This window comes from Pseudomonas sp. NFX71, assembly GCF_048079215.1.
Taxonomy (GTDB): Bacteria; Pseudomonadota; Gammaproteobacteria; order Pseudomonadales; family Pseudomonadaceae; genus Aquipseudomonas; species Aquipseudomonas fluorescens_B.
In genome coordinates, this window is sequence record NZ_CP182230.1 from 1,565,376 (window position 1) to 1,621,511 (window position 56,136).

Sequence of the window (56,136 nt, forward strand, 5' to 3'; positions counted from 1 at the left end):
CCAGCACCGGAACGATGATGATCCCACCGCCCACGCCAAACAGCCCGGCGAGCACTCCGGCACAGGCGCCGAGCGCCAGATAGAGCAGAAATTCCATGCTGTTTCCCCACCCAACCCCAAAACCGGAGCGGCATGGTAACGGATGCATGGCCTTGGGCTCCACTGGATGGCGATGGATACCAGCACCATGACTGCGTAGAGTGGGCAAAAAACACACAAGGACCACCTTATGTGCCTGATTGTCTTTGCCTGGCGCCCGGGTCATGCCCAGCCGCTGATCGTGGCGGCCAACCGCGACGAATTCTATGCCCGGCCCAGCCTGCCCCTGGCGCAGTGGCCCGAAGCACCTCAGGTCCACGCCGGTCGCGACCTGGAAGCCGGTGGCACCTGGCTTGGTGTCGGCGCTAACGGGCGCTTCGCCGCCCTGACTAATATCCGCGACCCTCATCAACCGCCCGCGCGGAAATCCCGGGGTGAGCTCGTCGCGCAATTTCTCAATGGCGAAATGCCGATTGATGATTACTTGGCCGACGTTGTCAGACGTTCGCTGGAATATGCCGGATTTAACCTGCTTATCGGCAACGCCAACGAGCTGTGGCATTACAACGCACAGGGAACTGAGGCAGTGATGCTGCAGCCGGGCGTTTACGGTTTATCGAATGCGGGACTGGATACGCCGTGGCCGAAGTTGCTCAAGGCGCGGGCAGCGTTGGAGATGGTTCTGGATAATCCGCAGCCTGAGGCGTTGTTGGCGTTGCTGAGTGATGCGCAGGTGGCGCCGTTTGCGGAGCTGCCCGACACCGGGGTGGGTTTGGCGACCGAGACGCTGTTATCGAGTGTGTTTATTGCCAGCCAGAGTTACGGGACGCGGGCGAGTACGGCGTTGATTGTTCATGCCGACGGGACGCGGCATCTGGTTGAACGGAGTTTCGGGCCGTATGGCGGGCATTTGGGGGAAGTTGAGGTCAGGATTTGACAATAAATTGTGGCGAGGGAGCTTGCTCCCGCTCGACTGCGTAGCAGCCGCAAAATGGCAGATGAAGTTTTCCGAAAGAAAACATTGGCCAGATTGGGAGCGCTTCGCACTCCAGCGGGGGAGCAAGCTCCCTCGCCACAAGGGTCCTCAGTATTTCAGAGCGGTTTGATCGCCGCCGGATTGATCATCCGCGCCAACCCGAGGTTCTTCAGCGCCAACTGCAGCGAACTGTGGATCACTTGCGGGTTGTCGATGGTCATCAGCTCCGCGAGCAGTTCCTTGGCCTTGCTCAGGTTGATCTGACGCAGCATCCACTTCACTTTCGGCAGGTTGGTGGCGTTCATCGACAGGCTGTCAAAGCCCATCGCCATCAACAGCACCGCCGCCGCCGGGTCACCGGCCATTTCACCGCAGATGCTCACCGGCTTGCCTTCGGCATGGGCGTCACGCACCACGCTTTGAAGGGCTTGCAGCACCGCCGGGTGCAGGTAGTCGTAGAGGTCGGCTACCCGCGGGTTGTTTCGGTCCACCGCCAGCAGGTACTGGGTCAGGTCGTTGGAGCCGACCGACAGGAAATCCACTTGCCGTGCCAGTTCCTTGGTCTGATACACCGCCGCCGGGATCTCGATCATCACGCCGATCGGCGGCATAGGTACGTCGCAGCCTTCATCGCGGACTTCACCCCAGGCCCGGTGAATCAGGTGCAGGGCTTCTTCGAGTTCATGGGTGCCGGAGATCATCGGCAACAGAATCCGCAGGTTGTTCAGGCCTTCGCTGGCCTTGAGCATCGCGCGGGTCTGCACCAGGAAGATTTCCGGGTGGTCGAGGGTGACGCGAATGCCGCGCCAGCCGAGGAACGGGTTGTCTTCCTTGATCGGGAAGTAAGACAGCGATTTGTCACCGCCGATGTCCAGGCTGCGCATGGTCACCGGTTGCGGATGGAACGCGGCGAGTTGCTCGCGGTAGATCGCCAACTGCTCCTTTTCGCTCGGGAACCGCTGGTTGATCATGAACGGCACTTCGGTGCGGTACAGACCGACACCCTCGGCGCCGCGCTTCTGCGCCCGCGCCACGTCCGCCAGCAGGCCGGTGTTGACCCACAGCGGCATGCGGTGGCCATCGACGGTCACGCACGGCAAGTCGCGCAATGCATCCAGCCCGAGGGCCAGTTGTTTTTCTTCCTCGACCACTTCGGCGAACTGCTTTCGCAGTACTTCGCTGGGGTTGGTGTAGACCTCACCGTGATAGCCGTCGACGATCATCTGAATGCCGTCGACCTTGGAATACGGCAGGTCGACCAGGCCCATCACCGTCGGGATGCCCATGGCGCGCGCGAGAATTGCCACGTGGGAGTTGCCGGAGCCAAGTACCGACACCAGGCCCGCCAGCTTGCCTTCCGGCACCTCGCCGAGCATCGCCGGCGTCAGTTCTTCGCTGATCAGAATGGTGTTGTCGGGGTAGACCAGGGTCTGCTGGCGCTCTTCCTGCAAGTAGGCAAGCAAGCGGCGGCCGAGGTCCTTGACGTCCGAGGCGCGTTCACGCAGGTAGGCGTCGTCCATCAATTCGAAACGATTGACATGATCGGTGACCACCTGGCGCAGCGCGCCCTGGGCCCACTGACCGGTCTTGATCACAGTGGTCACTTCGTTGCCCAGCGCGGCGTCGTCGAGCATCATCAGATACACGTCGAACAAGGCCCGCTCTTCGGGGCGCAGCTGCGTGGCCAATTTGGCCGACAGCGCACGCATGTCGGCGCGCACGCCTTCGATGGCGGTCTTGAACAGCCCGAGTTCAGCTTCGATGTCGACGATGGTCTTGTCCGGCACCACATCCAGATCGGCCGGAGGCAACATGACCACCGCCGTACCGACCGCCGCACCCGGCGAGCCCGGCACACCGACGAACTTGGCTTCCTGAATCCCTTTGCCCTGACGGCCCAGCCCCCGAATCGAACCGGTGGCCTCGGCGTGGGCGATAACGCCGGCGAGCTGCGCGCTCATGGTCACGAGGAAGGCTTCTTCACCCTCATCGAACTGGCGGCGTTCTTTTTGCTGAATGACCAACACGCCGACGACGCGGCGGTGGTGAATGATCGGCGCCCCGAGGAATGAGGCATAGCGCTCTTCACCGGTCTCGGCGAAGTAGCGGTAGCGCGGGTGATCCGCGGCGTTTTCGAGGTTAAGGGGTTCTTCACGCGTGCCGACCAGGCCGACCAGACCTTCGTTGGGTGCCATGCTGACTTTGCCGATCGAGCGCTTGTTCAAGCCCTCGGTCGCCATCAGCACGAAGCGGTTGGTCTCGGGGTCAAGCAGGTAGACCGAGCAGACCTGGCTGCCCATGGCCTCTTTGACGCGCAACACAATAATCCCCAACGCCGCCTTGAGATCCTTGGCGGAGTTAACTTCCTGGACGATCTTGCGCAGCGTATTGAGCATGGCTCGGGGTCGAACTCCGTCGTCAGTCGCGCGCTAAAAGGCGCGGGGCAAGCTCTTTGAGAGCGCGTCGATACACCTCGCGCTTGAATGTCACCACCTGGCCCAACGGATACCAATAGCTGACCCAGCGCCAGCCATCGAATTCCGGTTTACCGGTCAAATCCATCCGCACCCGCTGCTCGTTGGAGATCAGGCGCAGGAGAAACCATTTCTGTTTCTGGCCGATGCACAGCGGTTGGCTGTGAGTACGGACCAGACGTTGCGGCAAACGATAGCGCAACCAGCCCCGGGTGCAGGCGAGAATTTCAACATCTTCACGCTCCAGACCCACTTCTTCGTTCAACTCGCGGTACAAGGCGTCTTCCGGCGTCTCCTGGGGGTTGATACCACCCTGTGGAAACTGCCAGGCATCTTGATTGATACGGCGAGCCCATAGCACCTGTCCGGCATCATTCGTGAGAATGATCCCGACATTGGGGCGGAAACCATCGGGGTCGATCACGGCAACAACCTCGCAAACGCATGTCGCCGCATTGTTCCACAAAGGTTGTGAAGGCAGCAACGAGCCGGCTTAGCTTATGTGCACTCTTGTGAAAAGTCCGTATTCTGGACACCTTTCTACAGACTTTTCAGCGAGTAACTGCAATGCGGCTGGCTTTATTCGACTTGGACAACACCCTTCTGGGCGGCGACAGTGACCACGCCTGGGGCGATTACCTGTGCGAACGCGGCTTCCTCGACGCCGTTGCCTACAAGGCACGCAACGATGAGTTCTATCAGGATTACCTGGCCGGCAAGCTGGATAACGACGCCTACCTGAACTTTTGCCTGGAAGTCCTTGGCCGCACCGAAATGGCCACGCTGGATCAATGGCACCTCGATTACATGCGCGACTGCATCGAGCCGATTGTGTTGCCCAAGGCGATCGATCTACTGGCCCAGCATCGTGAAGCGGGTGACAAGCTGGTGATCATCACCGCGACCAACCGCTTTGTAACCGGTCCGATTGCCGAGCGTTTGGGCGTTGAAACCCTGATCGCCACCGAATGTGAAATGGTCGATGGCCGTTATACAGGGCGCAGCACCGACATCCCGTGCTTCCGTGAAGGCAAAGTGACACGGCTGAGTCGCTGGCTGGAAGAAACCGGGCATTCGCTGGAAGACAGTTACTTCTATAGCGACTCGATGAACGACTTGTCGTTGCTGGAGCAGGTGGCGAATCCGGTGGCGGTTGATCCGGATCCGAACTTGCGAGCCGAGGCCGAGAAGCGTGGCTGGCCGGTGATCAGTCTGCGCGACTGAAATCGCCATCGCGGGCTTGCCCGCGATGGGGGTCGACTCGCCCAAGCCTTAAACCGGCTTCGCGCCCATCAATCCCGCAATCGCGACAAAACAAACAAAGCTGAACAGTGCCAGTGCAAAGGTGAACCTGCCGTTGCCTCCCGGCGCAGTGCGCAGCCTGTTCAGCCGCACCAGCAACCAGAACCAGCCCAACGCCGCCACGGTGTAGAGCACGCTGGACCCCAGCAACCACGTCTGCCCCAGCGGCCAGCCCACCAGGTGCACCATCCACCAGCCGGTAAACGGCATGCTCAGCAACGCCACGCCCATCAGTAGCCAGACGAACACTCGTGGCCGCTGGAGCGTGCGCGCCGCAGCAGTCGTATCGCCATTACGCCGCGTTCGCCAAACCCATATCCCCAGGCCCAGTGCACAGCCCAACAATATTGCCGTCGCCGCGGTGTGGGCCATTTTCAGGGCAGTTAACGTTTCCATTGTTCGATTTCCTTATGACCTGCCCATCAGCGTAGCCCCTCAGCCAAGAAACAGCTGATAGGCCGGGTTGTCGCTCTCGTCCCAGTACGGGTAGCCGATTTCTTCCAGCGCCGCCGGCACCAGATGACGTTCCTCGTGAGGCACTTGCAGGCCCGCGACCACACGACCATCCGCCGCGCCGTGGTTGCGGTAATGGAACATCGAAATGTTCCAGCGCCCGCCCAGCTTGCTGAGGAAGTTGAACAGCGCGCCCGGCCGCTCCGGAAATTCAAAACGCAGCACCACTTCATCGACCACCTGCGCCGCGCGGCCGCCAACCATGTGCCGGATGTGCAACTTGGCCAGTTCGTTGTCGGTCAGGTCCAGCACCGGAAAACCCTGCTCGGTCAGGCTGGCGAGCAACGCACTGCGCGGGTCGTTTTCCGGGTGCGTCTGCACGCCAACGAAGATGTGCGCTTCGCTGCCGGTGTTGTAGCGGTAGTTGAATTCGGTGATCTGGCGCTTGCCGATGGCTTCGCAGAACGCCTTGAAGCTGCCCGGCTTCTCGGGAATGGTCACGGCGATAATGGCCTCGCGGCCCTCACCCAGCTCGGCGCGTTCGGCGACGTGACGCAAGCGGTCGAAGTTGACGTTGGCGCCGGAGTCGATGGCCACGAAGGTGTGACCTGTGACGGCGCGCTGCTCGACGTACTTCTTGATCCCGGCCACGCCCAAAGCGCCGGCAGGTTCAGTGATCGAGCGGGTATCGTCGTAGATATCCTTGATGGCCGCGCAGATCTCGTCGGTGCTGACCGTGATCACTTCATCGACATAGTCTTTGCAGATATCGAAGGTGTGCTGACCGATCTGAGCGACCGCGACGCCATCGGCGAAGATGCCCACGGTCGGCAGCACCACGCGCTCGCCGGCGGCCATGGCCGCTTGCAGGCAATTGGAATCGTCCGGCTCGACGCCGATGATTTTGATTTCCGGGCGCAGGTATTTCACGTACGCCGCGATACCGGCGATCAGCCCGCCGCCGCCCACCGGAACGAAGATCGCGTCCAGACGCCCAGGGTGCTGGCGCAGAATCTCCATGGCCACCGTGCCCTGCCCGGCAATGGTGTGGGGATCGTCGTACGGGTGAATGTAGACGTAGCCTTTTTCGTCGACCAGTTTCAGCGAGTAGGCCAGGGCTTCCGGAAACGAATCCCCGTGCAGCACGACTTTGCCGCCTCGGGAACGCACACCTTCGACTTTGATCTCGGGAGTGGTTTTCGGCATGACGATGGTGGCTTTCACGCCCAGCACTTTCGCCGCCAGGGCCAGGCCCTGCGCGTGATTGCCCGCCGAAGCGGTCACTACGCCGCGAGCGCGCTCTTCATCGCTCAGCTGCGTGAGCTTGTTGTAGGCCCCGCGAATCTTGAACGAGAACACCGGCTGCAAGTCTTCACGCTTGAGCAAAATACTGTTGCCCAGCCGCTCGGAGAGCTGGCGGGCAGTCTGCAATGGGGTTTCTACGGCAACGTCATAAACGCGCGAGGTGAGGATCTTTTTGACGTACTGTTCGAGCATCGGAAAGCATCACTGAGCGGGTTGGGCAGGGCCATGGAGTCTAACCCGGCTTTCGGCCGGGCGACCACACTAAACCGGTGGTTTTAAGGCCAGGCACATACCTTGTGGCGAGGGAGCTTGCTCCCGCTCGGCTGCGCAGCAGTCGCAAACCCTGCTGGCGCGGTATGCCGGAAGGCATGCGAGAGGACCGCTTCGCGCTCCAGCGGGAGCAAGCTCCCTCGCCACAAGACTCTGCTCGCTCAGACATACCGTCGCACCCGCCAATCGGGCAATGACCTTCCCCGCCCCGAAGCCTATAATGCCCGCCTTTCGTTTCCCCTCTTCGGCACCTCGGAGCCCGCATGACCCAGGATCAACTCAAACAGGCAGTGGCTCAGGCCGCCGTCGACTTCATCCTCCCGAAACTCGACGACAAGAGCATCGTCGGGGTCGGCACCGGCTCCACTGCCAACTGCTTCATCGATGCTTTGGCCCAACATAAAGGTGCATTCGACGGCGCCGTCGCCAGCTCCGAAGCCACCGCCGCGCGCCTCAAGGGCCATGGCATTCCGGTGTATGAGCTGAACACCGTCAGCGACCTGGAGTTCTACGTGGACGGCGCCGATGAAAGCGACGAGCACCTGAACCTGATCAAGGGCGGCGGCGCGGCCCTGACCCGCGAGAAGATCGTCGCGGCCGTGGCCAAGACCTTCATCTGCATCGCCGACGCCAGCAAACTGGTGCCGGTGCTCGGCGCGTTCCCGCTGCCGGTGGAAGTGATCCCGATGGCCCGCAGCCATGTGGCTCGCGAGCTGGTGAAGCTCGGCGGCGACCCGGTTTACCGTGAAGGCGTGTTGACCGACAACGGCAACATCATTCTGGATGTGTTCAACATGCAGATCACCAACCCGGTGGAGCTGGAGTCGCAGATCAATGCGATCGTCGGCGTGGTGACCAATGGGTTGTTCGCGGCGCGTCCGGCGGATTTGCTGTTGCTGGGCACCAGCGAAGGCGTGAAAACCCTCCGCGCCCAATAATCAGACACGCAGATAAACCCTGTGGGAGCGAGCCTGCTCGCGATAGCGGTCTTTCAGTCAACATCTCTATCGACTGACACGACCTCATCGCGAGCAGGCTCGCTCCCACATTGGTTTAGGGGTGTTGGTTAGTTTTGCGTTGGTTTTTTGAAGACGTAGAACAGGTTCGGCTCGCTCACCAGGTACATCGTGCCGTCGTCATCCATGGCGATGCCTTCCGCTTGTGGCACCGTCTTCTGCAACCCCTGACGCCCCTTGTTCAATGACATGGTGCTCAGTGGTCGCCCGTCCACGTCCAGCTCCAGAATCAGTCGCGACTCGTCGGACAGCGCCAGCAAATGGCCGCTGCGTTCGTCGTATTGCAGACTCGACAGGTCTCGGACAAACATCCCGGCATCGCGCTTGGGGTTGTTGACCACGTGCACCGCGTAAGATTTTTCCGGGTTGTAATGCGGGAAACCCTGCACTTCATAAATCAGCATCGGGTCGCGTTCCTTGGCGACAAACAGGCGTTTGCCTACCGAATCGTAGGCCAGGCCTTCGAAGCCCTTGTTGCCGCTCATGTGCACGCCCAGGGTCATTTGCTCGGCTTCCGCTGCGTCGAGGAACGTGGTGTCCTTTTCCAGATGAATCTTGATCAGCCGTTGCTGGCGCTCGTCAGTGATCACATACGTGTCGGCGCTGATGAACTCCACTGCCTCCGGATCACCGAAGCCGACCAGCGAGATACGCCGAATGATCCGGCCTTCCAGCGACAGCTCGATCAGTTCGGAGTTTTTGTTGGTGACGGTGAACAGGCTTTTGCGCACCGGATCAAAGGTCAGCGCCGACACATCGTCGTCCAGGCCTTCGATGACCCGACCCTCGACCGCGACCTGATAGTGACCCAGGCCGATGGACTGTTCGCTCTCAGCCTGCCAAAGCGTGTGCAGATTGAACCAGGTGCGCTCGAACAGCCGCAGGTACTGGCCGATCGCAACCAGCACGATCAGCGCAATTACCAGCACAATCAGCATCAGGGGTTTGGGACGGGCAAGTCGGCGCATTCAGGCAAGCTCGGAATCAGGACGGGTGGATGAAATACCACGGCAGTCTGAATTGAAGCTTAATGGCCATTAGCCTGGGCCTACAACTGAGCGTCGCGTTTCCTACAAAAATCGAATCAGTGCTGCTTTTCGAATCGATAGAACAGGTTAGGCTCGCTCACCATGTACAGCGTGCCATTGTCATCCATGGTCACGCCTTCGGCGCGAGGAATGGTCTTCTTCAGGCCATTGAAGCCCCCCAGCAAGGTCATGAAACTGACCTGCTCGCCCTTCTCGTCCAGCTCCAGCAGCAAGTGGGAGTCAGCGGACAGCACCAGCGTGTGCCGGGTGCGCGGGTCAATGGCCAGGGCCGAGAGGTTGCGGATGTCCAGTTCGTCACTGGCAAGCTTCTGCTTGTCGCCGGTGAGTGTCTGACCGTCGGCGCTTTTCCAGGTGAACAGTGCCGGTGGCCGTTCCTCACCCAGCAGCATTTGTTGATTGCGTGCATCCCAGACCATCGCTTCGAAGGCTTTGTTCTGGTCTTTCGACGGACCGAGGTCGTACTTCGGGAAGTTGGCGATGTTCAACTCACGGGTATCGGCGTCGACCTTGACGATGGTCAGCAAGTGCTCACGCTCATCGACGATGGCCAGCAGGCCGTTGCCCATGACCGTCACGGCTTCCGGATTGCTCCAGCCCACCAGCGGCATCTTGCGCAACACATCGCCTTGCAACGTCAGCTCGACCAGGAACGGGTTTTTGCCCATCACCGAGAACAGGGTTTTGGTTTGAGGGTTGTAGGCCAGGTCGGACGCTTCGTCCTTTTCCATCCCCGACAATGGCTTGGCATCGATTACCGCGCGGTATTCCGGGAGCCAGATACTTTCCTGGCGTTCGGTTTGGCTTTCGAAACGCTCCAGCACCCAGAGCACACCGCGGTCATCCCAATGCATCGCAAACGCAAGGCCATACGCGGCGGCCACGGCCAGCAACAGCCAGTAATACCAGCGCATGAAAAAGCGCGGGCGCCGGGCAGTTTTAAGCGTGGGCAGCGATTGGATGGCCATCAAGGGATGCGTTCCAGAAATTCAGGCTAAGGGTAATAGCACAATTGGGACCGGCTCAGACGCCGGATTCCGCGGAATTATCCAGACAAGATGTGAAAAAAACGGCAAATGGCGGGATTGCCCTTTTTCGGCCGACCACAAAAACCAATGCGGGAGCAAGCCTGCTCGCGATGAGGCCGTGTCAGTCGACAAAGATGTTGAATGACAGACCGCCATCGCGAGCAGGCTCGCTCCCACAGGGTGTTGCGGTTAGCGGACGCTGCTTGTGAAGCTGCTGGCGCCCGGCAATTCGATAACCAGCTCATCACCGACATTCAGCGGACCCACGCCAACCGGCGTGCCAGTCAGGATCACATCACCGGCCTGCAGCGAGAAGCAGCCGGCCATGTGCTGGATCATCGGCACGATCGGGTTGAGCATCGCGCTGCTGTTGCCATCCTGGCGGACTTCGCCGTTGATGGTCAGGCGAATGCCGATGTCAGTCAGGTCGGCAAAGGTGCTGCCGGACACGAACGGGGCAATCACTGCGGCACCGTCGAAAGACTTGGCGATTTCCCATGGCAGGCCCTTGGATTTCAGCTCGGCCTGCTTGTCGCGCAGGGTCAGGTCCAGCGCCGGGGCGAAACCTGAAATGGCATCCAGCACTTCTTCACGGCTTGGCTTCGTCGACAAAGGCTTGCCGATCAACACCGCGATTTCCGCTTCGTAATGCACCGAGCCACGCTCGGTTGGAATGGTAAAACCATCTTCCAGCGGCACCACGCAACTGCCCGGCTTGATGAACAGCAGCGGCTCTGTAGGCACCGGGTTGTCCAGTTCCTTGGCGTGTTCGGCGTAGTTGCGGCCGATGCACACCACTTTACCCAATGGAAAGTGGATACGCGTTCCATCGACATACTGGTGCTGATAGCTCATTGACCGACTCCTGGTTCGTAGCTCTTAAGTTCGAAAGTCAAACAGCGAAAATCTTGCCCGGGTTCATGATGCCGTTCGGGTCGAACACCGCTTTGACGGCTTTCATGTACTCGATCTCAACCGGCGAGCGGCTATAGGTCAAGTAATCACGCTTGGTCATGCCCACGCCGTGTTCGGCGGAAATCGAACCGTTGTACTTCTCGACGGTTTCGAACACCCACTTGTTGACGGTGGCGCACTTGGCGAAGAACTCGTCCTTGCTCAGGTTATCGGGCTTGAGGATGTTCAGGTGCAGGTTGCCATCGCCAATGTGACCGAACCAGACGATTTCGAAGTCCGGGTAATGTTCGCCGACGATCGCGTCGATTTCCTTCAGAAACGCCGGGACTTTTGACACGGTGACCGAAATGTCGTTTTTGTACGGCGTCCAGTGGGAGATGGTTTCAGAGATGTATTCGCGCAGCTTCCACAGGTTCTGCAACTGGGTTTCGCTCTGGCTCATCACGCCGTCCAGCACCCAGCCCTGCTCGACGCAGTGCTCGAAGGTTTCCAGGGCGTGGTTGGCCACTTCTTCGGTGGTCGCTTCGAATTCCAGCAGTGCATAGAACGGGCAATCGGTTTCGAACGGTGCCGGCACATCGCCGCGCCCCATGACTTTGGCCAGGGCCTTGTCGGAGAAGAACTCGAAGGCCGTCAGGTCGAGCTTGCTCTGGAAGGCGTGCAACACCGGCATGATCGAGTCGAAATCGGCGGTGCCGAGCACCATCGCAGTGAGGTTTTTCGGCGCACGGTCCAGACGCATGGTCGCTTCGACCACAAAACCGAGGGTGCCTTCCGCGCCAATGAACAGCTGACGCAGGTCGTAGCCGGTGGCGTTCTTGATCAGATCGCGGTTCAGCTCCAGCACATCGCCCTTGCCGGTGACGACTTTCATGCCGGCCACCCAGTTACGGGTCATGCCGTAGCGAATGACCTTGATCCCGCCGGCATTGGTGCCGATATTGCCGCCAATCTGGCTCGAACCTGCGGAAGCGAAATCCACTGGATAGTACAGGCCTTTGTCTTCGGCGACGTTCTGCAGGTGCTCGGTGACCACACCCGGCTGGCATACAGCGGTGCGGTCGGTCAGGTTCACGTCGAGAATCTGGTTCATGTAGTCGAACGACACCACCACTTCGCCATTGGCGGCCACCGCAGCGGCGGACAGCCCGGTACGTCCGCCGGACGGCACCAGCGCCACCTTGTGCTTATTGGCCCAAAGGACGATGGCCTGGACCTGTTCGGTGGTCTTGGGAAACACAATGGCGGTCGGGGCCGGGGCGAAGTGCTTGGTCCAATCCTTGCCGTAAGCATTCAGGGAGTCGGCATCGGTCAGCACCTTGCCAGGCTCAACCAAGGTCTTCAGCTCATCAATCAGGGCAGGATTGGTCATCGACGGAACTCTCGAACAATTCATGGTCATCCTGAGAACGCTTCACGTCGCAGGAATGAGTGTTTAGCGGGGTGCATATGCTAGCATACCGACCCCGCAGGATAGTGCCCAACGGCTATTCTGCGGCGACGGCTTTCCTGCCGTCCGGGTCAGCGTCTGCTGGCTATTTCCTGCCATTTTTCTCCGGGATACAGGTTTACGCAGATGAGCAAGACTTCTCTCGATAAGAGCAAGATCAAGTTCCTTCTTCTCGAAGGCGTCCACCAATCGGCTGTCGACGTTCTCAAGTCGGCGGGCTACACCAGCATCGAGTACCTCACCGGTTCTCTGCCGGAAGCTCAGCTGAAGGAAAAGATCGCTGATGCTCACTTCATCGGCATTCGCTCCCGCACTCAACTGACCGAAGAGATCTTCGATCACGCGAAGAAGCTCGTGGCTGTAGGGTGTTTCTGCATCGGCACCAACCAGGTTGACCTGAACGCTGCCCGCGAACGCGGTATCGCGGTGTTCAACGCTCCGTACTCCAACACTCGCTCCGTTGCCGAGCTGGTGCTGGCCGAAGCGATCCTGTTGCTGCGCGGCATCCCTGAGAAGAACGCTTCCTGCCACCGTGGCGGCTGGATCAAGAGCGCGGCCAACTCCTTCGAAATCCGTGGCAAGAAGCTCGGCATCGTCGGCTACGGCTCGATCGGTACGCAACTGTCGGTCCTGGCTGAAGGCCTGGGCATGCAGGTGTACTTCTACGACACCGTGACCAAGCTGCCACTGGGCAACGCGACCCAGGTCGGCAACCTGCACGAGCTGTTGGGCATGTCCGACATCGTCACCCTGCACGTTCCGGAAACCGCTGCGACCCAGTGGATGATCGGCGAGAAGGAAATCCGCTCCATCAAGAAGGGCGGCATCCTGATCAACGCCGCGCGCGGCACCGTGGTCGAGCTGCAAGCCCTGGCGGACGCGATCAAGGACAAGCACCTGATCGGCGCAGCCATCGACGTATTCCCGGTGGAGCCACGCTCCAACGACGAAGAGTTCGAAAGCCCGCTGCGTGGCCTGGACAACGTGATCCTGACCCCGCACATCGGTGGTTCCACCGCTGAGGCGCAAGCCAACATCGGTCTGGAAGTGGCAGAAAAACTGGTCAAGTACAGCGACAACGGTACTTCGGTATCGTCGGTGAACTTCCCGGAAGTGGCCCTGCCGGCTCACCCTGGCAAGCACCGCTTGCTGCACATCCACGAGAACATCCCGGGTGTGATGAGCGAGATCAACAAGGTCTTCGCCGAAAACGGCATCAACATCTCCGGTCAGTTCCTGCAGACCAACGAGAAAGTCGGCTACGTGGTCATCGACGTCGACGCCGAGTACTCGGACCTGGCGCAAGAGAAGCTGCAGCACATCAACGGCACCATTCGTTGCCGCGTGTTGTTCTGACAGCAATTTGAGCGACAAAAAAAGGAGACCTTCGGGTCTCCTTTTTCATGGCCGCTACTATCGTTACTTGACGTTGACGGTGATCTTCTCGGAAACGATCGGCGGATCGAAGGCCATGTGGCTCATGTCGCCCAACTCGAGCTGCAAGGTGTGCTTGCCCGGTGTCAGCGTCAGCTCGGTTTCTGTCTGCGCCTTGCCGAAATGAACGTGATTGGCATCTGTCGGGATGACGGCCCCTGCTGCAACGATTTCCTTGGCATCGACCAGCAAATGGTGGTGGCCCGTATTCTTGGTGGGATCGCCCGCTGGCGCCAACGCCACGTTCTTAACAGCGAACTTGATTTTGAACGTTTGCGGGACAGTACCACCATCTTTAGGAGAAACGATGGACACTTCAGCACCCTTGGGTGCCGGCGTAGCCGCACTGGCCAGCACCGAAACGCCCATCAGCAGACCGGTCAGCGCAGCACGTGACATAAAGGTTTTCATTCTCTTCTCCAGTTTTTTCATAAAATCCGCGTGACCATGACAACTTCACGGCCATTCGTTGTCGAAGGCTCTCGACAACCATAGCAAAGCGAGCCTGAATCAGCGCATCGCGATAAATGTATTCAAAGGAGTGACCATGCGCTTTCTGCCTGGCCTGATCTGCCTGCTACCCCTTCTGAGCCCTTTGGCTCATGCCGAACTGATTGATGATGTAAACGACCGCGGCGAATTGCGCATTGCCCTTGAGGCTAATACACCGCCCTTCAATTTCAAGGACGACGGCCAACTCAGTGGCTTCGAAGTCGAGTTGGGCCATCTGCTGGCCAACGAGCTGGATGTGCGGGCCGACTTTGTCGTCACCGACTCCAGCGATCTGTTGTCCGGCGTCGAAAGCGGCAAGTACGACGTCGCCATCAACCACATAGCAGTGACCCCGGAACTCAAGGATCGTTTCGACTTCAGCGAACCTTACATTCAGGCCGATGCGCAGTTGATCGCTCAGAAAGAAGAGCCTCGCTCCATCCTGCTGGTGCAATCGCTGACGGACGAAAAACCGAAAGCCAGCCCTCCTGTCGAGCTGGCGATTCCGTTTCAGAAGGGTAACCCGGCGTTCCACGCCAGCCTGGAGAACGCGTTGCAGCGGATCAAGGCGGATGGGCGGATGGCGGCGCTGGAGCAGAAATGGTTTGGCGCGGATGCGAGTGTGGCGCCCAAACCCTGATCTCAGGCTGATGAACAACCCTGTGGGAACGGGCCTGCTCGCGATGAGGGCATAACACTCAACATCTTCATTGATTGTCAGACCGCTATCGCCGGCAAGCCGGTCTCGATCCCACAGTGGTTTTGTGTTGATCGCTAGCTGAGTGCTGCCAGGACCGAAGCCGCTTGCGGCAACTCCAGTTCGCTGAACACTTGCACACCATGGCGCTTGAGCAACGCAGCAGTGACGCCTTCACCGCTGACCTTCACGCCGCTGAACGAGCCGTCATAGGTCAGCAAATTCCCGCAAGACGGGCTGTTGGCCTTGAGCACGGCGATGCGGATGCCGTGTTTTTCTACCAGTTCCAGCGCCTGATAAGCGCCAGAAAGAAACTGCGCACTGACATCCTCGTCTTCGGTGGTGATCACCGAAGCCTGGCCATCAAGCACCTCCCCACCCTGCCCGCCCGGAATCTCTGCCGCCGCCCGTGGCGTCGGCAACCCGCCGGCGACCTCAGGGCACAACGGCACGACGCGACCTTCGTCGAGCCACTGTTGAAGCTGATCGAACGGCCCGCTGGCCCCGCCGTCATAACGCACGCGGTGGCCGAGCAGGCAGCGACTTACCAGGATTTTCTGCATGATCAGAACGGCTCGTTGCCACGGCGCCGGAACCAGCCGGTCAATGACAGGCGATCGCGGGTCGCGGGCAGGACTTCGTGGGGCACCTCGCCCGACAGGAACACCACCAGGCATCCGCCGGTAGGCACCACATCGTATTCGACGTCTTCCTTGAGGTACATGCGCAACTGACCGCCGTGCTCCGGCAACCAGGCGTCGTTGAGGTAGACCACCGCCGAGACCGTGCGTCGGTCGTCATCGCGGAAGCGGTCGACATGCTTGAGGTAGAAAGCGCCGGGCGGGTACATCGCAAAATGGCTTTCGAAATCTTCAAGGCCCAGATACAAGCCGCGATTCATGGCCTCGCGCAGGCTGTCCATCAACTGCAGGTAGCTGTCGCATGCCAACGCCTGACCGGGCTCGATCCACTGGATCTTGTCGCCGCGAATCCCCTCGCGAATCTCCGATGTCGGCCCGCGGCCCACGGCGGCAGGGGCCAGTTCACCCTCGGCGGCACGTTTACGGCACTCAGCGGCCAACGCCCGGGTCAGATCCAGAGGAAGGAAAATATTCTGCTGCGACCAGCCGTGTTCAGCCAGGTCATCGACGATACGTAACAGCAGCGGGTGATCAGAGGATATTTGCATGGCGCGCATAGTATTCCTGTGCCCGAAAATCCGACAGAGCCGCGCAGCGGCTTGATACGAATTCTCGACAAGTCCGTATGCCGCACGGAGAATAGTCGCCTGCTGACAGGAGTCCCTATGCGCCGTTTGCTTTTCTCACTGCTGATGTTCTGCGTTTTGCCCGCCTGGGCAGACGGCCACGACCAGTTGTACAAGGTCGCCGGCTGGCCAGAACAACGCGCGCATTTCAACGATGCTCTCTCAGCCGCTCAGCAGCGTTACCAGAACAGCCTGCCGCCCGCCGTGTTTCAAGCGCTGGTGAATAACAGCAATCAGCGCTTTGCCCCGCAGGCCGTGGACCAGCGCGCCGAAGCGCAATTGCGCAAAACCCTTGCTGATCCGAAGCCGGCACTGACCTTCTTCCAGTCGCCGCTGGGCAAGAAAATCGTGGCCGCCGAACTGCTGGCGACCCGTCGTGATCAGTTGGCGAAGAACGCCAAGGGCCTGCCGAAGATTCAGGCCAGCGACAACCGCATGCTGATCATCGGTCACCTCGCCCAGGCCTTGCCCGCGCGCGAGGCCGGCGCGGAAGTCAGCCTGGCGATTGCCGGCGTCGCGGCCGACAGCTTGAGTTCGATGATCCCCGGCCTGCTCGGCGGCGGTCAGGCGCAAGGCCTGTTGAACGGTCAGCGTCAGCGCTTGATGGAGCAGATCGGCAGCGACCTGAACAACACGTTGCTGTATGTCTATCGCGACTTGTCGGATGACGAGCTGGAGGAGTTCGCAACGTTTGCCGAGTCGGCTGAAGGCAAAGCGTATTACCAGGCGGCGTTGGCGGCGATTCGGGCGGGGTTGGCGGTGGGGCAGAATCCTTCGAGCCTCAACCAGTAATCTTCGGCATCAGATAGGCTCGCACACATTAGACCGGTTTTCCCAAGCAACTCGGTCAACTGTGGGAGCGAGCCTGCTCGCGATGAAGCCCGAACAAACGCTAAAGATTCCGGCCTTTGATCCGCTTCGTCAAAAACCCGAAATACTCCCCCCGCAACGCCAAGGTCTCATTCGCCAAATGATGCCGAGCCTGCGGCAACATCAGCACCTGCGGCCGATCGAACTTGGTTTTCAACACTTCAAGGTTGTGCTTCCAATCCACCGTCATGTCCGCCTGCCCCTGCACGATCAGCGGCTGGCGCATGCTGCCGGGTGCGGCCTCGATGCGCTTGATCCAGCGCGCCAGCGCGCCGACCCACGCTGTTGGCAGGCGCAGCGGCTGCAACGGGTCGGCTTGCAGGAATGGCAGGAAATCCGGGTCGTTGGAGTTCTCGCTGAAGCGCCGGGCGATGGCTTTGACGAAAGGTTTGAGCAGGTAATAACTGAGCTGTGACCACCCCCAGGCCCGCGGCCTCACCAGCGGCGACAACAGAATCACCTGACCCTGTGCCGGGCTGTTCGCACCTTCATTCAACACATGATCGATCACGATGGCGCCACCGGTACTCTGCCCGCACAGGTGCCACGGTTGCGGCAGATCGAGGGATTGCGCCTCGGCAAACAGCCCTTGCAGAGTGTCCTGATACTCGGCGAAATCCTTGATGCTCGCCCGTTCGCCGCTGGACAGACCGTGCCCCGGCAAGTCGCAGGCAATCACCGCAAACCCCTGATCCAGGGCCCATTCGATCACATGCCGGTAAAGCCCGGTGTGATCGTAGAAACCGTGAAACACAAACAACGTGGCCTTCGCCCGCTCCGGCCACCAGAGCTGGCTGACCAGCTCATAACCGTCCACCTCGAAACGCCCCAGGCCCCTGCGCAACTGACGCCCCGGAAAATCCACGCCGTAGAACCGCTGGTACGCCAGCGCCTCCACGGACAGCGGCTGCCACTCGGCCAGAGGGCGCAGGCCGGCACGCAGATGATCAGGGTCGAAAGTGGCGGACATGGGCGATTCCAGAGCACGAAGCAGACTTTATAAGCCTGCGATATTCATCTGTCGCGGCAAGCATGGCAAGCTGGGCGACCTTCGAGGATCGACACCCATGCGCTTGCCCTACCGCACCCCACTGCTTGCCAGCCTGATCGCCCTCGTGTGTGCCGGTGTGTTGTGGTCGGCTTACGACTGGTTTCAGGGACGCTATCTGCGCGCGTTCAGCGAGCACACCGCGGTATTTTCCGGCGACCCGTTGCGCCTGCCCGACACCCTCGCCGGCCCCGGCGCCATCCGCCTCGTGCATTTCTGGGACCCGGCCTGCCCGTGCAACGTCGGCAATCAGCAACACCTGAGCGAACTGGTCGAGCAGTACGCTGCGCAGGGCGTCGAGTTCTATGCGGTACAAAAGCCCGGCAGCCACGGCCAGTTGCCCAGCACCTTGAGCAGCCTGAAAACCATCACCGTCCTCCCAGGCTCGGAACAGATCCCGGCCAGCCCGGCCGTGGCGATCTGGGATCGCAGCGGCAAGCTCGCCTACTTCGGCCCTTACAGCGAAGGCCTGACCTGCAATTCGAGCAACAGCTTTATCGAACCGATCCTGCAAGCGTTGAACGCCGGCCGCGCGGTGAATGCCACGCACACCCTGGCAGTCGGGTGTTACTGCCCGTGGCCAGTCGATACAACAAAGTAGCGACAGGTCAGGCAACAAGAATCCCTCCTACGGGTGATGGGCCGATTCGGCAGGCCGTGTTAAACAGTGATGCCAGGGAATTGCTGCCACTCATAACAAGAACAAGGAATCACCATGAAACGCCTCCTGACTGCGCTCGTCCTGCTGATTGTCGTGCTCGCCGCAGGCGCCGGCTGGTACGTCTACAGCAAGCAGCCGACACGCCAGGGCATGGTTGAGTTGCAACACCTGCAAGGCTCCGTCACCGTCCGTTACGACGAGCGCGGCATCCCGCACATCCGCGCCGAAAACGAGACCGACCTGTACCGCGCCCTCGGCTATGTGCACGCCCAGGACAGGCTGTTCCAGATGGAAATCCTGCGTCGCCTCGCCCGCGGTGAACTGGCCGAAGTGCTGGGCCCGAAACTGCTCGACACCGACAAACTGATGCGCAGCCTGCGGATTCGCGAACGCGCCGAAACCTACCTCGCCAATCTGGACAAACAGTCCCCGTCTTTCATTGCCATGCAGGCCTATCTGGATGGCATCAACCAGTATCAGAACGGTCATGCAAAACCCGCCGAGTTCGATGCGCTGGGCATATCAAAACGCCCGTTCACCGCGCAGGACACCATCAGCATCGCCGGATACATGGCCTACAGTTTTGCCGCGGCGTTTCGTACTGAACCGTTGCTGACGTACGTGCGCGATCAGTTGGGCGCCGAGTACCTGAACGTTTTCGATCTCGATTGGCAGCCCAAAGGCGTGCTGGCGAAAAACCCCGGCGGCGTCATGCCACCCCTCGCCAGCGCCGACTGGAAGGACCTCAACGCCCTCGCCCGCCTGAGCGAGCAGGCGCTGGCAGACAACGGCTTGCCACAGTTCGAGGGCAGCAACGCCTGGGTGGTCTCCGGCAACCACACCAAAAGCGGCAAGCCGCTGCTGGCGGGTGACCCGCATATCCGCTTTTCCGCACCGTCGGTGTGGTACGAAGCACAACTCTCGGCACCGGGCTTCGAACTCTACGGTCACTATCAGGCGTTGATGCCGTTCGCCTCGCTGGGGATGAACCGCGACTTCGGCTGGAGCATCACCATGTTCCAGAACGACGACCTCGACCTGATCGCCGAGAAGGTCAACCCGGATAACCCCAATCAGGTCTGGTATCGCGGCAAGTGGGTGGACATGGTCACCAGCGAGCAGCAGATCGCGGTCAAGGGCCAGGCGCCCGTGACATTGGTGCTGCGCCAGTCGCCCCATGGGCCGATCGTCAACGATGCGCTGGGCAACAGCGTCGGCAAAACGCCAATTGCCATGTGGTGGGGCTTTCTCGAAAGCCAGAATCCGATTCTCGAAGGTTTTTATCAGCTCAACCGCGCCGACACCCTGGCCAAGGCGCGCAGTGCCGCCGCCAAGGTCCAGGCACCCGGCCTGAACATCGTTTGGGCCAATGCCAAGGGCGACATCGGCTGGTGGGCAGCGGCGCAATTGCCGAAACGGCCCGCCGGTGTTCGGCCCTGGTTCATCCTTGACGGCAGCAGCGCCGAATCGGACAAGGACGGCTTCTACCCCTTCAGCGCCAACCCCCAGGAAGAGAACCCGGCACGGGGCTACATCGTCTCGGCCAACTTCCAGCCCGTGTCGCCGACCGGCATGGAGATTCCCGGTTACTACAACCTCGCCGATCGAGGTCAGCAGCTCAATCGCCAGCTCGGCGACAAAACCGTCAAGTGGGATCTGGAGACCAGCCAGAAGTTGCAATTGGGCACCACCACTGCTTACGGCCCGCGCTTGCTCGCGCCATTGTTGCCGGTGTTGCGTGAAGTGGTGAGCGACTCCGCCGAACTCAAACTGGTGGAGCAACTGGCTCAGTGGAAAGGTGATTACCCGCTGGATTCAACCAGCGCCACGCTGTTCAACCAGCTCCTGTTCAACCTCGCCGACGCATCGATGCACGATGAACTGGGCAACGACTTTTTCGAAACGCTGCTTTCGACGCGGGTGATCGACGCTGCGCTGCCTCGTCTGGCGGCGAACGCTGATTCGCCGTGGTGGGACAACCGCAACACCCTCGGCAAGGAAACGCGCGCCGATACGGTCAGGGTGGCGTGGCAAGCGAGCATTGCTCACCTCAAAACCACCCTGGGTGCGGATTTCGCGCAATGGCAGTGGGGCAAGGCGCATACGCTGACCCATGGTCATCCACTGGGGCAGCAGAAGCCGCTGGACCGGATTTTCAATGTCGGGCCGTTCGCGGCGCCCGGTACCCATGAAGTGCCAAACAACCTCTCGGCCAAAATCGGGCCGGCGCCATGGCCGGTCACGTATGGGCCATCGACCCGGCGCCTGATCGATTTCGCCGACCCGGCGCACAGCCTGACCGTGAACCCGGTGGGCCAGAGTGGTGTGCCGTTTGACCGGCATTACGAGGATCAGGCGGAGGCGTATGTCGAAGGGATGTACTTCCAGGCGCATCTCAATGATGAGGAAGTGACGGCCAATACACGGAGCACGTTGAAGCTATTGCCGGCGCGGGCTGCGCAGTAGATTCGTATTGGCTGGACTGGCCTCATCGCTAGCAGGCTAGCTCCCAGCACGCAGATCCAGTGTGGGAGCTAGCTGTGTAAACCCACCACGTTGTTCACGGATGCTATTCGGCTAATTGGTGGCAAATAACTCAGGCTGGCATGCGGGCGATGCCAGTTGTACTCGTGCAACCACGACGTCAGGTAGGTCGCACGTTGGTCTGAGCTTTCGTAACTTCTGGCGTAGGCCCATTCGCGCAGAGCGGTTTGGATAAATCGCTCTGCCTTGCCATTCGTTCGTGGTGTGTAAGGTTTGGTATAGATGTGTTTAAGCCCCAGCCGTCGACATAGACGCTTGAAACGTCCGGACTTGTAGCAAGGGCCGTTATCGGTCATTACCCGCTCGAAGCAAACGCCAAGGCTTGCGTAGTAGCGCAGGGCCCGGATCAGCGCGAGGCAGGCGCTACGCCCACTTTGGTCTGCGTACAAACCGCTGTGTGCCACTCGACTGTTATCGTCGATGGCAACATGGGCGTATTCCCAACCGACATGGTAAGAGCGGCCTTTTAGGCGGTCTCGTGTCACTCGATGACCTGGTTTGTTAAAACGCCCCAGCTTCTTGATGTCCAGGTGAAGCAGACCTCCGGGCTGAGAATATTCGTAGCGAATCACTGGCGGTGGCGGCTCCAGGTATGCCAAACGGTTGAGGCCGTTACGGCTCAATAACCTGCCCACAGTGCTGTGTCCCACCTTCAAGTCCTGGCTGATTTGGCGATAGGTTTTTCGCTGGCGACGTAGCTCAAGCACTTGTTCCTGGCGCATCTCAGGAAGCGCATGCGGACAGAACTTGGGCCGGGACGAACGATCCTGCAGTCCTTCCTCGCCTTCAGCTCGATAGCGATTAAGCCACTTGTAGGCAGTGCGAACACTGACTCCTTGAGACTGAGCTACCTCAACAGGTCTCAGGCCTTCCTTAAGGATTCGTTGAACAAGAAGGGCTCGACCGGAAACGGTTAATCGGGCATTTTTATGAGCGTTCACTCGGGGCCTCCGGGTGCTTGGTTTGGTTCGCACCTCCAATTTCCCGGAAAAGCCCCGAGTGAACAACCTACAGAGAGATCACAGCTAGCCTGCTAGCGATGAGGCCGGCAAGAGCGACGCATATTCATGCCTCAAACCATTGCCGAAAAATTCAACCTGAACTGCTGCGGTGTCACGCCCAACCGGCGATTGAACACGCTGCGCATGTGCTGGGCATCACGAAATCCGCACTGGTAGGCCACGGTCTTCAGCGGCGCCGATGTGCTTTCCAGCATCACCCGCGCGGCATCCACCCTCGCCCGTTCGACAAATTCCGCCGGGGTGACTTTCGCCTCTTTGGCAAACACCCGGGAAAAGTTGCGCGCGCTCATGTTGGCCGCGTTGGCCAGGTCGGCAATGGTCAGATCGCCGGTCAGGTTGGCCAGTACGTAATGCTGAACCATCGCCACCGCCGACGTCGGTTCGGCGTGGGGTGTCAGGAATGGGCTGAACTGTGACTGTCCGCCCGAACGCTGGGTGAACACCACCAGCCGCTTGGCCACATTCAGTGCAACTTCCGGCCCGTGATCCCGGGCCAGCAGGTACAACGACAGATCGATTCCCGCGGTGACGCCGGCCGAGGTGTACAGCTCACCGTCCTGCACGTACAGGCGATCAGCCTCGACCTGAGTCGAAGGACACAACGCAGCGAGCGCCGCGGCATCGCCCCAATGAGTCGTCACGGTTCGCCCCTCGAGCAACCCGGCGCGGGCGAGCATGAACGCGCCGTTGCAGATCGAGCCGAAACGTTGCGCCAGTGCGCTGGCATCCCGCAGCCAGGCATCGAAGGCTGCGCCGAAATCCATGAAGGGCAACTGCGGTCCTCCGGCCACCAGCAACAAGTCGTACGCCTCCAGCGCCTCGCTGAAATGCCGATGGGCGTTGAGCGACAAACCGTTGGAACACGGCATCATCCCGCGCTCGACGCCAATCACCTCCAGCCGATAGTGATCCTCCGGCGCCAGGAAACGATTGGCCTCGGAAAACACATCCATGGGACCGGTGACGTCCAGGGACTGGACGCCAGCGAAGACCACGATGGCAACGGTTTTACTCATGGTTCAAAACGCCTCTAAGGATCACGTATGCCTGTGGCGAGGGAGCTTGCTCCCGCTCGACTGCGAAGCCGTCGCAAAATCATCGGATGCGGTGTGCCTGACGGAATTCGGTTGCAGTTATTGGGGTCGATTCGCGGCCCGGCGGGAGCAAGCTCCCTCGCCACAAATAGCTTCCTCGCTGCGACTCACCGTAGCCAATCCACGCCCAACAAGCGAGGCTGGCGCGATATGCATGCTCATTGGCAAGGATCGCAGCCATGGATCGATTGTCCGGTCTTGGCGGCCGGAACAGACTTGTCCCATCAGCGCCGCCACGGCGTTCGCCACGAGGACACCACCATGAGCAACACCATCGCCGGTATCAAAATCCCTGACAGCGCGTTGGCCCGAGCCACCACGGAATACATTCGCGACGTCGAATCCGACCTGCTTTACCACCACTCGCGCCGGGTGTTTCTGTTCGGCGCGCTCAGCGGTGAACGCAAGCAACTGGCCTACAACCCCGAGCTGTTGTACGTCGGCGCCATGTTCCATGACCTGGGTCTGGTGGAAGGCCATCGCACGGACGACGAACGCTTCGAAGTCGATAGCGCCAACGCCGCCAAAGCGTTCCTCCAACCTTACGGACTGAGCGATGACGACCTCGAGCAAGTGTGGTTGTCGATCGCCCTGCACACCACACCGGGCGTGCCACAACATCTGCGTCCAAACGTGGCGCTGGTAACCGCGGGTGTTGAAATGGACGTGCTGGGTATCGACTACGCGGCGTTCCCCACCGTGCAGCGCGAAGCGGTGGTGCACGCGCATCCGCGGGGTGAAGGGTTCAAGGAGTGCATTCTTTGTGCGTTCGCCAACGGCTTCAAACACAAGCCGGATACCACGTTCGGTACGGTGAATGCGGACGTGCTGGTGGACAGCGAACCGGGCTTCAAGCCGATGAACTTCGTCGAGATCATCCGCAAGTCGCCTTGGGTTTCCTGAACTAAAAAATCAAAAGATCGCAGCGTGCGGCAGCTTCTACATGGGAATGTAGGAGCTGCCGCACGCTGCGATCTTTTGCTGTTAAGCCGCTTCCGGCGCCTGTTGTGCGCGACGCACGTCCGGTTGCTTCCAGGAGTCGGCGGCGCTTTCTTCGATGGCCTGCTGAATCGCACGCTTGCGGGCTTCTTCGGCGCGACGGCTGAAGAACCAGACCAGGAAGGTCATCAGCGACACCGCCAGCAGAATCAGGCTGGCCACGGCGTTGATTTCAGGCTTCACACCCAGACGCACCGCCGAGAACACTTCCATCGGCAAGGTCGTCGACCCCGGCCCCGACACGAAGCTCGCCAGCACCAGGTCATCCAGCGACAGCGCAAACGACATCATGCCGCCCGCACCCAACGAAGGCGCGATCATCGGGATGGTAATCAGAAAGAACACCTTCCATGGCCGCGCGCCAAGGTCCATGGCCGCCTCTTCGATGGACAGGTCCAGCTCACGCAAGCGCGCCGACACCACCACCGCCACATACGCCGCACAGAACGTCGTGTGGGCGATCCAGATGGTGACGATGCCGCGTTCCTGTGGCCAACCGATCATCTGCGCCATGGCCACGAACAGCAGCAACAGCGACAGACCGGTGATCACTTCCGGCATCACCAACGGCGCGGTGACCAGGCCGCCGAACAGCGTGCGGCCCTTGAAGTGGGTGATCCGGGTCAGGACGAACGCCGCCAATGTACCCAGCGCCACCGCCGCAATCGCCGTGTAGCAGGCGATTTCCAGCGAGCGCACCACCGAGCCCATCAGTTGGGTGTTGTCCATCAGGCCGACATACCACTTGATCGACCAGCCGCCCCACACCGTCACCAGTTTCGAGGCGTTGAACGAGTAGATCACCAGGATCAGCATCGGCGCATAGATGAACAGCAAACCGGCGATCAGCATGAAACTCGAGAAACGGAAGCGCTTCATTCCTTGCCCTCCATTTCTTTGGCCTGGCTACGGTTGAACAGGATGATTGGCACAATCAGGATCGCCAGCATCACCACCGCCAGGGCAGAGGCCACCGGCCAGTCACGGTTGTTGAAGAATTCTTGCCACAGCACTTTACCGATCATCAGGGTTTCCGGACCGCCGAGCAGTTCCGGGATCACGAACTCACCCACCACCGGAATGAACACCAGCATGCAACCGGCGACGATGCCGTTCTTGGACAGCGGAATGGTGATCTTCCAGAAGCTGTTGAACGTACTTGAACCGAGGTCGGACGCCGCTTCCAGCAGACTGCTGTCGTGCTTCACCAGGTTGGCGTAGAGCGGCAGGATCATGAACGGCAGGTACGAATAAACCACGCCGATATACACGGCCAGGTTGGTGTTGAGAATCTGCAGCGGCTCGTCGATCCAGCCCATGGTCATCAGGAAACCGTTGAGCAGGCCGTTGTTGCTGAGGATGCCCATCCACGCATAAACGCGGATCAGGATCGCGGTCCAGGTCGGCATCATGATCAGCAGCACCAGCACCGTTTGCATCTCTTTACGGGCACTGGCAATGGCGTAGGCCATCGGATAACCGATCAGCAGGCAGAGGATGGTGCTGATCAGCGCCATCTTCAACGAACCGAGGTAGGCAGCGATGTACAACTCGTCGCCGGCCAGCATCGCGTAGTTGCCGAGGTTGAGTAGCACCTGCAGCTTCTGGTCAACGAAGTTGTAGATCTCGGTGTACGGCGGAATGGCCACGTCGGCTTCGGCGAAGCTGATCTTCAGGACAATGAAGAACGGCAGCATGAAGAACAGGAACAGCCAGATGAACGGAACCCCGATGACCAGCTGACGGCCACCGGGAATTATTCGATTGAGGCGGCGTTTGAATTTGCGCATGTTCATGAGCGAAGTACCACGCCGCTGTCGTCTTCCCAATACACGTAAACCTGGTCACCCCAGGTCGGGCGCTGGCCACGGCGCTCGGCGTTGGCGACAAACGACTGGACGATCTTGCCGCTCGGCAATTCGACGTAGAACACCGAGTGCCCGCCGAGATAGGCGATGTCATGCACCTTGCCGCTGGACCAGTTGTATTCGCAGGTCGGCATGGTCGGGGTCACCAGCAGTTTTTCCGGACGGATCGCGTAGGTCACCGACTTGTCCTGCACCGAGGTGCTGATGCCGTGCCCCACGTAAATCTGCCGGTCCAGGTCCTTGCAGGTGATGATGGCGTGACCTTCGGCGTCATCGATCACTTCACCGTCGAAGATGTTGACGTTGCCGATGAACTCGCAGACCAGACGGCTGGTCGGGGTTTCGTAGATGTCGATCGGGCTGCCGATCTGGGCGATCCAGCCCAGGTGCATGATCGCGATGCGCTCGGCCATGGTCATGGCCTCTTCCTGGTCGTGGGTCACCATGACGCAGGTTACGCCGACGCGCTCGATGATCTCGACCAGTTCCAGCTGCATTTGCGAGCGCAGTTTCTTGTCCAGCGCACCCATCGGTTCGTCGAGCAGCAGCAACTTCGGTCGCTTGGCCAGCGAACGCGCCAGAGCCACACGCTGACGCTGGCCACCGGACAACTGATGCGGTTTGCGCTTGGCGTACTGCGTCATCTGAACCAGCTTGAGCATGTCCGCCACGCGAGCATCGACTTCAGCCGCCGGCAGCTTGTCCTGCTTGAGGCCGAAGGCGATGTTCTGCGCCACGGTCATGTGCGGGAACAAGGCGTAGGACTGGAACATCATGTTGATCGGCCGCTCGTACGGCGGCATGTCGGTGATGTCTACGCCATCGAGGAAAATGCGCCCCTCCGTGGGCCGCTCGAAACCTGCGAGCATGCGCAGCAACGTGGATTTGCCCGATCCCGAACCGCCGAGCAGGGCGAAAATCTCGCCTTTCTTGATTTCCAGGGACACGTCGTCCACGGCAATCGTCTCGTCGAACTTCTTCGTGACCCGGTCGATTTTGACCAGCACCTGTTTAGGTGACTGGTCGCCCTCGAGGGCTTTCTTATAGGCGCCGGAGGCAACTGCCATTTACGAAACTCCCAGAAAAAAAGAGTGCAGTTCGCTCAAGGTGAGCCAACCTTGGATAGTTTGAGCCTTGAAGCTATTTGCCCGACTTGACCTTGGTCCAGCTGCGGGTCATCAAACGTTGAATGTTTGGTGGCAGCTCGATCGACACGTAAGTCTTGTCGAGGACTGCCTGCGGTGGATAAACCGCTTCGTCGGTGCGAATGGACTGTTCCATCAGTGTGTCCGACCCCGGGTTAGGGTTGGCGTAGCCGACGTAATCACTGACCTGGGCGATCACCTCAGGTTTCAGCAAATAGTTGATGAACGCGTGCGCCTCTTTGACGTTGGCCGAGTCTTTTGGAATCGCCAGCATGTCGAACCACAGCGCGCCGCCTTCCTTCGGAATCGAGTAGGCGATGTTCACGCCTTTCTTCGCTTCCGCCGCGCGGTTGCGGGCCTGGAACATGTCGCCGGAGAAACCGATGGCGATACAGATGTCGCCGTTGGCCAGGTCCGCGATGTATTTGGAGGAGTGGAAGTAGGTCACGTAAGGCCGCACGGCCAGCAACTTGGCTTCCGCCTTCTTGTAATCTTCGGGGTTGGTGCTGTTGGCATTGAGGCCCATGTAATTGAGGACGGTGGGCATCATTTCATCGGCGGAGTCGAGGAACGCCACGCCGCAACTGTGCAGCTTCTTGATGTTCTCCGGCTCGAATACCGCCGCCCAGGAATCGATCTTGTCGACGCCCAGTACAGCCTTGATCTTGTCGACGTTGTAACCGATGCCGTTGGTGCCCCACAGGTACGGCACGGCGTACAGGTTGCCCGGATCGTTCTGCTCCAGACGCTTGAGCAACACAGGGTCGAGGTTCGAGTAGTTCGGTAACTTCGACTTGTCGAGTTTCTGGAACGCACCGGCCTTGATCTGCTTGCCAAGGAAGTGGTTGGACGGCACGACCACGTCATAACCGGTACGCCCGGCGAGCAACTTGCCTTCCAGGGTTTCGTTGGAGTCGAACACGTCATACACCGGCTTGATGCCGGTCTCTTTCTGGAAATCGGCCAGGGTGGTCTCGCCGATGTAATCCGACCAGTTATAAATATGCACAGTGCCGGCGGCCTGGGCGCTGACAGCGAATGTCAGCCCGACGCCGACCAGCAGGGCATTGCGCAGCAAAGAAGAAATAGGCAAGTGGAGGTCCTCTAAAATTAGTTGGGCCCAAGTTGCCCCGCGTTACATGACAGTCGTAGCTGCCCAGCAACAAAACCGGCGCGCAACTTACCCTCGAAAAACCGTTCCAGCAAAACTTTCTGTCATTTAATTACACCTGCTGCCGTCACCGCGCAGGCGACGACAACAGGTTGTTACCTCAAACCGGCTTATTTACCCGATTTGATCTTGGTCCAGCTGCGAGTCAGGATCCGCTGGGTCGCGGCCGGCAAGTCGGCGATCGCGTACAGCTTGGCCAGCACGTCCGCTGGCGGGTAGATGCCTGGATCATCGGTGATTTCTTTTTCGACCAATGGGGTGGCGGCCGCGTTACCGTTCGGGAAACGCACGGCGTTGGTGATTTCGGCCATGACTTCCGGCTTCTGCAGGAAGGTCATGAACTTGTAGGCGCCTTCGACGTTTTCGGCATCTTTAGGGATGGCGACCATGTCATAGAAACTGCCGGCACCTTCTTTCGGAATGTTGTAGCTGACTTTCACCTTGTCACCGGCTTCAGCCGCGCGGGACTTGGCCTGGTAGATGTCACCCGAATAACCCACGGCTACGCAGATGTTGCCGTTGGCCAGGTCAGAGATGTACTTGGACGAGTGGAAGTAGCCCACCGAAGGACGAATCTTCAGGAACAGTGCTTCGGCTTCGGCCAGTTGTTTTTTGTCCTGGCTGTCGGTTGGATAGCCCAGGTAGTGCAACGCCACCGGAATCATTTCGGTTGGCGAATCGAGGAAACTGATCCCGCACGATTTCAACTTCGCGGCGTTTTCAGGTTTGAACAGCAGGTCCCAGGAATTGGTTGGCGCATCGGCACCCAGCGCAGCCTTGACCTTCTCGGCGTTGAAGCCGATACCGATCGAACCCCACATGTACGGGAAGGCGTGCTCGTTGCCCGGGTCGCTCACCGATACCGCTTTGAGCAGGTCAGTGTTCAGGTTCTTCCAGTTAGGCAGCTTGGACTTGTCCAGCTTCTGGTAAACGCCGGCCTTGATCTGCTTGGCCAGGAAGTTGTTCGACGGTACGACGATGTCGTAGCCGGACTTGCCTGCCAGCAACTTGGCTTCCAGGGTTTCGTTACTGTCGAATACGTCGTAAACGACTTTGATGCCCGACTCGGCTTCGAACTTCTTGATGGTGTCCGGAGCGATGTAGTCGGACCAGTTATAGACGTGCAACACCTTGTCGTCCGCCTGAACCGCACCCGCCATTATGCCCATCAGGGACATGGCGAGGAGTGTCTTGCCAGCAAGCTTTTTTCCTAATGCCTTCATGCGTAATGCTCCAAATTTTTTCTTTTTTGAACCACTTTGTTCAGCGGCCGAAACCGGACAACTGGAACCGCGGCTAGTCTGGCAAGATCCGAGGCGGTCTTTCAAGGAAAGGCCACCCTTTGGAACTGCTCTGAGCGAAAGTTTCATGACTCCCGCTCAGAGCCTAGCACTTAGCCCTGCAACGCACTCAGGGTCAGGTCCAGGCACTTGCGGGCCTTGGTTACCAGTTCATCGATTTCAGCCTTGGTAATCACCAGTGGCGGAGCAATGATCATGGTGTCCCCCACGGCACGCATGATCAGGCCGTTGTCGAAGCAGAACGTACGGCAGATCATGCCGACGCCCTTGCCTTCGTAACGTTTGCGCGTGGCCTTGTCCTGAACCAGTTCGATGGCCCCCAACAGACCGACCCCTCGCACTTCCCCCACCAACGGGTGATCGTTCAATTCCCGTAGACGCTTTTGCAAATAGGGTGCCGTTTCGGCATGAACGTGCTCGATAATTTTTTCTTCGCGCAGGATGCGGATGTTTTCCAGTGCTACCGCGGCCGCTACCGGGTGACCGGAGTAGGTGAAGCCGTGGTTGAAGTCCCCGCCTTCGTTGAGCACCGCCACCACTTCGTCACGCACGATCAGGCCACCCATCGGGATGTAACCGGACGTCAGGCCTTTGGCGATGGTCATCATGTCGGGCTTGAGGTCGTAGAAATCGGTACCGAACCACTCACCGGTGCGGCCGAAACCACAGATCACTTCGTCCGCCACGAACAGGATGTCGTACTTGGCGAGGATTTCCTTGATGCGCGGCCAGTAGGTGTCTGGCGGAATGATCACGCCGCCGGCACCCTGGATCGGCTCGGCAATAAAGGCACCGACGTTGTCCACGCCGATTTCCAGAATCTTCTCTTCCAGCTGGTTGGCCGCCCACACACCGAACTCTTCCGGTGTCATGTCGCCGCCTTCACCGAACCAGTACGGCTGGGCGATGTGGACGATGCCCGGGATCGGCAAGTCGCCCTGTTCGTGCATGTAGGTCATGCCACCCAGGCTCGCGCCGGCCACGGTGGAACCGTGATAACCGTTCTTGCGGCTGATGATGACTTTCTTCTTCGGCTGACCCTTGATCGCCCAATAGTGGCGAACCATGCGCAGCATGGTGTCGTTGCCTTCGGAACCGGAACCGGTGAAGAACACGTGGTTCATGCCTTCAGGTGCGATGTCCGCGATGGCCTTGGCCAGCTCCAGCACCGGCGGGTGAGCGGTCTGGAAGAACAGGTTGTAGTAAGGCAGCTCGCGCATTTGCTTGCTGGCGGCATCCGCCAGTTCATCGCGACCGTAGCCGATCGCTACGCACCACAGGCCGGCCATGCCGTCGAGGATCTTGTTGCCTTCACTGTCCCACAGATAAACGCCCTTGGCGTTGGTGATGATCCGCGGGCCTTTCTCTTTCAGCTGCTTGAAATCGCTGAACGGGGCCAGGTGGTGATCGTTGCTCAGGGTTTGCCATTCACGGGTTTGCGGGTTGTTGCTGGTCATGCGAATTCTCCTAAGATTCCAGTGAAGGGCGCCGCCAAGTGCAGCGGCGCCCGGCGCATCAGACGGCGAAGAGCAGGAATTCCCGCTCCCACGAACTGATCACGCGCTTGAAGTTTTCATGCTCGGCCCGCTTGACCGCGACGTAGCCAGTGATGAATTTCTTGCCCAGGTATTTCTCGATAGTCGCGCTGTTTTCCATGCGTTCCAGCGCGTCTTCGATGGTCAGTGGCAGGCGCAGGTTGCGGCGTTCATAGCCACGTCCTACCACCGGCGCACTCGGGTTCAGGCCTTCGACCATGCCGATGTAACCGCAGAGCAGGCTCGCGGCAATCGCCAGGTACGGGTTGGCGTCGGCGCCCGGCAGGCGGTTTTCCACCCGACGGTTTTGTGGCCCGGCATCCGGAACCCGCAGGCCCACGGTGCGGTTCTCTTCGCCCCACTCCACGTTCACCGGTGCCGAGGTGTCCGGCAGGAAGCGGCGGAACGAGTTCACGTTGGGCGCGAACAGCGGCAACAGCTCGGGGATCAGTTTCTGCAGGCCACCGATGTGGTGCAGGAACAGTTGGCTCATGGTCCCGTCTTCATTGGAGAAGACGTTCTTGCCGGTTTCGATGTCGATGATGCTCTGGTGCAAGTGCATCGCGCTGCCCGGTTCGCCGGTCATGGGCTTGGCCATGAACGTGGCCGCCACATCGTGCTTGAGCGCCGCTTCGCGCATGGTGCGCTTGAAGATCAGGATCTGGTCGGCCAGGGACAGGGCATCGCCGTGACGGAAGTTGATTTCCATCTGCGCCGTGCCGTCCTCGTGGATCAGCGTGTCGAGGTCCAGTTCCTGCAGTTCGCACCAGTCGTAGACGTCTTCGAACAGCGGATCGAATTCGTTTGCCGCTTCAATCGAGAACGACTGACGACCGATTTCCGGGCGACCGGAACGGCCAATCGGCGGTTGCAACGGATAGTCCGGGTCGTCGCTGCGCTTGGTCAGGTAGAACTCCATCTCCGGCGCCACGATCGGCTGCCAGCCTTTGTCGGCATAGAGTTTCAACACTTTCTTGAGCACGTTGCGCGGCGACAGCTCGATCGGGTTGCCTTGCTTGTCGTAGGTGTCGTGAATCACCTGGGCGGTCGGCTCGATGGACCAAGGCACCAGGTAAACCGCGTTCTGATCGGGCCGGCAGATCATGTCGATGTCCGCCGGGTCGAGCAGTTCGTAATAGATGTCGTCTTCGACATAGTCGCCGGTCACGGTCTGCAACAGAACGCTCTCGGGCAGGCGCATGCCTTTTTCAGCAATGAACTTGTTGGTCGGCGAAATCTTGCCCCGGGTGATCCCGGTCAAGTCGGCGATCATGCATTCGACTTCTGTGATCTTGTGGTCTTTCAACCAATCGGTGAGCTGGTCGAGGTTGTTACTCATAAATGCCTCTTAGGCTGAGTTTCCTGACTCTTATAAGTCAGGCGTTGTTTGACGCGTGGGCGTCGCTTGGTACAGATTGCCATTGCAATTGCCGCGCACAACCACCCACTCGGGTAATGGCAGGGTGAGCAAGAGAAGATCAGGGCGTGCAGAATCATGAGCAGCGGCCGACACGTTGCACGGGCTGCCAAGGTAAAACGGTTCTATATTGGAAGGGCAACTCGTAAAGAGAATGTCGTGCTGACCGTCCAGAATATCGGACGGAGCCAGCCGGTTCGCCGGGGAAAGAGAAGTCGACGACACGCCTTGGGCAACACGGGCCCTGGCGTGGACGTAACGATCGCCACTGATGTGATAAGCATGCAGACCGATCTGCCTGGAGCAGATGGTGACGCCGATTAACGGCAGGCGAGACATGAAGCACCCCGGTATTATTGCTGTTATGGGTTTGAATCGAGCTTAGCCTTGTTCATTTTTTTACACAACACCCCCGTAAAAAATACAACACGGCCCGCTCAAGCCCGCGGCCGGTAAAGCGCTCAAAGGCATAAAAACGCCCCAAAGTGCCTCAAAAAAGCCTCATGGGCGCTTTTTTAGGGCAAAAAAGGCCTCGCTTGACTTCGGCATGCCGTTCGGGTTGACTGAAACCCGAAGAGATCAATGATTGATATTTTTAACAACAAAGGTGTTGCATCATGTCGGTACCCCCGCGTGCCGTTCAGCTTAACGAAGCGAACGCGTTCCTTAAGGAACATCCTGAGGTTCTGTACGTTGACCTTCTGATTGCGGATATGAATGGTGTGGTGCGCGGCAAGCGCATTGAACGCACCAGTCTCCACAAGGTTTACGAGAAAGGCATCAACCTGCCGGCCTCTCTATTTGCTCTGGATATCAATGGCTCGACGGTGGAAAGCACCGGCCTGGGCCTGGACATCGGCGATGCTGACCGAATCTGCTATCCAATCCCTGACACCCTGTGCAATGAGCCCTGGCAGAAGCGCCCGACCGCGCAACTGTTGATGACCATGCACGAACTCGAAGGTGACCCTTTCTTCGCCGATCCTCGCGAAGTCCTGCGTCAGGTCGTGACCAAGTTCGACGAGATGGGCCTGACCATCTGCGCCGCCTTTGAGCTTGAGTTCTACCTGATCGACCAGGAAAACGTGAACGGTCGTCCGCAACCTCCACGTTCGCCCATTTCCGGCAAACGCCCGCATTCGACTCAGGTGTACCTGATCGACGACCTCGACGAATACGTCGACTGCCTCCAGGACATTCTGGAAGGTGCGAAAGAGCAAGGCATCCCTGCCGACGCGATCGTCAAGGAGAGTGCCCCGGCGCAGTTCGAAGTGAACCTGCACCACGTGGCCGACCCGATCAAGGCCTGCGACTACGCGGTCCTGCTCAAGCGACTGATCAAGAACATCGCCTACGACCATGAAATGGACACCACCTTCATGGCCAAGCCTTACCCGGGCCAGGCGGGCAACGGTCTGCATGTACACATTTCGATTCTTGATAAAGATGGCAAAAACATTTTTGCCAGCGAGGATCCCGAGCAGAACGCCGCACTGCGTCACGCGATCGGCGGTGTGCTCGAGACCCTGCCGGCGCAGATGGCTTTCCTCTGCCCGAACGTCAACTCCTACCGTCGTTTCGGCGCACAGTTCTACGTGCCGAACTCGCCGTGCTGGGGCCTGGACAACCGCACCGTAGCGATCCGCGTGCCGACCGGTTCTTCCGATGCCGTGCGCATCGAGCACCGTGTAGCCGGTGCCGACGCCAACCCGTATCTGTTGATGGCTTCGGTCCTGGCAGGCGTGCACCACGGCCTGACCAACAAGATCGAGCCGGGCGCACCCGTGGAAGGCAACTCCTACGAGCAGAACGAGCAAAGCCTGCCGAACAACCTGCGCGATGCGTTGCGCGAGCTGGACGACAGCGAAGTCATGGCCAAGTACATCGATCCGAAGTACATCGATATCTTCGTGGCCTGCAAGGAAAGTGAGCTGGAGGAGTTCGAACACTCCATCTCCGACCTTGAGTACAACTGGTATCTGCATACCGTTTAAGCGGTTGCAGTAAAAACAACGCCGCCGGCTATTGAAGCCTGCGGCGTTTTTTTATGGCCAACATCAAACCTGTGGCGAGGGAGCTTGCTCCCGCCGGGTTGCGAAGCGGCCCCAAAACAGTCAATGAGGTGTGTCTGACAGAACCGTATCGCTGTTACAGGGAGTCCTTCGGCCTCCAACGGGAGCAAGCTCCCTCGCCACAGGGGATATGGAACATCTGCCCGCTCTGCGTACAATGCCCGCTGCCCCGCAGGAGGACTCCAATGACGCGCACCGCCACCATTCGCAAACCCCGCGCCCGCAGCCAGGCCCGGATCGATTCGATACTCGATGCCGCCCGCACGCTGCTGGCTGCCGAAGGTGTGGCCAGCCTGTCGATCTACAGTGTCGCCGAACGCGCGGAGATCCCGCCCTCCTCCGTCTACCACTTTTTCGCCAGTGTCCCGGCCCTGCTCGAAGCGCTGACCGCCGACGTCCACGCCGCTTTCCGCGCCTGCCTGCAAGCGCCCATCGACCACGGCGCCCTCGACGGCTGGCGCGACCTGTCGCGGCTGGTGGAACAACGGATGCTCGCGATCTACGACGAGGACGCCGCCGCCCGCCAGTTGATCCTCGCCCAGCATGGCCTGACCGAAGTCACCCAGGCTGACCGTCAGCACGACATCGAATTGGGCGACCTGATGCACAAGCTGTTCGATCATCACTTCGAACTGCCGACGCTGCCGACAGACGTTGATGTGTTTGCGCTGGCCATGGAATTGGGGGATCGGGTGTATGCACGCTCGGTGCAACAGCATGGGCAGATTACGCCGCGCATGGCCGAGGAAGGGATGCGGGTGTTTGATGCGTATCTGGGGTTGTATTTGCCGCCGTATCTGCCGAAGCGCGCCGTTTCAGCCTGATCTCTATGGCGGCTGCGACGGCCTCATCGCGAGCAGGCTCGCACAGCGAACACAGCATTTGTGGACCACAACAATCCCTGTGGGAGCGAGCCTGCTCGCGATGGCAGCACCGCCGAACTCACTGATTCTCATCCATGAAAAACCCCGAAGGGCTCACACCCTCCGGGGTGGCTCGAAATGCACGCGATCACAACTTGGCGATCGACACCTCGGTGGATTTCACAAACGCAATCACTTCGCTCCCGACCACCAATTCCAGCTCCTTGACCGAACGGGTGGTGATCACCGAAGTGACAATGCCGGAAGCGGTCTGCACGTCGATTTCCGACAGCACGTCACCCAGGACGATTTCCTTGATCGAGCCTTTGAACTGGTTACGAACGTTGATGGCCTTGATAGTCATGATGTTGATTCCTGTCGTTGGATGAGGCTTGAGTTATTGAGCCCAACGCAATTGCGTAGGCAAGGGTGAAACAGGTTCAGGTTCCGGTGGTTCGCCGGGCAGTGCGAGGACGCGATTGAGGACTTCGGTTTCCAGCGCCGCCAGCCGATGCGAACCCCGAACCCGAGGCCGCGGCAGCTCCACGTGCAGGTCGAGACCGACTTCGCCCTCTTCGATCAGGATCACCCGATCGGCAATCGCCACCGCTTCGCTGACATCGTGGGTCACCAGCAACACCGTAAAACCGTGCTTCTGCCAGAGCCGCTCGATCAGCTGCTGCATTTCAATTCGGGTCAGGGCATCCAGTGCACCCAGCGGTTCGTCGAGCAACAGCAACCGCGGTTGATGGATCAGCGCGCGGGCCAGGGCCACACGTTGCTTCTGGCCACCGGACAGCGCCGCGGGCCAGTCATTGGCGCGATCTGCCAGGCCGACTGACTCCAGCGCTTCCAAGGCTTGCGGACGCCAGTGGCCCTTGAGCCCGAGGCCGACGTTGTCGATGACCTTTTTCCATGGCAGCAAACGCGCTTCCTGGAACATCAGCCGAGTGTCTTCCCTCGCATCGCCCAGCGGTGCGGAACCGGCGCGCAATTCACCACCCGTGGGTTTGTCGAGACCGGCGAGCAACCGCAGCAAGGTACTTTTGCCACAACCGCTGCGCCCCACCACGGCGACGAACTGGCCGGCCGGAATGTGCAGATCGATCTCACGCAGTACCTGCCGCGAGCCGAAGGTTTTTTGCAGCTTGCGCACCACCAGCGGAATACCGCGCAGCAGGCGTGGAGGTTGTTGAGCGGTCATGCTGCACCTCCCTTGGCAACCTGATACGCCGGATGCCAGCGCAGCCAGACGCGCTCAAGTCCACGGGCTGCGAGGTCGGCGAGTTTGCCGAGCACCGCATACATCAGGATCGCCAGCACCACCACGTCGGTCTGCAAAAACTCCCGGGCATTCATCGCCAGGTAACCGATGCCCGCACTCGCGGAAATGGTTTCAGCGACGATCAAGGTCAGCCACATGAAGCCCAGCGCAAAACGCACGCCGACCAGAATCGAAGGCAATGCACCCGGCAGGATCACCTGACGGAACAGGCTGAAACCGGACAAGCCATAGCTGCGTGCCATCTCCACCAGCGCCGGATCGACGTTGCGAATGCCGTGATAGGTGTTGAGGTAGATCGGGAACAACGTGCCCAGCGCCACCAGAAAAATCTTCGCCGACTCATCGATGCCGAACCACAGGATCACCAGTGGAATCAGCGCCAGGTGCGGCACGTTGCGGATCATCTGCACCGAACTGTCGAGCAGGCGTTCGCCCCATTTCGACAGACCGGTGATGAAGCCCAGCGCCAGTCCGATGCTGCCGCCAAGGGTGAAGCCCAGCGCCGCACGCCAGCCGCTGATCGCCAGGTGCGTCCAGATTTCTCCGCTGCGTACCAGGCTCACGCTGGCCTCAATCACCGCGATCGGCGCCGGCAGGATCCGTGTCGACAACCAGCCCGCCGACACTGACAACTGCCACACCGCCAACAGCAAAACCGGCAACACCCAGGGCGCAAGGTTGTGGATGATTTTCTTCATGGTGCGCCTCAGCTCCGGGGCGCGGCTTTGGGAAGAATGTCGTTGGCGACCATCTCGCCAAACGGACTGACGTAACCGGCGCTTTTCGGCAGCTCGGGGCGCTCGATATCGAGATGCGGGAACAGCAATTCCGCGACGCGGTAGGACTCTTCGAGGTGCGGATAGCCGGAAAAGATGAAGGTGTCGATGCCCAGGTCCGCGTATTCCTTCACGCGCGCGGCCACGGTCGGACCGTCGCCGACCAACGCGGTGCCAGCACCGCCACGCACCAGACCGACGCCCGCCCACAGGTTGGGGCTGACTTCCAGGTTGTCGCGGCTGCCGCCATGCAATGCCGCCATGCGTTGCTGGCCGACGGAATCGAAGCGCGCCAGTGAAGCCTGGGCACGGGCGATCGTGTCGTCGTCCAGGTGCGAGATCAGTCGGTCCGCGGCTTGCCAGGCTTCGGCATTGGTTTCACGAACAATCACATGCAGGCGAATCCCGAAGCGCACCGTGCGGCCAAGCTTCGCGGCTTTAGCGCGAACCTGTTCGATTTTCTCGGCAACAGCGGCCGGTGGCTCGCCCCAGGTCAGGACCATTTCCACTTGCTCTGCCGCGAGGTCCTGCGCCGCTTCCGAAGAGCCGCCGAAGTACAGCGGCGGACGCGGTTGCTGGATCGGCGGATAGAGCAACTTGGCGCCCTTCACGCTGATGTGCTGACCGTCGTAATCAACGGTTTCACCTTCCAGTACACGACGCCAGATGCGGGTGAATTCCACCGAGGCTTGATAGCGTTCTTCGTGTGTCAGGAACAAACCGTCGCCGGCCAGTTCTTCCGGATCGCCACCCGTCACCAGGTTGAACAACGCACGACCGCCGGACAGGCGATCCAGTGTCGCGGCCTGACGCGCGGCCACCGTCGGGGAAATGATCCCGGGGCGTAGCGCGACAAGGAATTTCAGACGCTGGGTCACCGGGATCAGCGACGCCGCCACCAGCCACGAGTCTTCGCACGAGCGGCCGGTGGGAATCAGCACCCCGCCGAAGCCCAGGCGATCCGCCGCTTGCGCAACTTGTTGCAGGTAACCGTGATCGACGGCGCGAGCGCCCTCGGCGGTGCCAAGGTAATGGCCGTCGCCGTGGGTAGGCAGGAACCAGAAGATATTGAGGCTCATGGAGTGGTCTCCTTGGGGAATCGAATTACTGCGCGTTGGCGACGGCCGCCGGTGGCGTCCAGATCACGTCTTTGATGCTCAGCGGCTTCGGAATCAGCTTGAGCTGGTAGAAGCTGTCGGCAATTTTCTGTTGGGCGGCGACCACTTCAGGAGTCAGGAACAGTGCGCCGTAGCCCTGGCGTTTCACCGAGGTCAGGGTGATGTCCGCCGGCAGGCCAAGCAGTGGCGAAACCTGTTGGGTCACGTCTTCCGGGTTGGCCTTTGACCACTCGCCGACGGCGCGCACTTCTTCCACGAGGGTCTTGATGACCTCAGGATTTTTCTGTGCGTAAGGTTTGGTCGCCAGGTAGAACTGATGGTTGTCGACGATGCCTTGGCCATCGCGCAGGGTGCGCGCTTGCAGCTGTTGTTCGGCGGCGGCCTGGTATGGGTCCCAGATCACCCAGGCGTCGACGCTGCCACGTTCGAACGCGGCTCGGGCATCGGCCGGCGGCAGGAAGACGGTCTGGATGTCGGTGTATTTGAGGCCGGCGTCTTCCAGCGCGCGAACCAGCAGGTAGTGAACGTTGGAGCCTTTGTTCAGGACGACTTTCCTGCCCTTGAGGTCCTTCACCGATTTGATTGGCGAGTCTTTCGGCACCAGGATCGCTTCGCTGTGGGGCGCTGGCGGTTCGTAGGCGACGTAGAGCAGATCGGCACCCGCCGCTTGAGCGAATACCGGAGGCGTTTCGCCGGTGACACCGAAGTCGATGGAGCCGACATTCAGCCCCTCAAGCAGCTGCGGGCCGCCGGGGAATTCAGTCCATTGCACATCCACGCCTTGGGCGGCGAGGCGTTTTTCCAGCGTGCCTTTGGCTTTGAGCAGCACCAGCGTGCCGTACTTCTGATAACCGATCCGAAGGGTCTCGGCTTGAGCTTGAGTAATGGCGCCGAAGGACACAGCCGCAGCAAACAGAGCGACCAGACCACGACGCAAAATGACAGTGCGCATAGCGCTCTCCTTTTTGCCGTTGGGTTTTGGCTGCACCTGCTTGGCCGTTGACGGCTGAGTAAGGTGAGTACTTCAGAATTCAGGTGTGGCTTGAGTGCAGGCTTAAATGCTCCAGCGAGCACTCAACAGACGTTCATTCAACAGGTTCGGATCGAGCGGCTTCGGCCGTCGCGCCATGGCGCTGAAAAACAGCTCCAGGGATTCGTTCAAACGCTCTTCCAGCTCTGGCGCCAGTTGCGCTTGTGCGCTGCCTTCACCGTAAGCGATCTGGCTGTCCGCAGCGAAAATCCCGTGGAGCATTTCCTGGGCCTTCAACGCCGACAACACCGGTTTGAGTGCGTAATCCACCGCCAGCATGTGGGCGATGCTGCCGCCGGTAGCCATCGGCAAAACCACTTTGTGGGCCAGGGCGCGTTCGGGCAGCAGGTCCAGTATGGTTTTCAGTGCGCCGGAGAACGATGCCTTGTACACCGGCGTCGCGATCAGCAGGCCGTCGGCGTTTTCAATCTGTTGCAGCAGGTCGATCACCTTCGGGCTGTCGAAACGTGCGTGTAGCAAGTCTTCGGCCGGGAAGTCCCGCACCTGGTAACTCACCACTTCCACACCCTGTTCCTGCAACCAGCGTTGGGAGCGCTCCAGCAGCACCCCGGAACGGGAGCGTTGGCTCGGACTGCCACCCAGTGAGACGACCAGCATTCAGACGATTCCTTGAACGGTGTTGGCGATTCGCCGTGTGCGATCTCGCTTCGATGAAGAGACCTTAACAGGTGATTCATATATCTTTAAATCATATTTATTCATTTGGTTATTCGATAAAGAGATATACGGGCGCCGTGTTTTCCAGGCATCGGCATAGGGGACGGCTTCATAGGCCGCTCCCCTGCCACACCACCCGGCATGCGGGTCCGCACCGGGCGGTTCGAGAGATTGAGGTTATGAGAGGCGCGCCAATCCCAGCCTGTCGAACCACGCAATATTCAGCACACGATTCAACTCAAAACGGCTATTACGCCACCAGCGATGAGAGTTACTGGCCACCCTCTGCGCCACCTGCTGGCTCGCCCCCAGTGTCCGCAGCTCTCGATAGATCGTAGGGCCACGCTTCCACTGCCTGAGCTGGATCGCTCTCAGTCGATGTCGTATCCATTCGTCCAGCTTGCGCCAGACTGCCGGTGTTTGCGACAACGTGAAGTAGGCTTTCCAGCCCAAAAGATAAGGCCGGAGATTATCTGCGACCTGTTGCAAGCTACGCCCGCAGGAGCGCCGGGTAAGCCAGCAGATACGCTGCTTGAACTGTTTCTGCGCCTTATAAGAGACCGCGCGCTTGACTTCACTTCGGGCTGACCACAACTCATAGCCCAGAAACTTGCGACCAAACGCGCTCGTCACTGCACTCTTGCTCTCGTTGACGCTCAAGTGCAGCTTTTCGTACAGCCGCCTCAGCAGGGCCATTACCCGCTGCCCCGCCTTCTGACTGCGCACATACACGTTCGCATCGTCGGCATAGCGCACGAAACAATGGCCTCGGCGTTCAAGCTCCCGATCCACTTCGTCCAGCAGCACGTTCGCCAACAACGGCGACAGTGGGCCGCCTTGCGGCGCCCCGCAGCGGCTTTTCTCGACCACGCCATTGATCAGCGTTCCCGCATCCAGATAGGCGCGAATCAGCCGGATAACCGCCTGATCCGTAATCCGTTTGCGCAAACGATCCATCAAGATGTCGTGATCGACCCGGTCGAAGAACTTCTCCAGATCAACATCCACCACCACTTTACGTCCTGAAGAGGCATAGCGCTGAGCCGCTAAAACGGCGTCCTGCGCACAGCGTCCCGGACGGAAGCCGTAGCTGTGTTCACTGAAGGTCGGATCGAGTAATGGCTGCAAGGCTTGCAGCAACGCTTGTTGGATCAAACGGTCGGTGACCGTTGGGATACCCAACTCGCGTTGACCGCCGTCAGGTTTGGGAATGACCACACGCCGTACCGGACTGGGCCGGTAGACTCCTGAAAGAAGCTGTTCACGAATCCCCGCCCATTGGGTCAGCAGGTACTCGGCCGTCTGATCAATATCCAGACCGTCGACTCCCGCTGCACCTTTGTTGGCCTTGACCCGTTTCCACGCCCGTTTCAGGTTTTCTCTCGCAAAGGCCCGTTCCAGCAGCCCTTGTCCTGCGTTATCGGGTTCATTTTGCGGGCGATTGACCTCGTCGCTGACAGGATTTCTCACGGTTTCACCGCTCGTTATCTCCGTCCGCCCCGCGTTTGGCAGGCATCTGACTTCCGGTCTTTCGCATCAACATGGCCTATGACGCTTTCTCTCGTTCGGCCCTTCGTCAAAAAAAAGACTACTACGGCCTCTGCTGACTTCTCGCTCCGACTCGCGCCGTCGCCCTTTCAGGCACAAGGCGAGATCTCCCCAGGTAAGAACGCAATCCTTCACCGCACAACCGCCGGATTTACGCTGCCTGACCCTTGACCACAAGAGCTTCGCGGTTTTATGCCCGCTCGCCCTGGTCGGCTTCGCCTTGTATCCGGTTCTTGTACATCGGCTCGCGGTTTCGATTCACGCTTCCTCCCCACACTCGGTCGCCCTCATGCAGTTGCGCTTCACTTCGTTCGCTGTGGTCAGCTTACGGCGGGACTTTCACCCACAAGATTGCGCCCATGCTGGGCGCACATAAAAAAGGCCGTCGAAACGGCCTGAAATCCCCTGTTGTTCGGATAACTTGAACCATGTGCTGAAGGTTTACTTGTTCGGTTGCGGCGTCAGACGCAGGTACGGCTTCACCGCGCGATAGCCCTTGGGAAAGCGTTTCTTGATTTCGTCCGGGTCCTGCAGCGACGGCACGATCACCACTTCTTCACCGTCCTTCCAGTTGGCCGGGGTGGCCACCTTGTAGTTGTCGGTGAGTTGCAGCGAGTCGATCACCCGCAGGATTTCATGGAAGTTACGGCCGGTGCTGGCCGGGTAGGTGATGGTCAGCCGAACCTTTTTGTTCGGGTCGATCACGAACAGCGAACGCACGGTCAAAGTGTCGTTGGCGTTCGGGTGAATCAGGTCGTACAGGTCCGACACCTTGCGGTCAGCGTCGGCCAGGATCGGGAAGTTGACGGTCGTGTTCTGGGTTTCGTTGATGTCCTCGATCCACTTGTGGTGCGAGTCCACCGGGTCCACGGACAGCGCAATGGCCTTGACCCCGCGCTTGGCGAATTCATCCTTGAGCTTGGCGGTGAAGCCCAGCTCGGTGGTGCACACTGGGGTGAAGTCTGCCGGGTGGGAGAACAGCACGCCCCAACTATCGCCCAGCCATTCATGGAAACGGATGGTGCCGACGCTGGAATCCTGCTCGAAATCGGGGGCGATGTCGCCGAGTCTGATGCTCATGGTGGGCTCCTGATGAGTGTGATGTAGAACTCAACTGTAGCTCGTGTTGGGGATCATACAAAAAGAATATATATCTAGATTATTAGACCGAAAATGAATATTAAATAACTGTTCACTGGACCCGCCAATCCATCGCGACGACTATCGTTTCCAAGGTTCGAGAAGGCCTTGAGTTGCTGCAAAAGAGGGAAATCAGGGCGGGATTACGGGGGTGACCCCGCCCTGGAAACGCAAAAGCCCCGCCCGGCGTGATGCCGGGCGGGGCTTTTTTTTCAGCGGTTACGCGAGCGCTATTACAACAGCGGGATCGAGTAGCTGACGATCAGGCGGTTTTCGTCCTGGGAGCGAACGCCCGGGAGGTCGGTGCGCCAGGTAGCGTTCTTCCACATGAAGCCAACGTTTTTCAGCGGACCTTCTGGCACTACGTAGGCCAAGGTGAAGTCACGTTCCCACTCGGAACGACCCGAAGTGCTTTCGCGGCCATTGGTGCCTACGAGGTCGATGTCGTCACCTTTGAGGTAAACAGCACCGGCGGTCAGGCCAGGTACACCCACTTTGGCGAAGTCATAGGAGTAGCGTGCTTGCCAGGTTTTCTCGCCGGCACGGTTGAACTTCTGAATTTGCATGTCGGTGATGGTGTAGTTCGACGAGCCGTCACCCTGGTTCAGCCAAGGGAAGTCGCTGCTGCCGTTACTGACCTGGTAACCGCCACCGAAGGTGTGGCCGGCAACGGAGTATAGGAACAAGCCGCTGTACAGGTTGTTGGACACTTCACCGCGACCATTACGTACGCCGGTGTAGTTACCGGTGCTGTAGTACGCCGAGTCGGTGCCGTTTTTGCCGTCATCAGAGCTGTTGAAGTAACGGAAGTCAGACTTCAGCACACCTGGACCGATTGACCAGTTGTGAACCAGGCCCAAGAAGTGTTGCTTGTAGAAGTATTCCAGGTTGCCGTAGTAGTACTGAGCGGTCAGGTCTTTGGTGATTTTGTAGTCGCCACCGGCATAAATGAACTTGTTGCTGTCGCGCCAGCCAGTACCGCGAGTATTCGCACCGGAGATGCTCAGCTGTTCGTTGTTGCTGGAGTTACGGCCCTTGGCAGCTTCAATCTGACCGCCAACCAGGGTCAGGTCCTTGATTTCGCCGGAAGTGATCTGGCCGCCCTGCCAGGTTTGTGGCAGCAGACGACCATCGTTGGTGACGATAACCGGGTTCTTCGGCTGCAGCGTGCCCAGCTTCAGTTCGGTCTGGGAGATTTTGGCTTTGGCAGTCAGGCCCAGGCTGGAGAAGTTATCCACCGCCTTGCCGTTGGACTCGCTCGGGAACACAGTGCCGCCGTAAGCGGTACCGGCATTGCCATTGGTACCGCCACCCGAATCCAGACGTACGCCCAGAAGACCAATGGCATCGATACCGAAGCCGACAGTACCTTGGGTGTAGCCCGAGATGAAACGCAGATCGAAGCCTTGGCCCCATTCTTCGTTCTTGTTCGCGCCAGGACCGTCACGGTTATCGGTATTGATGTAGAAGTTACGCAGCCCCAATGTAGCCTTGCTGTCTTCGATGAAACCGGCGGCGCCTGCCTGCTGCGCCAAAACCCCTACGGCCACGGCCAGGGCCAAAGTGGACTTGTTCATTGTTTCGCTCCTCTCGTTTCTAATTTTTTCGGTCCTGAGTCGAATGCTCTGGATCCTGAAATGCGCGTGTGCCGCTGTCCGCGATCCGCACGCCACTCAACCGAAGGCTCTAAGTCAACGGTCTGACTGCGGAAAATGGGCCGGCATGGTAAACGGAAAAAACTCAATTCATTCTTTTTTAATGCCGTACGGGAATAAAAGACGGCATTTTGATCGCCAAGGGACACTAGTATCGGCCCCGACGGGATTCACTTTAGGGATTTATCTTAAAAGCTAAAAAGAATATTAAATTACTGATCAATTCCTAATTCGAATATTAAAAAAAACGCAAAAAAAAAGCCCCGCCGGCCGGCGAGGCTCTCTTCGCGAAGCTTGTTACATGAAGCTGTAGGTGTAGTTGAAGATCAGACGGGTCTGGTCCTGGGCAGCAATGCGTGACGAGTTCGAGGTCGCGTTCGGAGTGTCACCACGGTATGTGCCATGACGTAGTGTGGTGCCGAAACCTTTCAATGGACCCGTTTGAATCACGTAATCCACACGCAGGTCGCGCTCCCACTCGGTCAGGTCTTTACCCACGCCATTGGAGGCTTTGATGTTCTCGCCGCGCAGATAAGCAGCCGAGGCCTTCAGGCCTGGAACCCCCAGAGAGGCGAAGTCATAAGTGTACTGACCGAAGGTGGTGTTTTCGCCTGCACGGACGAAACCGTTGATCATCGAGTCAGTGAACAGATAGAAGCTGGCGCCCGCCGCCCCTTCGTTGCGACCATTGCCATCGACCACGTTGCCCTGGTTCAGATATACGAAACCGCCGTCGTCGCTGACACGCTGGTGACCGACCAGGAAAGCACTGCCACCCAAGGTGTAAGTGAACATGGCGCTCCAGGTCGTGTTATCAACCTCGCCTGGGGTCTTGGCGTAGCCGTTGTTGTTGTTGAAGCGATAACCCGCATCACCATTCTTGCCGTCGGAGCTGCTGTCGAAGTAGCGCAGGTCGGTCTTGAAAGACTGGTTGTTGCTGATCGGGAAGACGTGCACGAGGCCGAAGAAGTTTTGCTTGTAATAATCTTCCAGGTTCGCGTGGTAGTACTGCAGCGTCAGGTCCTTGGTAACCTTCCAGTCAGCACCGGCGTAACGGAACTGGTTGCTTTCTTCGGTACCGCCAGCCACTGCCAGGCCGGTGGTGTTCGAGGATGCGCGACCCGCTGCATGCTCAAGTTGACCGACGTTGAACGTGAAGTTGTCGATCTCCTTCGAGGTGATGGTGCCACCCTCGAAAGTCTGTGGAAGCAGACGGCTGTCGTTCGCGACCAGGATCGGCATGTTGGGTTGCAGCGCCCCACCCAGGTGGGCCTCGGTTTTCGAGAAGCGCGCTTTGACGTTACCCGCTACGCGGCTCCATGGATCGGATGCCGAGCCGTCGCTGTCGCTTGGGAAAAAGTTGTTGTTGTCCGGGTGATGACCACGACCACCGTCCAGATGGATGCCCACCAGCGCCTGGGCGTCAATACCAAACCCAACTACGCCTTGAGTGAAACCGGACAGGTAATCGAACTTGAAGCCTTGAGCGGTTTCGCGCTGATCGTTGGCAGTCCCTTCGCGGGTATCAGCGTTGTAATACATCGTCCGAGAACTGACGGAAGCCTTGCTGTCTTCGATGAAACCGGCGGCGCCTGCCTGCTGCGCCAAAACCCCTACGGCCACGGCCAAGGCCAAGGTGGACTTGTTCATTGTTAAGCTCCTCTCGTTTCTAATTCTTGTAGTCCTGGTCCTGAGTTCAAACGCTCGGGATCCTAGGATTTGCGATTAGCGCCAGACCGTGACCTACAAGTCAATCGTAACTATCTGTGTCTACGACCATGGTCTAACCCCCGTCAATTCGGTCCATGCGGGTTTATGACGTCGCCATAAACCTAAAAAGAAGTCTGTGCTTCTTTTTCATACCCTTTGGGAATGAGCTCGCTGAAAAAACCCTTCCAAAGCTAATTTCCAAAAGGTATTTAATTTTATTTTTTTTAGATGAATTGGATTTAAAAAACCGCTTTCAATCTCATTTAAAGCAACGCCATGACGGCCAAGCGCGCACTATCCAGCTCAATTGTTACAGTTTGTGTATCGGTATTATTTCTTTGAGTGCTCCAAACCAGCTGGACCGCTGATTCGGTACCGGTGCAAGAAAATCGTCAAACTGACCGGTGCCAATGCCGCCGATGTGCCAGAACTGCTGGCCGGTTCAGCTTTCCCGGATGCCAAGGCACAACAGACCACCGCGCTGCTGGACGGCGGCACGGCGAAGGCCATGGGTGAGACGGCGAAGTTCTTGAAGGAACAAGGGAAGGTTGAGACGGTGCTGCCAGATTACTCGCCGTATGTCAGCGCGAAATTCGTCGCCGAGTAACACACAAACCCTGTGGCGAGGGAGCTTGCTCCCGCTGGGGGCCGAAGGACACCCAAACCCGGCAACGCGATAAGTCAGACATAACGCGTTTGCCTGTTTTGGGGCTGCTGCGCAGCCCAGCGGGAGCAAGCTCCCTCGCCACAAAAGCCTGCGGTTACAGGGCTTTTTCGAAGATCTTCGAATTACGCTGATAGTTGTACAGCGACGCCCGCGCCGACGGCAGGCGCTCGACGCTGCTCGGCACGAAGCCACGCTCGCGGAACCAGTGGGCGGTCCGGGTGGTGAGGACGAACAGCGTCTTCAACCCCTGAGCCCGAGCGCGGGTTTCGATCCGCTCCAACAGCTCATCCCCACGGCCACCATGCCGGTACTCCGGGTTCACCGCCAGGCACGCCAGCTCCCCCGCATCCGAATCGGCAATCTGATACAGCGCCGCACACGCGATGATCATGCCTTCGCGCTCGACCACACTGAACTGCTCGATTTCTCGCTCCAGCACTTCGCGCGAACGACGTACCAGAATCCCCTGCTCTTCCAGCGGGCTGATCAGGTCCAGCAGACCGCCAACGTCTTCAATCGCGGCTTCACGCACGACTTCGAATTGTTCCTGCGCCACCAGCGTACCGCCACCGTCACGGGTGAACAGTTCGGTCAACAGTGCGCCGTCTTCGACGTAACTGACGATATGACTGCGCGCCACGCCGCCACGGCAAGCTTCAGCCGCAGCGTCCAGCAATTCGCCCTGATAGTTATTGCCCAGACGCTGCAAATGCGCCGGCACTTGCTGGGGACGCAGTTCACGCACCAGACGACCGTTTTCATCGATCAAACCCAGGTCGGCACCGAACAGCAGCAGTTTATCGGCCCCCAGATCAATGGCCGCGCGGGTCGCCACGTCTTCACACGCGAGGTTGAAAATCTCACCGGTCGGCGAGTAACCCAACGGCGACAGCAACACGATGGAGCGCTCGTCCAGCAGGCGATTGATGCCTTTGCGGTCAACCCGGCGCACTTCGCCGGTGTGGTGATAGTCGACACCTTCGAGCACACCGATCGGCCGTGCAGTCACCAGGTTGCCGCTGGCCACCCGCAGGCGCGAGCCCTGCATCGGCGACGAAGCCATGTCCATCGACAGCCGTGCTTCGATGGCAATGCGCAGCTGGCCGACGGCATCGATCACGCACTCGAGGGTCGCCGCATCGGTGATGCGCATCCCGTGGTGGTAATGCGGGGTTAGGCCACGCGCGGCCAGGCGGGTTTCGATCTGCGGGCGGGAACCGTGAACCAGCACCAGTCGCACGCCGAGGCTGTGCAGCAGCACCAGGTCGTGGACGATATTGCCGAAGTTCGGGTGCTCCACCCCGTCGCCGGGCAGCATGACGACGAAGGTGCAATCGCGGTGGGCGTTGATGTAAGGCGAAGCGTGACGAAGCCAATTAACGTATTCGGGCATGAACCTGGGCCTGTAAATAAATAGCAGCCAAAAAATGGGCGAAACGGAAAACGCACAGCGGGCTGATGGTTATCGTCGGAACAGGCTTGGCGACACGCGCGCTCTCCTCATGAATACGGGTTGGGGCATTGGCAATTTATACCTGTAGGAGTTGCCGAAGGCTGCGCCTACAAGGGTAGCGTTCAAGCCATTGGCGCTTGAGCCGGTGTCAGGCAGTAATGTTCGATCAGCTGCCGTAATAGATGCACGGTAGGCTGCAAACGTGACATTTCGAGGTATTCCCCCGGTTGGTGCGCGCAGGCAATGTCGCCCGGGCCTAACACCACTGTTTCGCAGCCAAGACGCTGAAGATAAGGCGCTTCGGTGCCGAACGCCACTGCTTCGGCGCGATGACCCGTAAGCTTTTCCGCGACGCGCACCAATTCGGCGTCCTCGGCCTGCTCGAAGGGCGGCACTTCGGGGAACAGCGGCGCGTAATCGATCTTTACCTGATGGCGTTCGGCAACCGGGTTGAGTTTCTTCAGAATCTCCGCGCGCAGCATCTTGGGGTCCATGCCCGGCAGCGGACGCAGGTCGAATTCCAGCGAGCACTGGCCACAGATGCGGTTGGGGTTGTCCCCGCCATGGATGCAGCCGAAGTTCATGGTCGGCACCGGTACGCCGAACTGCGGATTACGGTATTCGCGCTGCCACAACAGGCGCAGCCCGCGCAGTTCGCCGATGGCATCGTGCATGGCTTCGAGAGCGCTATGACCGAGGCGCGGGTCCGAGGAATGGCCGCTCTGACCGAGGATGTCGATGCGCTCCATCATGATGCCTTTGTGCATGCGGATCGGTTTCAGTCCGGTCGGCTCGCCGATTACCGCCGCCCGGCCCAACGGGCGTCCTGCTTGAGCCAAGGCACGGGCACCGGACATCGAGCTTTCTTCATCGCAGGTGGCGAGGATCAGCAACGGCTGTTTGAACGGCTGTTCGAGCAAGGGCTGGACGGCTTCGATGGCCAGGGCGAAAAAGCCTTTCATGTCGCAACTGCCCAGACCGACCCAGCGGCCATCGACTTCGGTCAGTTTCAACGGATCGGTCTGCCATAGCGCGCCATCGAACGGCACGGTATCGCTATGTCCGGCGAGCACCAGACCACCGGGGCCGGAACCGAAACTGGCCAGCAGATTGAATTTGCCGGGGCTGACCTGCTGGATATCGCAGGCAAACCCCAGGTCGCCGAGCCACGTCGCCAGCAAATCGATCACTGGACGGTTGGATTGATCGAGGCTGGCCTGGGTACAACTGACCGACGGCGTGGCAATCAGCGCAGCGAACTGATCTTTCATGGACGGCAAAGGCATCGCTGACTCCAACTCGCGAATTGAAGTCCATCATAGAACCATCCGGCGACAGGAATAAACCGTCGCGGCACCTAGGAACGTTCACTCCTGTACACTGCACGACCTTGGCAGCCACACATTCCCCCGGCTGCGCTCCCGATCCTGGATTTTCCGGCCATGCAGAAAGAAACCGAAATCAAACTCCGCGTCAGCCGCGAAACCCTCGCCGCCCTGCGCGAGCACCCGCTCCTGAAAAAACGCAACAAAAGTGGCTGGGAACGCCGTGAACTGATGAACCAGTACTTCGACACGCCTGAGCGTGACTTGGCCCGCGCCAAGGTTGCCCTGCGCCTGCGCCGCGATGGCGAAGAAGTGATCCAGACCCTCAAGACCCGTGGCCAGAGCGTCGCCGGTTTGTCCGAGCGTAACGAATACGACTGGAACCTGCCCAAAGCCAAGCTCGACGTGAAAAAACTCGATGGCGAATGCTGGCCTGAAGAGCTGGCCGAGCTGGACAAGAAAACCCTCAAGCCGATTTTCACCACCGATTTCGTCCGCGAACGCGCCGAAATCGCCTGGGGCCGTGGCAAGACCAAAGTGGTGATCGAAGCCGCGCTGGACCTGGGCCACGTCGTGGTCGGCAAGCAGAAAGAAGAAATCTGCGAACTGGAGCTGGAGCTACGCGAAGGCGAACCGGCCGCGCTGCTGGAACTGGCCGCCGAACTTGCCGCGACCCTGGCCCTGATGCCGTGTGACATCAGCAAGGCCGAACGCGGTTACCGCTTGTACGACGCCAACAGCTATTCGTTGAGCCTGCCGGCGCCGCAGATCAGCGCCGAAATGCCGCTGGACGACGCGTTCGCCGCGTTGAGCTGGCATTTGCTGAGCAGCAGCCAGCGTCTGGCCGAGCAATATCGCTTCAACGGCCACTGGCGTCTGTTGCAGGACTGGGTCGAAAACCTTGCCGAATTGCGCGCCCTGCTGAGCAGTCTGGGCCAGGCCGCCCCGCGTCAGTCGACACACGACCTGCGCCTCGCACTGGATGCGTTGCTCGAAGACTGGCGCCCTCTGGTACAGGCCGGTCAGGACGACGAAGACGTGCGTAAAGCCGCGCCGGAGCAGTTCCTCGAAGAACTCGAAGACCCGCGCTGGGGCCTGTTCTCGCTGAATACCTCGCGCTGGTTGCTGGCCCGCACCTGGGCCGCCGATCGCAATGTTCGCGGCAATCGCCAGGGCGCTGCGCAATTGGGTAGCTGGCTGCCGCGCTTGCTGGGTGAAGAAGCGACCTCCCTGCAGTTGCAGCGTTACCAGCAGCAGCCGGAAGACCTGGCCGAGCAACTGCCGCGCATCGAGCGCATCCAGGCCTGGTTGCACCATGCCCGCAACGTGCTGGAGATCCCGGAAATGGATCGACTGTACGGCGAGCTGAAGCAGCTTGCGCAACTGGCCAACGAACCGATCACCGATGAATCGCTGGATGCGCGCAAGCAGCAGGCGATCGCGGTTTATCAGAACCGTGCCTGGAAGATGTTGCTGCGCATGTAAGTCCTTGTGGCGAGGGAGCTTGCTCCCGCTGGACTGCGCAGCAGGCCCATTTTCGGGGCCGCTCCGCTGCCCAGCGGGAGCAAGCTCCCTCGCCACAAAAACCCTCTGTCGAATCAGCGCAACACCGGCAAGCTGGTGGTCGACTTGATTTCCGACAACGCCACAATCGAGTTCACCTCCTGAATTCCCGGCACCATCGACAGCTTCTCGAAGAAAAACCGCTCATACGCCTCGATGTCCGCCGTCACGATCCGCAACAAGAAATCCACTGACCCCATCAGCACATAACACTCCAGCACTTCGGAAAAGCCGCGAATCGCCTCGGTGAACTCCGTAAAGTTCGAACGCCCATGGGCGTTGAGTTTGACCTCGGCAAAAATCTGCGTGTTGAGCCCGATCTTCTTCCGGTCCAGCAGCGTCACCTGACCGCGAATGATCCCCTCCTCCTTCATCCGCTGAATCCGCCGCCAGCAGGGCGACTGCGAGAGCCCTACCTGCTCGGCGATCTGCGCGCTGGAGAGCGAAGCGTCCTCTTGCAGCAACGCGAGAATCTTGCGGTCGTAGCCATCCAGTTCGCTTTGCATAGAAAAACCTGTAATCAATGTTTTGTTGAATCACATGATTCGATAGATCGCCAATAAGACCCATCATAGATAAGAAATACCCGGCATCGAATGTAAAAATTCCTCCAGTGATTTTGGAGACCGATCATGCCGCATCTCGAAGCCGTGAACACCCCGCCTACCCGCGCCGATGTCTGGAACGCCAGCAATGCCCACTGCCGCGTCCACTATCAATTGCTCGCCGAGGCCGAACCGGATCTGTTGTGCCGTGCGCTCAACCTGTTCGCGTTGCAATGCCTGACACCGCAACAGGTCAACGTGCAGCGCACGGACGATTGGCTGTCGCTCGACATCGTCATGGACGGGCTGAGCTGGCACCGTGCGCAAGTGATTGCGGAAAAATTACGTAACCTGATCAGCGTCTGTTCGGTTGAACTGCAAGCGGCTGATTTTGCGCGGGTTGAAGCGACTCAGGCGACGGGCTGAAAAAACCCGATACGGCTTCGTCGGGTAGTGGCCCAACGGTCAGCGGGTCCACGACTATCCTTTGCGAACTGTTGTTCACGAGGAGCCCGCATGTCCGTTCAACTCGCCATTCAGGACCGCTGGCTGGATCTCAATGATTTGCTGCGCGAGCTGGTCGCCCAGGGCTTTATCAGCCAGGATTCGGCCGAGCACGCGCTCAACGCCCGCCGCCGTCACGCCGCCAATGGCCAGCTGCACCCGCTGGAGTTCATCGCCAGCCAGCAGCTGGACGACCTCAGTCGTCCCGGCAAACACCTTGACCTGGAAAGCCTGACGCTGTGGTTGTCGCAGCAGGCCGGCCAGCCCTACTTGCGCATCGACCCGCTGAAAATCAACGTCGCGGCCATTACGCCGCTGATGTCCTACGCCTTCGCCCAGCGCCACAAGATTCTCGCGGTGTCCATTGATCGCGACGCCGTGACCGTGGCCAGCGCCCAGCCCTATGTCAAAGGCTGGGAAGCCGACCTGACCCACGTTCTGAAGCTGCCGATCAAGCGGGTGGTGGCCAACCCGGTCGACATCCAGCGTTTCAGCGTAGAGTTTTTCCGCCTGGCCAAATCGGTCAGTGGCGCGACCAACAACGATCAACAGACCAGCACCCTGGGCAACTTCGAGCAACTGCTCAACCTCGGCGCCAGCGACCAGGAGCCGGACGCCAACGACGCGCACATCGTCAATATCGTCGACTGGTTGTTCCAGTACGCCTTCCAGCAGCGCGCCAGCGATATCCACATCGAACCCCGTCGCGAGCAAGGCACGGTGCGCTTTCGCATCGACGGTGTGTTGCACAACGTCTATCAGTTCCCGCCACAGGTGACCATGGCCATCGTCAGTCGGCTCAAGAGCCTGGGACGGATGAATGTCGCGGAAAAACGCAAACCCCAGGACGGTCGGGTGAAAACCAAGACGCCGGACGGTGGCGAAGTCGAGTTGCGGCTGTCGACGTTGCCAACGGCGTTTGGCGAAAAAATGGTCATGCGGATCTTCGATCCCGAAGTGCTGCTCAAGGACTTCGATCAGTTGGGCTTTTCCGCGGATGATCTGCGCCGCTGGCAGGACATGACGAGTCAGCCCAACGGCATCATTCTGGTGACCGGGCCGACCGGCTCGGGCAAGACCACCACGCTCTACACCACCTTGAAGAAACTGGCGACGCCGGAGGTCAACCTCTGCACCATCGAAGACCCGATCGAGATGGTCGAGCCGGCGTTCAACCAGATGCAGGTCCAGCACAACATCGAACTGACCTTTGCCGCCGGCGTGCGCGCGCTGATGCGGCAAGACCCCGACATCATCATGATCGGCGAGATCCGTGATCTCGAAACGGCTGAAATGGCGATCCAGGCCGCGCTCACCGGTCACCTGGTGCTCTCGACGCTGCACACCAACGACGCGCCCAGCGCCATCAGCCGACTGCTGGAACTCGGCGTGCCGCATTACCTGATCAAGGCCACGGTGCTCGGCGTCATGGCGCAGCGACTGGTCCGAACGTTGTGCCCGCACTGCAAGGCACCGCTGACGCTGAGTGAAGAAGACTGGCAAACCCTGACCAAACCCTGGCAGGCACCGCTGCCCGGCAATGCCCAGCGCGCCGTCGGTTGCCTGGAATGCCGCGACACCGGCTACCGTGGCCGCGCCGGGGTCTACGAAATCATGCAACTGACGGATGGCCTCAAAGCACTGATCAACCCCGACACCGATCTGCTGGCGATCCGGCGTCAGGCGTTCAAGGAAGGCATGCGCAGTCTGCGGCTGTCGGGCGCGCAGAAGGTAGCTGCAGGGTTGACGACAATCGAGGAGGTGCTGCGGGTGACACCGCAGAGTGAGCAGAAATGAAACCTTTTATGTCTCCTGATGATGCAAAGACCGACAAACGATTCTTATCCCCGAGCCGCGCCGTTACACTCCTGCGATCGCAACTTCAATGATCAACAGGGAATCGTTATGCAGATCGGTAGCGTGCTTTTACTTTTTGTCGGCCTGGTGGTCGCCATTCTGTTCATGGGCTTCAAGGTTGTGCCGCAGGGTTATCAATGGACGGTCGAGCGATTCGGCCGTTACACCAACACCCTCAAACCGGGCTTGAACATCATCATTCCAGTGATGGACCGTATCGGTCGCAAGATCAACGTCATGGAAAGCGTGCTGGACATTCCGCCTCAAGAGGTCATCACTGCGGACAACGCCACGGTGCAGATCGACGCCGTGTGCTTCTTCCAGGTGGTCAATACCGCCCAGGCGGCCTACGAGGTGAACAACCTCGAACACGCCATCCGCAACCTGCTACAAACCAACATCCGGACCGTGCTCGGCTCCATGGAGCTGGACGCGATGCTCAGCCAGCGTGACGGGATCAACGAGAAACTGCTGCGCACCGTCGATGAAGCCACGGCGCCATGGGGCATCAAGATCACCCGGATCGAGATCAAGGACATCAGCCCGCCAGCAGACCTGATGGCGGCGATGTCGGGGCAGATGAAAGCCGAGCGGATCAAGCGTGCGCAAATTCTCGAAGCCGAAGGCCTGCGTGCCGCAGCGATTCTGACGGCCGAGGGCAAGAAACAGGCGCAGATCCTCGAGGCGGAAGGCGGTCGTCAGGCCGCGTTCCTCGAAGCCGAAGCCCGTGAGCGTCAGGCCGAAGCCGAAGCCCAGGCGACCAAAGTGGTGTCCGAAGCCATCGCCGGCGGCAACGTGCAAGCGGTCAACTATTTTGTCGCGCAGAAGTACATCGATGCGCTGGGCAAACTGGCCTCGGCCAACAACAGCAAAGTCATCCTGATGCCGCTGGAAGCCAGTTCGATGATTGGCGCGGTCGGCGGCATCGGCGAAATCGTCAAGGCCACGTTCGATAACAAGAAAGCCTGAGGCACGTTATGTGGGCATTCCTGCAGCATTTATCGTTCTGGGACTGGCTGGCATTGGGTACCGTGCTGCTGATTCTCGAAGTGTTTGGCGCTGGCGGCTATCTGCTGTGGATCGGCATGGCGGCCGCCGCTGTTGGCGTACTGACATTCGTAGCACCGGACATGTCCTGGGAACTGCAGTTTCTGCTGTTCGGCCTGCTCTCGATCGCTACCGCCCTGTATTGGTGGCGACGCCAGCGCAGCGCGGTGCGCCAGAGTGACGAGCCGAACCTCAACCTGCGTGGCCAGGAACTGATCGGCAAAACCTTTGTGGTGCATGAGTCGATTGTCGACGGGCGCGGAAAAATCAAAGTGGCTGATAGCGTGTGGATGGCCCGTGGTCCGGATGCCGTCATCGGGAGCCGTGTTCGGGTGACCGGACAGCAAGGCGCCATTTTGCTGGTGGAACCGGCTCAATGACCGGTGATGGAACTCGGCTGGGTACTTGGCAATCAAACGCCGTAGTTAACCCAGTGGAGTCACCCATCATGCGTTTCAAAC

General features: G+C 59.5%; 53 protein-coding genes and 1 pseudogene (2 of these 54 running past the window's edge). 18 read left to right on the forward strand and 36 right to left on the reverse strand.

The genetic code is table 11. From position 1 onward, the window contains the following. On the reverse strand, positions 1-97 hold the start of the coding sequence (locus tag ACM1ZW_RS07240) for a sulfite exporter TauE/SafE family protein (RefSeq protein ID WP_253433382.1). Its footprint begins 686 nt before the window's first position; the window shows 97 of its 783 coding nt (coding positions 1-97); it begins with the start codon at positions 95-97; its stop codon lies off the left edge, out of view. Between the two features lie 132 nt (positions 98-229). Here ACM1ZW_RS07240 and ACM1ZW_RS07245 point away from each other — a divergent pair, with 132 nt between their 5' ends. After that, positions 230-976 (forward strand): NRDE family protein, encoded by a 747-nt coding sequence (locus tag ACM1ZW_RS07245; RefSeq protein ID WP_017341325.1) that lies wholly within the window; start codon positions 230-232, stop codon positions 974-976. A 155-nt stretch (positions 977-1,131) separates the two neighbouring features. On the opposite strand, the gene ptsP is transcribed toward ACM1ZW_RS07245, so the two are convergent. Then, positions 1,132-3,411 carry a phosphoenolpyruvate--protein phosphotransferase gene (gene ptsP / locus ACM1ZW_RS07250; protein WP_017341326.1) on the reverse strand — a complete coding sequence of 760 codons (2,280 nt, stop codon included), beginning with the start codon at positions 3,409-3,411 and terminating at the stop codon, positions 1,132-1,134. A gap of 22 nt (positions 3,412-3,433) precedes the next feature. Then, entirely contained in the window at positions 3,434-3,913 is a 480-nt protein-coding gene (locus ACM1ZW_RS07255; RefSeq protein ID WP_007897732.1) for an RNA pyrophosphohydrolase, read from the reverse strand. A gap of 143 nt (positions 3,914-4,056) precedes the next feature. Between ACM1ZW_RS07255 and ACM1ZW_RS07260 the strand changes: the two genes are divergently transcribed. Then, entirely contained in the window at positions 4,057-4,713 is a 657-nt protein-coding gene (locus ACM1ZW_RS07260; protein WP_017341327.1) for an HAD family hydrolase, read from the forward strand. A 48-nt stretch (positions 4,714-4,761) separates the two neighbouring features. On the opposite strand, the gene ACM1ZW_RS07265 is transcribed toward ACM1ZW_RS07260, so the two are convergent. Both ACM1ZW_RS07265 and ilvA read right to left on the reverse strand, forming a co-directional pair. Then, a complete protein-coding gene (locus ACM1ZW_RS07265) occupies positions 4,762-5,187 on the reverse strand; it encodes a DUF2269 domain-containing protein (protein WP_017341328.1) in 426 nt (141 codons plus the stop codon). A gap of 39 nt (positions 5,188-5,226) precedes the next feature. Beyond that, a complete protein-coding gene (gene ilvA, locus ACM1ZW_RS07270; protein WP_017341329.1) occupies positions 5,227-6,741 on the reverse strand; it encodes a threonine ammonia-lyase, biosynthetic in 1,515 nt (504 codons plus the stop codon). A gap of 341 nt (positions 6,742-7,082) precedes the next feature. On the opposite strand from ilvA, the gene rpiA reads away from it, so the two are divergent. Beyond that, positions 7,083-7,757, forward strand: a complete 675-nt coding sequence (gene rpiA, locus ACM1ZW_RS07275) for a ribose-5-phosphate isomerase RpiA (protein ID WP_017341330.1) — start codon at positions 7,083-7,085, stop codon at positions 7,755-7,757. Positions 7,758-7,885: 128 nt separating this feature from the next. Here the strand turns inward: rpiA and ACM1ZW_RS07280 are convergent, their stop codons facing one another. The 4 genes from ACM1ZW_RS07280 to ACM1ZW_RS07295 all read right to left on the reverse strand — a co-directional run bounded on the left by ACM1ZW_RS07280 (position 7,886) and on the right by ACM1ZW_RS07295 (position 12,196). After that, on the reverse strand, positions 7,886-8,803 hold the full coding sequence (locus ACM1ZW_RS07280) for an SdiA-regulated domain-containing protein (RefSeq protein ID WP_017341331.1): 918 nt from the start codon (positions 8,801-8,803) through the stop codon (positions 7,886-7,888). Positions 8,804-8,919: 116 nt separating this feature from the next. Next, positions 8,920-9,849, reverse strand: coding sequence for an SdiA-regulated domain-containing protein (locus tag ACM1ZW_RS07285; RefSeq protein WP_416740359.1), 930 nt, complete (start codon positions 9,847-9,849; stop codon positions 8,920-8,922). Between the two features lie 249 nt (positions 9,850-10,098). After that, a complete protein-coding gene (locus ACM1ZW_RS07290) occupies positions 10,099-10,764 on the reverse strand; it encodes a fumarylacetoacetate hydrolase family protein (protein ID WP_416740360.1) in 666 nt (221 codons plus the stop codon). 37 nt (positions 10,765-10,801) lie between these two features. Next, positions 10,802-12,196, reverse strand: coding sequence for an FAD-binding oxidoreductase (locus ACM1ZW_RS07295; RefSeq protein WP_031319170.1), 1,395 nt, complete (start codon positions 12,194-12,196; stop codon positions 10,802-10,804). A 204-nt stretch (positions 12,197-12,400) separates the two neighbouring features. Between ACM1ZW_RS07295 and serA the strand changes: the two genes are divergently transcribed. Further along, a complete protein-coding gene (serA, locus tag ACM1ZW_RS07300) occupies positions 12,401-13,630 on the forward strand; it encodes a phosphoglycerate dehydrogenase (protein ID WP_017341335.1) in 1,230 nt (409 codons plus the stop codon). A gap of 63 nt (positions 13,631-13,693) precedes the next feature. Here serA and ACM1ZW_RS07305 read toward each other — a convergent pair whose 3' ends face one another. After that, entirely contained in the window at positions 13,694-14,119 is a 426-nt protein-coding gene (locus tag ACM1ZW_RS07305) for a DUF4399 domain-containing protein (RefSeq protein ID WP_416740805.1), read from the reverse strand. Positions 14,120-14,255: 136 nt separating this feature from the next. On the opposite strand from ACM1ZW_RS07305, the gene ACM1ZW_RS07310 reads away from it, so the two are divergent. Then, positions 14,256-14,840 (forward strand): transporter substrate-binding domain-containing protein, encoded by a 585-nt coding sequence (locus ACM1ZW_RS07310; RefSeq protein WP_414883045.1) that lies wholly within the window; start codon positions 14,256-14,258, stop codon positions 14,838-14,840. A 134-nt stretch (positions 14,841-14,974) separates the two neighbouring features. Here the strand turns inward: ACM1ZW_RS07310 and ACM1ZW_RS07315 are convergent, their stop codons facing one another. Then, a complete protein-coding gene (locus tag ACM1ZW_RS07315; protein WP_414880137.1) occupies positions 14,975-15,460 on the reverse strand; it encodes a DUF523 domain-containing protein in 486 nt (161 codons plus the stop codon). A gap of 2 nt (positions 15,461-15,462) precedes the next feature. Then, entirely contained in the window at positions 15,463-16,095 is a 633-nt protein-coding gene (locus tag ACM1ZW_RS07320; protein ID WP_414883044.1) for a 2OG-Fe(II) oxygenase, read from the reverse strand. A gap of 108 nt (positions 16,096-16,203) precedes the next feature. On the opposite strand from ACM1ZW_RS07320, the gene ACM1ZW_RS07325 reads away from it, so the two are divergent. Then, the gene (locus ACM1ZW_RS07325) at positions 16,204-16,956 is read left to right on the forward strand and encodes a DUF2059 domain-containing protein (protein ID WP_017341345.1); all 753 of its coding nucleotides are present in this window, start codon (positions 16,204-16,206) and stop codon (positions 16,954-16,956) included. A 100-nt stretch (positions 16,957-17,056) separates the two neighbouring features. On the opposite strand, the gene ACM1ZW_RS07330 is transcribed toward ACM1ZW_RS07325, so the two are convergent. Beyond that, positions 17,057-18,004 (reverse strand): alpha/beta hydrolase, encoded by a 948-nt coding sequence (locus ACM1ZW_RS07330; protein WP_017341346.1) that lies wholly within the window; start codon positions 18,002-18,004, stop codon positions 17,057-17,059. Positions 18,005-18,101: 97 nt separating this feature from the next. Between ACM1ZW_RS07330 and ACM1ZW_RS07335 the strand changes: the two genes are divergently transcribed. Further along, the gene (locus tag ACM1ZW_RS07335) at positions 18,102-18,683 is read left to right on the forward strand and encodes a DUF6436 domain-containing protein (RefSeq protein ID WP_017341347.1); all 582 of its coding nucleotides are present in this window, start codon (positions 18,102-18,104) and stop codon (positions 18,681-18,683) included. Positions 18,684-18,797: 114 nt separating this feature from the next. After that, complete coding sequence (locus tag ACM1ZW_RS07340; protein WP_416740361.1) at positions 18,798-21,209, forward strand: penicillin acylase family protein; 2,412 nt, start codon at positions 18,798-18,800, stop codon at positions 21,207-21,209. Positions 21,210-21,277: 68 nt separating this feature from the next. Here the strand turns inward: ACM1ZW_RS07340 and ACM1ZW_RS07345 are convergent, their stop codons facing one another. Continuing rightward, positions 21,278-22,228, reverse strand: a complete 951-nt coding sequence (locus tag ACM1ZW_RS07345; protein WP_080995117.1) for an IS481 family transposase — start codon at positions 22,226-22,228, stop codon at positions 21,278-21,280. 131 nt (positions 22,229-22,359) lie between these two features. Further along, the gene (locus ACM1ZW_RS07350) at positions 22,360-23,325 is read right to left on the reverse strand and encodes a GlxA family transcriptional regulator (RefSeq protein ID WP_017341349.1); all 966 of its coding nucleotides are present in this window, start codon (positions 23,323-23,325) and stop codon (positions 22,360-22,362) included. A 339-nt stretch (positions 23,326-23,664) separates the two neighbouring features. On the opposite strand from ACM1ZW_RS07350, the gene ACM1ZW_RS07355 reads away from it, so the two are divergent. Then, complete coding sequence (locus ACM1ZW_RS07355; RefSeq protein ID WP_414877911.1) at positions 23,665-24,306, forward strand: HD domain-containing protein; 642 nt, start codon at positions 23,665-23,667, stop codon at positions 24,304-24,306. 81 nt (positions 24,307-24,387) lie between these two features. Here the strand turns inward: ACM1ZW_RS07355 and ACM1ZW_RS07360 are convergent, their stop codons facing one another. The 8 genes from ACM1ZW_RS07360 to ACM1ZW_RS07395 form a co-directional block, all read right to left on the reverse strand. After that, complete coding sequence (locus tag ACM1ZW_RS07360; protein WP_052909675.1) at positions 24,388-25,281, reverse strand: ABC transporter permease subunit; 894 nt, start codon at positions 25,279-25,281, stop codon at positions 24,388-24,390. After that, on the reverse strand, positions 25,278-26,159 hold the full coding sequence (locus ACM1ZW_RS07365; RefSeq protein WP_191635017.1) for an ABC transporter permease subunit: 882 nt from the start codon (positions 26,157-26,159) through the stop codon (positions 25,278-25,280). Before ACM1ZW_RS07365 ends, ACM1ZW_RS07360 begins: the two co-directional genes overlap by 4 nt. Before the next feature lie 35 nt (positions 26,160-26,194). Continuing rightward, positions 26,195-27,337 carry an ABC transporter ATP-binding protein gene (locus tag ACM1ZW_RS07370; protein ID WP_017341353.1) on the reverse strand — a complete coding sequence of 381 codons (1,143 nt, stop codon included), beginning with the start codon at positions 27,335-27,337 and terminating at the stop codon, positions 26,195-26,197. A 73-nt stretch (positions 27,338-27,410) separates the two neighbouring features. Beyond that, positions 27,411-28,508: a polyamine ABC transporter substrate-binding protein gene (locus tag ACM1ZW_RS07375; RefSeq protein WP_414877912.1), complete on the reverse strand. Its 1,098-nt coding sequence runs from the start codon at positions 28,506-28,508 to the stop codon at positions 27,411-27,413. Positions 28,509-28,696: 188 nt separating this feature from the next. Further along, positions 28,697-29,809: a polyamine ABC transporter substrate-binding protein gene (locus tag ACM1ZW_RS07380; protein WP_017341355.1), complete on the reverse strand. Its 1,113-nt coding sequence runs from the start codon at positions 29,807-29,809 to the stop codon at positions 28,697-28,699. 170 nt (positions 29,810-29,979) lie between these two features. Beyond that, positions 29,980-31,344, reverse strand: coding sequence for an aspartate aminotransferase family protein (locus tag ACM1ZW_RS07385; RefSeq protein ID WP_017341356.1), 1,365 nt, complete (start codon positions 31,342-31,344; stop codon positions 29,980-29,982). A gap of 58 nt (positions 31,345-31,402) precedes the next feature. Continuing rightward, entirely contained in the window at positions 31,403-32,761 is a 1,359-nt protein-coding gene (locus ACM1ZW_RS07390; protein WP_017341357.1) for a glutamine synthetase family protein, read from the reverse strand. Between the two features lie 30 nt (positions 32,762-32,791). After that, positions 32,792-33,178: a glutamine amidotransferase gene (locus tag ACM1ZW_RS07395; RefSeq protein ID WP_414877914.1), complete on the reverse strand. Its 387-nt coding sequence runs from the start codon at positions 33,176-33,178 to the stop codon at positions 32,792-32,794. A gap of 278 nt (positions 33,179-33,456) precedes the next feature. Here ACM1ZW_RS07395 and ACM1ZW_RS07400 point away from each other — a divergent pair, with 278 nt between their 5' ends. Next, positions 33,457-34,833, forward strand: coding sequence for a glutamine synthetase family protein (locus ACM1ZW_RS07400; RefSeq protein ID WP_017341358.1), 1,377 nt, complete (start codon positions 33,457-33,459; stop codon positions 34,831-34,833). A 263-nt stretch (positions 34,834-35,096) separates the two neighbouring features. After that, positions 35,097-35,735: a TetR/AcrR family transcriptional regulator gene (locus tag ACM1ZW_RS07405; protein ID WP_017341359.1), complete on the forward strand. Its 639-nt coding sequence runs from the start codon at positions 35,097-35,099 to the stop codon at positions 35,733-35,735. A 187-nt stretch (positions 35,736-35,922) separates the two neighbouring features. On the opposite strand, the gene ACM1ZW_RS07410 is transcribed toward ACM1ZW_RS07405, so the two are convergent. The 10 genes from ACM1ZW_RS07410 to ACM1ZW_RS07455 all read right to left on the reverse strand — a co-directional run bounded on the left by ACM1ZW_RS07410 (position 35,923) and on the right by ACM1ZW_RS07455 (position 46,654). Further along, positions 35,923-36,138: a TOBE domain-containing protein gene (locus ACM1ZW_RS07410; RefSeq protein ID WP_003229256.1), complete on the reverse strand. Its 216-nt coding sequence runs from the start codon at positions 36,136-36,138 to the stop codon at positions 35,923-35,925. Between the two features lie 33 nt (positions 36,139-36,171). Continuing rightward, entirely contained in the window at positions 36,172-36,978 is an 807-nt protein-coding gene (gene ssuB, locus ACM1ZW_RS07415; protein ID WP_416740362.1) for an aliphatic sulfonates ABC transporter ATP-binding protein, read from the reverse strand. Continuing rightward, the gene (gene ssuC / locus ACM1ZW_RS07420) at positions 36,975-37,757 is read right to left on the reverse strand and encodes an aliphatic sulfonate ABC transporter permease SsuC (protein WP_416740363.1); all 783 of its coding nucleotides are present in this window, start codon (positions 37,755-37,757) and stop codon (positions 36,975-36,977) included. The genes ssuB and ssuC overlap by 4 nt, the downstream gene beginning before the upstream one ends. Before the next feature lie 8 nt (positions 37,758-37,765). Continuing rightward, positions 37,766-38,914 (reverse strand): FMNH2-dependent alkanesulfonate monooxygenase, encoded by a 1,149-nt coding sequence (gene ssuD / locus ACM1ZW_RS07425; protein ID WP_017341362.1) that lies wholly within the window; start codon positions 38,912-38,914, stop codon positions 37,766-37,768. Positions 38,915-38,939: 25 nt separating this feature from the next. Beyond that, positions 38,940-39,905, reverse strand: a complete 966-nt coding sequence (locus ACM1ZW_RS07430) for a sulfonate ABC transporter substrate-binding protein (protein WP_416740364.1) — start codon at positions 39,903-39,905, stop codon at positions 38,940-38,942. Positions 39,906-40,007: 102 nt separating this feature from the next. Beyond that, complete coding sequence (gene ssuE, locus ACM1ZW_RS07435; protein WP_416740365.1) at positions 40,008-40,601, reverse strand: NADPH-dependent FMN reductase; 594 nt, start codon at positions 40,599-40,601, stop codon at positions 40,008-40,010. A gap of 237 nt (positions 40,602-40,838) precedes the next feature. Beyond that, positions 40,839-42,131, reverse strand: coding sequence for a group II intron reverse transcriptase/maturase (gene ltrA, locus ACM1ZW_RS07440; protein ID WP_416740366.1), 1,293 nt, complete (start codon positions 42,129-42,131; stop codon positions 40,839-40,841). 519 nt (positions 42,132-42,650) lie between these two features. Beyond that, positions 42,651-43,289 carry a peroxiredoxin gene (locus tag ACM1ZW_RS07445; RefSeq protein WP_017341365.1) on the reverse strand — a complete coding sequence of 213 codons (639 nt, stop codon included), beginning with the start codon at positions 43,287-43,289 and terminating at the stop codon, positions 42,651-42,653. Positions 43,290-43,582: 293 nt separating this feature from the next. Further along, positions 43,583-44,926, reverse strand: coding sequence for an OprD family porin (locus ACM1ZW_RS07450; protein ID WP_416740367.1), 1,344 nt, complete (start codon positions 44,924-44,926; stop codon positions 43,583-43,585). A 375-nt stretch (positions 44,927-45,301) separates the two neighbouring features. Then, positions 45,302-46,654: an OprD family porin gene (locus tag ACM1ZW_RS07455; RefSeq protein WP_416740368.1), complete on the reverse strand. Its 1,353-nt coding sequence runs from the start codon at positions 46,652-46,654 to the stop codon at positions 45,302-45,304. Between the two features lie 414 nt (positions 46,655-47,068). On the opposite strand from ACM1ZW_RS07455, the pseudogene tauA reads away from it, so the two are divergent. Beyond that, a pseudogene (tauA, locus tag ACM1ZW_RS07460) lies at positions 47,069-47,321 on the forward strand (taurine ABC transporter substrate-binding protein); the annotation flags it as partial. Positions 47,322-47,475: 154 nt separating this feature from the next. On the opposite strand, the gene argA reads toward tauA, so the two are convergent. Then, a complete protein-coding gene (argA, locus tag ACM1ZW_RS07465; RefSeq protein ID WP_017341369.1) occupies positions 47,476-48,774 on the reverse strand; it encodes an amino-acid N-acetyltransferase in 1,299 nt (432 codons plus the stop codon). A 182-nt stretch (positions 48,775-48,956) separates the two neighbouring features. Next, a complete protein-coding gene (argE, locus tag ACM1ZW_RS07470) occupies positions 48,957-50,120 on the reverse strand; it encodes an acetylornithine deacetylase (RefSeq protein ID WP_416740369.1) in 1,164 nt (387 codons plus the stop codon). A gap of 156 nt (positions 50,121-50,276) precedes the next feature. On the opposite strand from argE, the gene ACM1ZW_RS07475 reads away from it, so the two are divergent. Beyond that, a complete protein-coding gene (locus ACM1ZW_RS07475) occupies positions 50,277-51,644 on the forward strand; it encodes an inorganic triphosphatase (protein WP_017341371.1) in 1,368 nt (455 codons plus the stop codon). 113 nt (positions 51,645-51,757) lie between these two features. On the opposite strand, the gene ACM1ZW_RS07480 is transcribed toward ACM1ZW_RS07475, so the two are convergent. Further along, positions 51,758-52,228 (reverse strand): Lrp/AsnC family transcriptional regulator, encoded by a 471-nt coding sequence (locus ACM1ZW_RS07480; protein WP_017341372.1) that lies wholly within the window; start codon positions 52,226-52,228, stop codon positions 51,758-51,760. Positions 52,229-52,354: 126 nt separating this feature from the next. Here ACM1ZW_RS07480 and ACM1ZW_RS07485 point away from each other — a divergent pair, with 126 nt between their 5' ends. The 5 genes from ACM1ZW_RS07485 to ACM1ZW_RS07505 all read left to right on the forward strand — a co-directional run. Further along, positions 52,355-52,693 carry a hypothetical protein gene (locus ACM1ZW_RS07485; RefSeq protein WP_017341373.1) on the forward strand — a complete coding sequence of 113 codons (339 nt, stop codon included), beginning with the start codon at positions 52,355-52,357 and terminating at the stop codon, positions 52,691-52,693. A 90-nt stretch (positions 52,694-52,783) separates the two neighbouring features. Continuing rightward, entirely contained in the window at positions 52,784-54,568 is a 1,785-nt protein-coding gene (locus tag ACM1ZW_RS07490) for a GspE/PulE family protein (protein WP_414884738.1), read from the forward strand. A gap of 108 nt (positions 54,569-54,676) precedes the next feature. After that, positions 54,677-55,597 (forward strand): SPFH domain-containing protein, encoded by a 921-nt coding sequence (locus tag ACM1ZW_RS07495; RefSeq protein ID WP_008150402.1) that lies wholly within the window; start codon positions 54,677-54,679, stop codon positions 55,595-55,597. 8 nt (positions 55,598-55,605) lie between these two features. Then, complete coding sequence (locus tag ACM1ZW_RS07500; RefSeq protein WP_017341375.1) at positions 55,606-56,055, forward strand: NfeD family protein; 450 nt, start codon at positions 55,606-55,608, stop codon at positions 56,053-56,055. Between the two features lie 68 nt (positions 56,056-56,123). Then, a protein-coding gene (locus ACM1ZW_RS07505) for a DUF2388 domain-containing protein (RefSeq protein ID WP_017341376.1) crosses the window boundary here: on the forward strand, positions 56,124-56,136 show its beginning. It continues 305 nt past the right edge of the window; the window shows 13 of its 318 coding nt (coding positions 1-13); the start codon lies at positions 56,124-56,126; its stop codon lies off the right edge, out of view.

What these genes read in the sequence shown, in the direction of transcription:
- ACM1ZW_RS07245 (WP_017341325.1), top strand. Translation starts at nt 230, where the DNA reads ATGTGCCTGATTGTCTTTGCCTGGCGCCCGGGTCATGCCCAGCCGCTG.
- ptsP (WP_017341326.1), bottom strand. Translation starts at nt 3,411, where the DNA reads ATGCTCAATACGCTGCGCAAGATCGTCCAGGAAGTTAACTCCGCCAAG.
- ACM1ZW_RS07260 (WP_017341327.1), top strand. Translation starts at nt 4,057, where the DNA reads ATGCGGCTGGCTTTATTCGACTTGGACAACACCCTTCTGGGCGGCGAC.
- ACM1ZW_RS07265 (WP_017341328.1), bottom strand. Translation starts at nt 5,187, where the DNA reads ATGGAAACGTTAACTGCCCTGAAAATGGCCCACACCGCGGCGACGGCA.
- ilvA (WP_017341329.1), bottom strand. Translation starts at nt 6,741, where the DNA reads ATGCTCGAACAGTACGTCAAAAAGATCCTCACCTCGCGCGTTTATGAC.
- rpiA (WP_017341330.1), top strand. Translation starts at nt 7,083, where the DNA reads ATGACCCAGGATCAACTCAAACAGGCAGTGGCTCAGGCCGCCGTCGAC.
- ACM1ZW_RS07280 (WP_017341331.1), bottom strand. Translation starts at nt 8,803, where the DNA reads ATGCGCCGACTTGCCCGTCCCAAACCCCTGATGCTGATTGTGCTGGTA.
- ACM1ZW_RS07285 (WP_416740359.1), bottom strand. Translation starts at nt 9,849, where the DNA reads ATGGCCATCCAATCGCTGCCCACGCTTAAAACTGCCCGGCGCCCGCGC.
- ACM1ZW_RS07290 (WP_416740360.1), bottom strand. Translation starts at nt 10,764, where the DNA reads ATGAGCTATCAGCACCAGTATGTCGATGGAACGCGTATCCACTTTCCA.
- ACM1ZW_RS07295 (WP_031319170.1), bottom strand. Translation starts at nt 12,196, where the DNA reads ATGACCAATCCTGCCCTGATTGATGAGCTGAAGACCTTGGTTGAGCCT.
- serA (WP_017341335.1), top strand. Translation starts at nt 12,401, where the DNA reads ATGAGCAAGACTTCTCTCGATAAGAGCAAGATCAAGTTCCTTCTTCTC.
- ACM1ZW_RS07305 (WP_416740805.1), bottom strand. Translation starts at nt 14,119, where the DNA reads ATGAAAACCTTTATGTCACGTGCTGCGCTGACCGGTCTGCTGATGGGC.
- ACM1ZW_RS07310 (WP_414883045.1), top strand. Translation starts at nt 14,256, where the DNA reads ATGCGCTTTCTGCCTGGCCTGATCTGCCTGCTACCCCTTCTGAGCCCT.
- ACM1ZW_RS07315 (WP_414880137.1), bottom strand. Translation starts at nt 15,460, where the DNA reads ATGCAGAAAATCCTGGTAAGTCGCTGCCTGCTCGGCCACCGCGTGCGT.
- ACM1ZW_RS07320 (WP_414883044.1), bottom strand. Translation starts at nt 16,095, where the DNA reads ATGCGCGCCATGCAAATATCCTCTGATCACCCGCTGCTGTTACGTATC.
- ACM1ZW_RS07325 (WP_017341345.1), top strand. Translation starts at nt 16,204, where the DNA reads ATGCGCCGTTTGCTTTTCTCACTGCTGATGTTCTGCGTTTTGCCCGCC.
- ACM1ZW_RS07330 (WP_017341346.1), bottom strand. Translation starts at nt 18,004, where the DNA reads ATGTCCGCCACTTTCGACCCTGATCATCTGCGTGCCGGCCTGCGCCCT.
- ACM1ZW_RS07335 (WP_017341347.1), top strand. Translation starts at nt 18,102, where the DNA reads ATGCGCTTGCCCTACCGCACCCCACTGCTTGCCAGCCTGATCGCCCTC.
- ACM1ZW_RS07340 (WP_416740361.1), top strand. Translation starts at nt 18,798, where the DNA reads ATGAAACGCCTCCTGACTGCGCTCGTCCTGCTGATTGTCGTGCTCGCC.
- ACM1ZW_RS07350 (WP_017341349.1), bottom strand. Translation starts at nt 23,325, where the DNA reads ATGAGTAAAACCGTTGCCATCGTGGTCTTCGCTGGCGTCCAGTCCCTG.
- ACM1ZW_RS07355 (WP_414877911.1), top strand. Translation starts at nt 23,665, where the DNA reads ATGAGCAACACCATCGCCGGTATCAAAATCCCTGACAGCGCGTTGGCC.
- ACM1ZW_RS07360 (WP_052909675.1), bottom strand. Translation starts at nt 25,281, where the DNA reads ATGAAGCGCTTCCGTTTCTCGAGTTTCATGCTGATCGCCGGTTTGCTG.
- ACM1ZW_RS07370 (WP_017341353.1), bottom strand. Translation starts at nt 27,337, where the DNA reads ATGGCAGTTGCCTCCGGCGCCTATAAGAAAGCCCTCGAGGGCGACCAG.
- ACM1ZW_RS07380 (WP_017341355.1), bottom strand. Translation starts at nt 29,809, where the DNA reads ATGAAGGCATTAGGAAAAAAGCTTGCTGGCAAGACACTCCTCGCCATG.
- ACM1ZW_RS07385 (WP_017341356.1), bottom strand. Translation starts at nt 31,344, where the DNA reads ATGACCAGCAACAACCCGCAAACCCGTGAATGGCAAACCCTGAGCAAC.
- ACM1ZW_RS07390 (WP_017341357.1), bottom strand. Translation starts at nt 32,761, where the DNA reads ATGAGTAACAACCTCGACCAGCTCACCGATTGGTTGAAAGACCACAAG.
- ACM1ZW_RS07395 (WP_414877914.1), bottom strand. Translation starts at nt 33,178, where the DNA reads ATGTCTCGCCTGCCGTTAATCGGCGTCACCATCTGCTCCAGGCAGATC.
- ACM1ZW_RS07400 (WP_017341358.1), top strand. Translation starts at nt 33,457, where the DNA reads ATGTCGGTACCCCCGCGTGCCGTTCAGCTTAACGAAGCGAACGCGTTC.
- ACM1ZW_RS07405 (WP_017341359.1), top strand. Translation starts at nt 35,097, where the DNA reads ATGACGCGCACCGCCACCATTCGCAAACCCCGCGCCCGCAGCCAGGCC.
- ACM1ZW_RS07410 (WP_003229256.1), bottom strand. Translation starts at nt 36,138, where the DNA reads ATGACTATCAAGGCCATCAACGTTCGTAACCAGTTCAAAGGCTCGATC.
- ssuB (WP_416740362.1), bottom strand. Translation starts at nt 36,978, where the DNA reads ATGACCGCTCAACAACCTCCACGCCTGCTGCGCGGTATTCCGCTGGTG.
- ssuC (WP_416740363.1), bottom strand. Translation starts at nt 37,757, where the DNA reads ATGAAGAAAATCATCCACAACCTTGCGCCCTGGGTGTTGCCGGTTTTG.
- ssuD (WP_017341362.1), bottom strand. Translation starts at nt 38,914, where the DNA reads ATGAGCCTCAATATCTTCTGGTTCCTGCCTACCCACGGCGACGGCCAT.
- ACM1ZW_RS07430 (WP_416740364.1), bottom strand. Translation starts at nt 39,905, where the DNA reads ATGCGCACTGTCATTTTGCGTCGTGGTCTGGTCGCTCTGTTTGCTGCG.
- ssuE (WP_416740365.1), bottom strand. Translation starts at nt 40,601, where the DNA reads ATGCTGGTCGTCTCACTGGGTGGCAGTCCGAGCCAACGCTCCCGTTCC.
- ACM1ZW_RS07445 (WP_017341365.1), bottom strand. Translation starts at nt 43,289, where the DNA reads ATGAGCATCAGACTCGGCGACATCGCCCCCGATTTCGAGCAGGATTCC.
- ACM1ZW_RS07450 (WP_416740367.1), bottom strand. Translation starts at nt 44,926, where the DNA reads ATGAACAAGTCCACTTTGGCCCTGGCCGTGGCCGTAGGGGTTTTGGCG.
- ACM1ZW_RS07455 (WP_416740368.1), bottom strand. Translation starts at nt 46,654, where the DNA reads ATGAACAAGTCCACCTTGGCCTTGGCCGTGGCCGTAGGGGTTTTGGCG.
- argA (WP_017341369.1), bottom strand. Translation starts at nt 48,774, where the DNA reads ATGCCCGAATACGTTAATTGGCTTCGTCACGCTTCGCCTTACATCAAC.
- argE (WP_416740369.1), bottom strand. Translation starts at nt 50,120, where the DNA reads ATGCCTTTGCCGTCCATGAAAGATCAGTTCGCTGCGCTGATTGCCACG.
- ACM1ZW_RS07475 (WP_017341371.1), top strand. Translation starts at nt 50,277, where the DNA reads ATGCAGAAAGAAACCGAAATCAAACTCCGCGTCAGCCGCGAAACCCTC.
- ACM1ZW_RS07480 (WP_017341372.1), bottom strand. Translation starts at nt 52,228, where the DNA reads ATGCAAAGCGAACTGGATGGCTACGACCGCAAGATTCTCGCGTTGCTG.
- ACM1ZW_RS07485 (WP_017341373.1), top strand. Translation starts at nt 52,355, where the DNA reads ATGCCGCATCTCGAAGCCGTGAACACCCCGCCTACCCGCGCCGATGTC.
- ACM1ZW_RS07490 (WP_414884738.1), top strand. Translation starts at nt 52,784, where the DNA reads ATGTCCGTTCAACTCGCCATTCAGGACCGCTGGCTGGATCTCAATGAT.
- ACM1ZW_RS07495 (WP_008150402.1), top strand. Translation starts at nt 54,677, where the DNA reads ATGCAGATCGGTAGCGTGCTTTTACTTTTTGTCGGCCTGGTGGTCGCC.
- ACM1ZW_RS07500 (WP_017341375.1), top strand. Translation starts at nt 55,606, where the DNA reads ATGTGGGCATTCCTGCAGCATTTATCGTTCTGGGACTGGCTGGCATTG.